This window comes from Paenibacillus profundus, from assembly GCF_021369635.1.
GTDB lineage: Bacteria > Bacillota > Bacilli > Paenibacillales > Paenibacillaceae > Paenibacillus_B > Paenibacillus_B profundus.
The window spans coordinates 1-43,266 of sequence record NZ_JAJNBZ010000043.1; the positions used below are offsets into that span (position 1 = coordinate 1).

Annotated in this window: 48 protein-coding genes; 7 read left to right on the forward strand and 41 right to left on the reverse strand. The window is 48.8% G+C overall.

Translation table 11 applies throughout. From position 1 onward, the window contains the following. Nucleotides 1-91 precede the first annotated feature (91 nt). The 29 genes from LQV63_RS27995 to LQV63_RS28135 form a co-directional block, all read right to left on the reverse strand. Nucleotides 92-283 (reverse strand): type II toxin-antitoxin system HicA family toxin, encoded by a 192-nt coding sequence (locus tag LQV63_RS27995; RefSeq protein WP_233699179.1) that lies wholly within the window; start codon nt 281-283, stop codon nt 92-94. A 751-nt stretch (nt 284-1,034) separates the two neighbouring features. Next, entirely contained in the window at nt 1,035-1,523 is a 489-nt protein-coding gene (locus tag LQV63_RS28000; protein ID WP_407672977.1) for a site-specific integrase, read from the reverse strand. Between the two features lie 133 nt (nt 1,524-1,656). After that, nucleotides 1,657-2,481, reverse strand: coding sequence for a sporulation transcription factor Spo0A (gene spo0A, locus LQV63_RS28005; RefSeq protein WP_019422904.1), 825 nt, complete (start codon nt 2,479-2,481; stop codon nt 1,657-1,659). Nucleotides 2,482-2,651: 170 nt separating this feature from the next. After that, nucleotides 2,652-4,064, reverse strand: coding sequence for a SpoIVB peptidase (gene spoIVB / locus LQV63_RS28010; RefSeq protein WP_233699180.1), 1,413 nt, complete (start codon nt 4,062-4,064; stop codon nt 2,652-2,654). A gap of 117 nt (nt 4,065-4,181) precedes the next feature. Continuing rightward, a complete protein-coding gene (recN, locus tag LQV63_RS28015) occupies nt 4,182-5,903 on the reverse strand; it encodes a DNA repair protein RecN (RefSeq protein ID WP_233699181.1) in 1,722 nt (573 codons plus the stop codon). A gap of 23 nt (nt 5,904-5,926) precedes the next feature. Further along, nucleotides 5,927-6,376: a transcriptional regulator AhrC/ArgR gene (gene ahrC, locus LQV63_RS28020; protein WP_019422907.1), complete on the reverse strand. Its 450-nt coding sequence runs from the start codon at nt 6,374-6,376 to the stop codon at nt 5,927-5,929. A 66-nt stretch (nt 6,377-6,442) separates the two neighbouring features. Further along, nucleotides 6,443-6,898: a hypothetical protein gene (locus LQV63_RS28025; protein ID WP_019422908.1), complete on the reverse strand. Its 456-nt coding sequence runs from the start codon at nt 6,896-6,898 to the stop codon at nt 6,443-6,445. A gap of 136 nt (nt 6,899-7,034) precedes the next feature. Beyond that, entirely contained in the window at nt 7,035-7,865 is an 831-nt protein-coding gene (locus LQV63_RS28030; protein ID WP_019422909.1) for a TlyA family RNA methyltransferase, read from the reverse strand. Nucleotides 7,866-7,910: 45 nt separating this feature from the next. Continuing rightward, the gene (dxs, locus tag LQV63_RS28035; protein WP_233699182.1) at nt 7,911-9,809 is read right to left on the reverse strand and encodes a 1-deoxy-D-xylulose-5-phosphate synthase; all 1,899 of its coding nucleotides are present in this window, start codon (nt 9,807-9,809) and stop codon (nt 7,911-7,913) included. After that, a complete protein-coding gene (locus tag LQV63_RS28040; RefSeq protein WP_233699183.1) occupies nt 9,790-10,416 on the reverse strand; it encodes a hypothetical protein in 627 nt (208 codons plus the stop codon). Before LQV63_RS28040 ends, dxs begins: the two co-directional genes overlap by 20 nt. Before the next feature lie 764 nt (nt 10,417-11,180). Beyond that, nucleotides 11,181-12,044 (reverse strand): polyprenyl synthetase family protein, encoded by an 864-nt coding sequence (locus LQV63_RS28045; RefSeq protein WP_407672979.1) that lies wholly within the window; start codon nt 12,042-12,044, stop codon nt 11,181-11,183. Between the two features lie 43 nt (nt 12,045-12,087). Then, complete coding sequence (gene xseB / locus LQV63_RS28050; protein WP_407672978.1) at nt 12,088-12,330, reverse strand: exodeoxyribonuclease VII small subunit; 243 nt, start codon at nt 12,328-12,330, stop codon at nt 12,088-12,090. Between the two features lie 29 nt (nt 12,331-12,359). Further along, nucleotides 12,360-13,715 (reverse strand): exodeoxyribonuclease VII large subunit, encoded by a 1,356-nt coding sequence (gene xseA / locus LQV63_RS28055; protein WP_325175929.1) that lies wholly within the window; start codon nt 13,713-13,715, stop codon nt 12,360-12,362. 31 nt (nt 13,716-13,746) lie between these two features. Next, nucleotides 13,747-14,604: a bifunctional methylenetetrahydrofolate dehydrogenase/methenyltetrahydrofolate cyclohydrolase FolD gene (gene folD / locus LQV63_RS28060; RefSeq protein WP_019422915.1), complete on the reverse strand. Its 858-nt coding sequence runs from the start codon at nt 14,602-14,604 to the stop codon at nt 13,747-13,749. Nucleotides 14,605-14,673: 69 nt separating this feature from the next. Continuing rightward, complete coding sequence (gene nusB / locus LQV63_RS28065; RefSeq protein ID WP_019422916.1) at nt 14,674-15,156, reverse strand: transcription antitermination factor NusB; 483 nt, start codon at nt 15,154-15,156, stop codon at nt 14,674-14,676. Nucleotides 15,157-15,315: 159 nt separating this feature from the next. Further along, nucleotides 15,316-15,546, reverse strand: a complete 231-nt coding sequence (locus tag LQV63_RS28070; RefSeq protein ID WP_019422917.1) for a DUF2273 domain-containing protein — start codon at nt 15,544-15,546, stop codon at nt 15,316-15,318. Between the two features lie 14 nt (nt 15,547-15,560). Continuing rightward, on the reverse strand, nt 15,561-16,100 hold the full coding sequence (gene amaP / locus LQV63_RS28075; RefSeq protein ID WP_019422918.1) for an alkaline shock response membrane anchor protein AmaP: 540 nt from the start codon (nt 16,098-16,100) through the stop codon (nt 15,561-15,563). Between the two features lie 70 nt (nt 16,101-16,170). Continuing rightward, entirely contained in the window at nt 16,171-16,581 is a 411-nt protein-coding gene (locus tag LQV63_RS28080; protein WP_233699184.1) for an Asp23/Gls24 family envelope stress response protein, read from the reverse strand. A 99-nt stretch (nt 16,582-16,680) separates the two neighbouring features. Beyond that, on the reverse strand, nt 16,681-18,024 hold the full coding sequence (accC, locus tag LQV63_RS28085) for an acetyl-CoA carboxylase biotin carboxylase subunit (RefSeq protein WP_019422920.1): 1,344 nt from the start codon (nt 18,022-18,024) through the stop codon (nt 16,681-16,683). A 48-nt stretch (nt 18,025-18,072) separates the two neighbouring features. Continuing rightward, nucleotides 18,073-18,573, reverse strand: a complete 501-nt coding sequence (gene accB, locus LQV63_RS28090) for an acetyl-CoA carboxylase biotin carboxyl carrier protein (protein WP_233699185.1) — start codon at nt 18,571-18,573, stop codon at nt 18,073-18,075. Between the two features lie 140 nt (nt 18,574-18,713). After that, entirely contained in the window at nt 18,714-19,526 is an 813-nt protein-coding gene (locus tag LQV63_RS28095) for a SpoIIIAH-like family protein (protein WP_233699186.1), read from the reverse strand. Nucleotides 19,527-19,572: 46 nt separating this feature from the next. Further along, nucleotides 19,573-20,238, reverse strand: coding sequence for a stage III sporulation protein AG (gene spoIIIAG / locus LQV63_RS28100; protein WP_019422923.1), 666 nt, complete (start codon nt 20,236-20,238; stop codon nt 19,573-19,575). A gap of 204 nt (nt 20,239-20,442) precedes the next feature. Beyond that, nucleotides 20,443-21,261, reverse strand: a complete 819-nt coding sequence (spoIIIAF, locus tag LQV63_RS28105) for a stage III sporulation protein AF (RefSeq protein WP_233699187.1) — start codon at nt 21,259-21,261, stop codon at nt 20,443-20,445. Nucleotides 21,262-21,294: 33 nt separating this feature from the next. After that, nucleotides 21,295-22,545, reverse strand: a complete 1,251-nt coding sequence (spoIIIAE, locus tag LQV63_RS28110) for a stage III sporulation protein AE (protein WP_233699188.1) — start codon at nt 22,543-22,545, stop codon at nt 21,295-21,297. 13 nt (nt 22,546-22,558) lie between these two features. Next, the gene (gene spoIIIAD, locus LQV63_RS28115) at nt 22,559-22,948 is read right to left on the reverse strand and encodes a stage III sporulation protein AD (RefSeq protein WP_019422926.1); all 390 of its coding nucleotides are present in this window, start codon (nt 22,946-22,948) and stop codon (nt 22,559-22,561) included. A 53-nt stretch (nt 22,949-23,001) separates the two neighbouring features. Continuing rightward, complete coding sequence (gene spoIIIAC, locus LQV63_RS28120; protein WP_019422927.1) at nt 23,002-23,205, reverse strand: stage III sporulation protein AC; 204 nt, start codon at nt 23,203-23,205, stop codon at nt 23,002-23,004. Nucleotides 23,206-23,216: 11 nt separating this feature from the next. Next, a complete protein-coding gene (gene spoIIIAB, locus LQV63_RS28125; protein ID WP_325175931.1) occupies nt 23,217-23,774 on the reverse strand; it encodes a stage III sporulation protein SpoIIIAB in 558 nt (185 codons plus the stop codon). After that, nucleotides 23,734-24,741: a stage III sporulation protein AA gene (spoIIIAA, locus tag LQV63_RS28130; RefSeq protein ID WP_233699190.1), complete on the reverse strand. Its 1,008-nt coding sequence runs from the start codon at nt 24,739-24,741 to the stop codon at nt 23,734-23,736. The genes spoIIIAB and spoIIIAA overlap by 41 nt, the downstream gene beginning before the upstream one ends. Before the next feature lie 163 nt (nt 24,742-24,904). Then, nucleotides 24,905-25,174 (reverse strand): YqhV family protein, encoded by a 270-nt coding sequence (locus LQV63_RS28135; RefSeq protein ID WP_019422930.1) that lies wholly within the window; start codon nt 25,172-25,174, stop codon nt 24,905-24,907. Between the two features lie 268 nt (nt 25,175-25,442). Between LQV63_RS28135 and comA the strand changes: the two genes are divergently transcribed. The 3 genes from comA to LQV63_RS28150 all read left to right on the forward strand — a co-directional run bounded on the left by comA (nt 25,443) and on the right by LQV63_RS28150 (nt 27,623). Then, complete coding sequence (gene comA / locus LQV63_RS28140) at nt 25,443-26,264, forward strand: phosphosulfolactate synthase (RefSeq protein ID WP_233699191.1); 822 nt, start codon at nt 25,443-25,445, stop codon at nt 26,262-26,264. A gap of 61 nt (nt 26,265-26,325) precedes the next feature. Beyond that, on the forward strand, nt 26,326-27,048 hold the full coding sequence (locus LQV63_RS28145; protein WP_019422932.1) for a 2-phosphosulfolactate phosphatase: 723 nt from the start codon (nt 26,326-26,328) through the stop codon (nt 27,046-27,048). Between the two features lie 113 nt (nt 27,049-27,161). After that, entirely contained in the window at nt 27,162-27,623 is a 462-nt protein-coding gene (locus tag LQV63_RS28150; protein ID WP_019422933.1) for a DUF441 domain-containing protein, read from the forward strand. A gap of 29 nt (nt 27,624-27,652) precedes the next feature. On the opposite strand, the gene LQV63_RS28155 is transcribed toward LQV63_RS28150, so the two are convergent. From LQV63_RS28155 to LQV63_RS28175, 5 genes are all read right to left on the reverse strand, one after another. Then, complete coding sequence (locus tag LQV63_RS28155) at nt 27,653-28,906, reverse strand: aspartate kinase (RefSeq protein WP_233699192.1); 1,254 nt, start codon at nt 28,904-28,906, stop codon at nt 27,653-27,655. A 560-nt stretch (nt 28,907-29,466) separates the two neighbouring features. Then, a complete protein-coding gene (efp, locus tag LQV63_RS28160; protein WP_019422935.1) occupies nt 29,467-30,024 on the reverse strand; it encodes an elongation factor P in 558 nt (185 codons plus the stop codon). A gap of 124 nt (nt 30,025-30,148) precedes the next feature. After that, nucleotides 30,149-31,225: a M24 family metallopeptidase gene (locus LQV63_RS28165; RefSeq protein WP_233699193.1), complete on the reverse strand. Its 1,077-nt coding sequence runs from the start codon at nt 31,223-31,225 to the stop codon at nt 30,149-30,151. Between the two features lie 30 nt (nt 31,226-31,255). Continuing rightward, nucleotides 31,256-31,720 carry a type II 3-dehydroquinate dehydratase gene (gene aroQ / locus LQV63_RS28170; protein ID WP_019422937.1) on the reverse strand — a complete coding sequence of 155 codons (465 nt, stop codon included), beginning with the start codon at nt 31,718-31,720 and terminating at the stop codon, nt 31,256-31,258. A 116-nt stretch (nt 31,721-31,836) separates the two neighbouring features. Next, nucleotides 31,837-32,454: a YqhR family membrane protein gene (locus LQV63_RS28175; protein WP_233699194.1), complete on the reverse strand. Its 618-nt coding sequence runs from the start codon at nt 32,452-32,454 to the stop codon at nt 31,837-31,839. A 173-nt stretch (nt 32,455-32,627) separates the two neighbouring features. Between LQV63_RS28175 and LQV63_RS28180 the strand changes: the two genes are divergently transcribed. Beyond that, a complete protein-coding gene (locus tag LQV63_RS28180; RefSeq protein WP_233699195.1) occupies nt 32,628-33,575 on the forward strand; it encodes a DUF1385 domain-containing protein in 948 nt (315 codons plus the stop codon). 24 nt (nt 33,576-33,599) lie between these two features. Then, nucleotides 33,600-33,893: a hypothetical protein gene (locus LQV63_RS28185; protein WP_233699196.1), complete on the forward strand. Its 294-nt coding sequence runs from the start codon at nt 33,600-33,602 to the stop codon at nt 33,891-33,893. Nucleotides 33,894-33,953: 60 nt separating this feature from the next. Here the strand turns inward: LQV63_RS28185 and LQV63_RS28190 are convergent, their stop codons facing one another. The 3 genes from LQV63_RS28190 to mntR all read right to left on the reverse strand — a co-directional run bounded on the left by LQV63_RS28190 (nt 33,954) and on the right by mntR (nt 37,194). Next, entirely contained in the window at nt 33,954-34,931 is a 978-nt protein-coding gene (locus LQV63_RS28190) for a patatin-like phospholipase family protein (protein ID WP_019422941.1), read from the reverse strand. A 154-nt stretch (nt 34,932-35,085) separates the two neighbouring features. After that, nucleotides 35,086-36,672, reverse strand: coding sequence for a family 10 glycosylhydrolase (locus LQV63_RS28195; protein ID WP_233699197.1), 1,587 nt, complete (start codon nt 36,670-36,672; stop codon nt 35,086-35,088). A gap of 96 nt (nt 36,673-36,768) precedes the next feature. Continuing rightward, nucleotides 36,769-37,194 carry a transcriptional regulator MntR gene (gene mntR / locus LQV63_RS28200; protein ID WP_019422943.1) on the reverse strand — a complete coding sequence of 142 codons (426 nt, stop codon included), beginning with the start codon at nt 37,192-37,194 and terminating at the stop codon, nt 36,769-36,771. A 201-nt stretch (nt 37,195-37,395) separates the two neighbouring features. Between mntR and splB the strand changes: the two genes are divergently transcribed. After that, nucleotides 37,396-38,478 (forward strand): spore photoproduct lyase, encoded by a 1,083-nt coding sequence (gene splB, locus LQV63_RS28205; protein WP_019422944.1) that lies wholly within the window; start codon nt 37,396-37,398, stop codon nt 38,476-38,478. 61 nt (nt 38,479-38,539) lie between these two features. On the opposite strand, the gene LQV63_RS28210 is transcribed toward splB, so the two are convergent. The 4 genes from LQV63_RS28210 to LQV63_RS28225 all read right to left on the reverse strand — a co-directional run bounded on the left by LQV63_RS28210 (nt 38,540) and on the right by LQV63_RS28225 (nt 42,071). After that, nucleotides 38,540-39,256, reverse strand: coding sequence for a cytochrome c biogenesis CcdA family protein (locus LQV63_RS28210; RefSeq protein WP_233699198.1), 717 nt, complete (start codon nt 39,254-39,256; stop codon nt 38,540-38,542). Nucleotides 39,257-39,315: 59 nt separating this feature from the next. Then, a complete protein-coding gene (locus tag LQV63_RS28215; protein ID WP_026011199.1) occupies nt 39,316-40,119 on the reverse strand; it encodes a metal ABC transporter permease in 804 nt (267 codons plus the stop codon). Nucleotides 40,120-40,262: 143 nt separating this feature from the next. Next, nucleotides 40,263-41,009, reverse strand: coding sequence for a metal ABC transporter ATP-binding protein (locus LQV63_RS28220; protein WP_019422947.1), 747 nt, complete (start codon nt 41,007-41,009; stop codon nt 40,263-40,265). A gap of 60 nt (nt 41,010-41,069) precedes the next feature. Next, complete coding sequence (locus LQV63_RS28225) at nt 41,070-42,071, reverse strand: metal ABC transporter substrate-binding protein (RefSeq protein WP_233699199.1); 1,002 nt, start codon at nt 42,069-42,071, stop codon at nt 41,070-41,072. Nucleotides 42,072-42,356: 285 nt separating this feature from the next. On the opposite strand from LQV63_RS28225, the gene LQV63_RS28230 reads away from it, so the two are divergent. Then, a complete protein-coding gene (locus LQV63_RS28230) occupies nt 42,357-43,169 on the forward strand; it encodes an undecaprenyl-diphosphate phosphatase (protein WP_233699200.1) in 813 nt (270 codons plus the stop codon). Nucleotides 43,170-43,266 lie beyond the last annotated feature (97 nt).

Sequence of the window (43,266 nt, forward strand, 5' to 3'; positions counted from 1 at the left end):
TTTATTGCTGAAAGTCCTTGTGTAGCAAGGGCTTAGATTACTGCAAAATGCTCATATATTAATTAATATATTAATATTCACAGGTTTAGGGCTATTTAAGCCCCGCCTGCTTCATGATATTGTCCATAGTCTTTCGAGGTAAGTCTTTTTTCGGGTGAGGCACTGTTACTCTTCCTTTCTTGGTGGGGTGTTTGAATTGATGATGACTGCCGACCGTATTCACCAAGAACCACCCGTCAGCTTCGATAAGCTTTAATATTTCCCTCGAAGAGTAGCTCGGCATCTCCTCGCCTCCTTATGCATCTATTATAACACGTATATTAATACGTATCAATGGGTTAAGCGAAATATTTTTCTATTGATACGTCCTGTTCACAGCACATCATGAGAGAATGGCGCAGGAATCACGGAGGTTTGCGGACATTTGTGGAGAGGGTAAACGTTATGGTATGAGAGCGGATTTAAACGGCTGATATACCGATGAGATTACGGAAAAATGCAGGGGTTTCGGGTGATGTCGAGTACATTTACGCGAGTCTATGAAGACTGACGGTAATGTGAGGTGGGCAGATATCGGACTAACGTCCGACTCTTCGCGCTAAAGCGCTCGGTGACATATTATTACTAAACCTTGTCCGCGCATCTCTTTCTTCGCGAGGAAGGATTGTGTAATACTCCTGTGCGCGAGGAATAGTGCTTTTCTATTCCGATGTGCTATGTTTTTAAATCTTATTAGTAAGTCTTATTTACCGGCAAGAATTACCGTTGCGTACCGGAGTTTTTTACCGTATCGTACCGTTATAATTTTCCGTAACAAAGAAGTAGCCCCACCATTACCGGCAGGGCTTGCGCTTAATTCATTTTAGGCGCCAGTTTCCTAATGGACTGTGATTGCTATATTTGGCGGCAATCTCTTCACGCGTCAAATCCATATACGCCTCTTCCGTTACCTTCACAGAGCTGTGACCTAGTATGCGGGACAATGTATAAAAATCGCCGCCAATTAATAAATACTGTCGCGCAAAGTTATTTCTTTATTGATGCGAATGTACATCAAGACGACCGATGCGCTTACCCGCGTCCTTTAGCTGCTTCTCAAACGATGGAATTCCGATTTTAGTACCGCGAGTGGTCAAGAACAATAACGGTGAGTCCGTATGTCGCAGTTCGCCTTCTTTCTTCAACCAATTAAAAAACACTTTGATGTTGCGGGTATAGTTGTTGATAGTAACCGTAGAGACTTTCTTCTTGTAGTCTGTTCGATTATGGGGAAAGTTAATTTTCGTGGTATCTTCGCAGCTTACAACCGTGTATTTGCCTCTTTCCTGAACATAGGAAATATATTGGCGAATGTGTCCTGTTTTCACATCCGCCAACGTATCGATGCCTTGTTCTTTTTTCAAATACACAACGAAAAGCTTTAATGATTGTTCGTACGAGGATAACGTCTTCTTTGAAAGGTTCTTTTGCTGACAAAACGCTAAAAAATCCTTAAGATAAAACTCTAGTTCCGACAATTTCAACGATTCCATCTCCCGTCTGCGCAATAAACACAAACCCCAATAAATAACGTTAATTTATCGAGTGAGTGGAAAATAGTTTATCGGTATTTTGTAACTCGCGTTAACTCTCCGCAAACCCTTACGGCTCTATGCGTTAGCTCACCTTATGCTCAATGCGCAGCTTGTCGGCAACCATCGCGATGAACTCGCTGTTGGTTGGTTTCGACTTGCTAATATTAATCGTATAGCCGAACAGACGGCTGATGCTGTCGATGTTGCCGCGCGTCCAAGCGACTTCAATCGCATGGCGGATAGCACGTTCAACGCGGCTTGGTGTCGTTTTGTATTTTTCCGCAATCGCAGGATATAATGTCTTCGTAATGGAACCCAAAATTTCAATGTTGTTATATACCATCGTAATCGCTTCGCGTAAATACTGATATCCTTTAATATGTGCCGGGACACCGATTTCATGAATAATCGAAGTGATATTCGCATCCAAATTCTTCGTCTTGCCAAGCTGTACAACATTGGATTTGGACGATGAAGTCATCAAGCTGCTGGCGCTGGAACCACCCGATAAAGCGCTGTTTGACGATACGCCAGCTAACTGCCGAATGCGATTGGCCAGTATATCCATATCGAATGGCTTCAATATGTAATACGAGGCGCCAAGTTGGACCGCGCGTTGCGTAATGCTCTCCTGCCCAAATGCGGTGAGCATAATGATCTTAGGTTGCGGGGACAAGTTCAAGCTTCGCAAACGTTCTAACACACCTAAGCCGTCTAAATGCGGCATAATAATATCGAGAATGAGCACATCCGGCACCGCTCTCGTCTGCTCCAGGAATTGGAGTACCTCTTCGCCATTATAGGCGACCCCAGTGACGACCATGTCGTCTTGTTCTGATAAGAAATCAGCTAACAAATTAGTGAATTCTCGGTTGTCGTCCGCTAACAGTATTTCGATCTTTTGCAACTTTTAATCCTCCCTTGTCAAAGTTTCGCATATCGGCACCAATGCAATGAGTGTTAAATCCTTTCCAGATCATGTTATTCGACATCAAGAATGAAATTCCTTCTGTCGAAAACTTTTTTTCTTTATTTTTTCGAAAAGATCCATTATAATGAAATATTTATTGTAAATTTCTACACCATTCGCACTGATTCGTAAAGGTTCGACATTGATGTCGATTTGCTTGGTAAAAAAGGAGAAGGCGCACGCTGCGCGTGTACCTTCCCCTGTAGCCCCCACGTCTGCGGTGACGATAATACGACACCTGCATCCTGCAGCATCCATTCGATAAAGCATCCATACCCCGAACTTGGGTCATTGACAAAAACATGGGTAACGGCGCCGATTAATTTGCCATTCTGAATAATCGGACTGCCGCTCATTCCTTGCACAATTCCGCCGGTCCTCTGTAACAGTCGCGGATCAGTTATCCGTATGACCATTCCTTTGGTTGCAGGTGTAGACTGCTTCGTCACATGCGCAATTTCGATCTTGAAGCGCTCGACCTGTTGGCCGTTAACTACGGTCAGCATTTCCGCAGGTCCTTCTTGCACTTCTTCGCTAAATGCTACCGGGATTGGCTCTTTAAATACACTGTGATCCGGAGTAGCCGTCATTTTCCCGAATATTCCGAACGGAGTATTTCGTTCAATATTGCCTAATACACGACTTTCTTTCAGAAAATGGGCTCTTTTCTCACCGGGTTCACCATTTTGACTTTTAGATATCGAGGTTACGTTGGATTGAACAATCTCACCTTGACCGACGACAATGGGCGACTGCGTATCCATATCAGTAATTACGTGACCTAATGCTCCATACACACCTTGATCCGGTGCATAGAAAGTAAGCGTTCCTACACCTGCCGCAGAGTCACGAATGTACAATCCGAGTCTCCACGTCTTATCCTCTGTATCATATGCTGGCGTAAGCTTTGTCTTCACTTCCGCTTCTCCGCGGCGAATAACAAGCTCAAGCGGCTTCTTGCTTTCTCCAGCCTGCCTTACAACATCCGCCACTTTGCTTACATCATTTAGTCGAATCCCGTTCATACTCATAATGAGATCACCTAATCGGACTCCCGCCGCTTCTCCAGGAGAGATTTTGTTATCCGGACTTACATGGACAAGATGGTGACCTACAACAAGGATGCCCGCTGATTTGACTTTAACGCCAATCGTCTGTCCACCTGGAATAACGCGCAGGTTAGGTACGACATTCACCTTAAGCGTCTTTAACGGAATGCCTCCGAATAGCTTCAGCTTAAGTTCGGCCTGCCCTGATTGGGACGATTGTAGAGAAATCGGCTGCTGCAGCGATAAGTTGAAGGAAGGGCGATTCTCGCCATTAACACGCAAAATATCCGGTCGGTCCACCGTAGCTTGAGCGTGTACAGGCATAACGAGATGAAGTTCTTTTTGCTCTCCTTCAAATAATCGAAGCTCGCTCGGCAATGCCGCAAAAGTGCGAAATGGAGCCGTTGTACAGCATAAACAAACGATAATGACTAGCATCAGACCGAGCAGACGTTTAACGTTGGGGTTCAAAGGTGTCACACTCCTTTGTTGGCGGAAGCTTGACGAAAAGGACGTGCCGTTTCGTAACTATAAGGTATCCTTGACCCCTACGTTTTATAAGTGAAAATGATTCCTCAATCCCTTTATTTACGCACCTTTTTGACGTTCAGCCAACTTCAGCATTTCTTGTGCATGATGCAAAGTTCTTTCCGTCACTTCCACTCCACCGAGCATACGGGCCAATTCGGCAATGCGACCTGTTTCGTCTAATTCCGTTACTTGCGTTGAAGTGCGCTCATCCCGCACCTGCTTCTCGATATAATATTGATGATCGGCCATACAAGCCACCTGTGGCAGATGCGTAATAGCGAACACTTGACCACTGCTGGACACCCATGCAAGCTTCTCAGCTATCGCTTGTGCGGCACGACCGCTTACTCCCGTGTCCACTTCATCGAACACGAGCACCGGAATCCGATCCACCTGAGCAAATATGGTCTTCATAGCCAGCATAATGCGGGACAATTCTCCCCCAGACGCAATCTTATGGAGGGGGCGAAGCGGTTCACCAGGGTTAGGGGAAATAAGAAACTCCGCATCGTCCCAACCGTTCTTCGTAAAGCGAACCGACACGCCGTTCACATCAAAGCCCTGTTCGCCTTGCAGCCGATCAAGCCGGACATCTAGCCGTGTTCGTTCCATATGAAGGTGCTGCAGCTCTGCTTCAATGCGAGTCGTCAATTCATTAGCCAATTGGCGTCTTGTATTGGTTAACGCCTCCGCTTTGCGCGCCAGCTTGACGAGTCGTTCTTGCGCTTCCTTCTCTAGAGCAGCGATACGTTCATCCTTATGTTCAATCTTATCCGCTTCGGCTTCAATCCGCTGTAAATATTGGAGCATGTCTTCAACGGTTGATCCATACTTGCGTTTTAATGAGGTAAGCTGATCAAGACGCTCCTCAATTTGTTCGAGACGAACTGGATTGAACTCTATATTTTCACGGTAGTCCCTGAGCTGATACGCTGCATCCTCCAGTTGGTAATAGGCAGACTGAAGCTGTTCTACCATAGGCTGGAATTTCACCGTATCATACACCAATACATCCTCAAGCTTCGATAGTGCAACACTGACTGAATCCATAGCTCCCTGTGCATATAATCGTTCATAGGCATTGTTCACATGATCCATCAGCTTCTCTGCATTGGCTAGTTTGCGCTTTTCTTCCGATAAACATTCATCTTCGCCAATTTTTAGTTGGGCATTGTTAAGTTCTTCAATCTGGAAGCGATACAAATCAAGCATCTGGTACGCTTGTTGGCTTGTCTCCTTCAGTTGATTCAATTCATGCTGAAGCGCCATGAAGCACCCGAAGTCTTCACGGTATCGTGTCTTGATGGAAGCTAACTCCTCACCGCCGTAAGCGTCTAACCATCCCAGATGACGCTCTACCTTAAGCAGTGATTGATGTTCGTGCTGTCCATGTATATTAATGAGCAATTCTCCAACCTCGCGCAGCATCGTCAAGTTGACCATCTGGCCGTTCATCCGGCATAAGCTCTTTCCTTGCGCCGTCAATTCCCGGCGGATAATGAGCAATTCGTCACGATCGGCTTGGATGCCTAAACGCAATAGCGCATCCCAGACCGGGTGATCTCCCGGCAAATCAAATGAAGCTTCGACCTCAGCCCGATCACAACCGTAGCGAACGAAGTCAGCCGATCCACGTGCTCCGCCGATAAGCCCTAGTGCATCAATAATGATGGATTTACCTGCTCCCGTTTCCCCTGTAAGAACATGGAATCCACGATGAAAGTGCAGTTGCACCGATTCGACAACTGCCAAATTACGAATGGATATAGCTACTAACATGGAGCACCCCTCCCGAACGCAAGTTATGAAATATGGCTCATAATCTGGTCTACGACGGCCTGACTGAGCTGCTTCGTTCGGCAAATGATTAGTATCGTATCATCACCACACACCGTCCCCATAATTTCAGGCCATTCGATGGAGTCCATCAGCACAGCAATCGCATTCGCCGTACCTGGCAGGCACTTCATGACAACCAGATTCTCGGCACTATCGACGCTGACGAAGTTATCCAACAATGCACGCTTCAATTTCTGTGCCGGATTGAAGCGCTGATCGATTGGCAGTGAATATTTATATCGTCCATTATCCATTGGAACTTTGATAAGGTGCAGTTCTTTCATATCTCGAGACACGGTCGCTTGCGTAACATGGAATCCGGCTTGGCGCAGCGCGTCCACCAGTTCATCCTGCGTCTCGATGTCATTATTCATAACGATTTCTCTGATTTTAATATGTCGTTGTCCTTTCATGCATGCCCTCCATTAGATCAATCATGTGTGTAGATATCCATTGAAAATCAATATAAAAACTGCTTATCAAGATTGCGCTTCTCCAAAATCCATACGCAACAGACGTACTCGTCGTTCCAATAAATCTACAATAAGCAACCCGGCGCAATCCGGATAAGCCGCAAAATAAGGTGACCATAGCTTGCGCAACCCGCTCGCACTCCAATCCAATTGCATCCGTTCTCGTGCGATACGAACAATATACCATTGTTCGTCCCGTTTGACGACCATATCCCCCCAAAGTCGCGTCGGCTCCAAATTTTCCCCATCGAGACAAAAATGCAGCGGAACGAAAAATTTACCGCCAATGATTTCATAGCCGCTGCTTTCAATTAAAGCAATGACTTCTTCGTCTTGCGGGAACCGGTCACTTAATATTACATCCTCCAGCGGTTCAGACGTACGCACATAATGGCGCAGTCCAAAACCAATCCAAAGCAATAATCCAATTCCGATTATGCCCATCACCCATAGATCGCCCATATGGTCATTCACCTCAGGTTAGGATTAGGATATATGCAACTTACTGTAATTCAGCGAATCGAAGAGCAAAAGAAACTCATCCGTCGGATGCCTGTCCCGGATGAGTTTCTTTTGCTGCTTAGCCTATCTGGATACCTTATGAAGTGCGAAATGTGGAATTAGCTTCCTTGACGACAGCAGCAATCCCGTCGCGGGATATTTGCGGTTCCGGTTCATTCGCCTGCTCAGGCACAGTCCAATAAGCTAAAAATTCAATATTGCCCTCACCACCGGTAATTGGAGAGTAAGTCAACCCTTCTAAATGAAACCCGATGGAAGCCGCAAAATCCAGAACGTCTCGCAGCACTTGCTCATGCGTGCTCGGATCACGTACGACGCCCGATTTGCCAACCTTATCCCGTCCCGCCTCGAACTGAGGCTTGATAAGAGCAATGACACGTCCTCCGGCAGCAAGAAGCCGCTTCAAAGGCGGAAGAATTAACTTAAGCGAGATAAAGGACACGTCAATCGTCGCCGTGTCCGGTTGCGGACCTTCGAGATGCTCTGGCTCCATATAGCGGAAATTGGTCCGTTCCATGACATGAACCCGTTCGTCATTCCGTAAGGACCAATCCAATTGATTGTAACCGACATCGATGGCGTACACTTGGCTCGCTCCATTTTGAAGAGCGCAATCCGTAAAACCTCCCGTTGATGCTCCGATGTCCAGCATAACACTGCTGTCCAAGGACAGGTCGAAGTGGCGTATCGCCTTCTCTAGCTTCAATCCGCCACGGCTGACATAAGGATGAAGCGCGCCTTTTACCTTAATGGAGACATCGCGCGGAACCTTCATGCCCGCTTTCTCGATTCGTTCTTCATTTGCATAGACTAATCCAGCCATAATAGACTTTTTTGCTTTTTCACGACTATCATAGTAGCCCTGCTCAACAAGCAGGACATCAATCCGTTCTTTAGGTATAGACATGCTTTGCTCCTGTCTGACTTCACTCTCTGTAACGGCGTCACGCCGTCAAGCCCGGGTCATCACATTGTTCCCATGTGCGAACAACATCGTATGAACTTCCTTCGCTAGACGTTCAGCCGTCAAGCCAACCTCCAGGCGTTGTTCTTTAATGCTTCCGTGCTCGACGAAGCAATCCGGAACACCTATCGGCTTGATTTTAACTCCGAATAGATTATTCTCCGCATAAAATTCCATCACCGCGCTCGCTAATCCACCGGCTATGGCTCCTTCTTCCATGACAAGAAGAGGGATTTGTTCCTTGGCTAGCTGAATCAACATTGCTTCATCCAGCGGCTTGATGAAACGGGCATTAATGATACGCAATTGTATTCCTTCGCGCCGCAATTGCTCCGCCGCTTCTTCCGCCACTTGCACCATCGGTCCGATGGCAAGTACAACTGCATGATCGCCCTGGCGAACGATTTCCCATGATCCGATCGGTATGGGAGTCAGCACTTCATCCAGCTTCACACCAACACCGTTGATGCGCGGGTAACGCACTGCAATAGGCCCGGCTTCATAATCCACCGCTGTCTTGAGCATGTGGCGCAGCTCGTTCTCGTCCTTCGGCATCATCAGCACCATGTTCGGGATATGACGCAAGAATGTAATATCGAACACACCATGATGCGTTTCGCCGTCCGGCCCGACAAATCCAGCGCGGTCGATGGCGAATACGACGTTGGCATGCTGACGGCAAATGTCATGTACGACTTGGTCGTACGCCCGCTGCAGGAAAGTCGAATAGACGGCGAACACCGGCTTCATCCCTTCCATTGCAAGCGCTGCGCACATGGTGGCCGCATGCTGTTCCGCTATGCCGACATCGATCATACGGCCCGGAAACGTCTCAGCGAACTTCAGCAACCCCGAACCGCCCGGCATCGCCGGCGTTACCGCGACGATTCGCTCGTCCTGCTGCGCCAGTTCGATTAAGGTGTTCGAGAACACTTCCGTATACATCGGATTGCCGACCGCCTTCAACGGTTGACCGGATTCAATCTTGTAGGGCGAGATGCCGTGCCACTTGTGCGAATCGGCTTCCGCAGGAGAATATCCCTTGCCTTTGGTTGTCAAGACATGGACGAGCACCGGACCATCCACGCGCTCCGCTTGCTGGAAAATGTCAATCAGCTTATCTACATCGTGACCGTCGACCGGTCCGAAATACTTCAAGCCGAATTCTTCGAACAGCATACCGGAAACGACGAGATACTTGAGGCTGTCCTTCATCCGTTCCGCTGTCTTGGCCAGCTTGCCTCCGATGGCTGGAATCTTCTTTAGAAGCTGTTCCACTTCTTCTTTCGCTTTTTTGTAATTGCGGTCAGAGCGTATTTTGCTCAAGTAATTATGTAGAGCTCCAACGTTCGGCGCAATCGACATTTCATTATCATTCAAGACGACCATTAATTTCTTCTGTTCATGCCCTATATGGTTGAGCGCTTCCAGAGCCATCCCGCCAGTGAGCGCGCCATCTCCAATGACGGCAACCACTTTGCTGTCTTCTCCTTTGAAATCGCGTGACAATGCCATCCCCATCGCCGCTGACAAGGAAGTGCTGCTATGGCCTGCTTCCCACACATCGTGCTCGCTCTCCGCACGTTTGACGAAGCCGCACAATCCTTTGTATTGGCGCAGTGTATCAAACCGCTCCTTGCGCCCAGTCAAAATCTTATGTACATAAGCCTGATGACCGACGTCGAATATCATTTTATCCTTGGGACTGTCATATAAATAATGCAGGACAAGCGTCAGCTCGACAACACCCAAGTTAGGAGCCAAATGTCCGCCTGTTGCAGATAATTTTTCGATCAGAAATTGACGAATTTCCTCCGCCAATGGAACTAACTGTTCTTTAGTCATTCGCTTTAAATCGCTAGGTTGGTTAATCTGTTCGAGCAGCACGGGATTTCCCTCGCTTTCGTTGTTTCGATTTGCTGCGTTTCTTAGTGAAGAGCGAAATTTTTAGTTTCGTTTCTAAAACATAAAAGCATTTGCCAATAATCAGCACAATTGGTGTTGCATAATAAATGGCAAATGATTTCCCCAATGCTTTGCCTCCCACTGTCAACGCTGAAACGAGACCAGTGAAGACAACGCTCGTAACCGTCTTCAACAGCGCCGTGTCCGCATCCATTGCATACAGCAGATTCGTTACGACGATGGCTGTTGCCGCTCCGCTAATAACCCCCGTAATATCACCAATGACGTCATTGCAGAAATTAGAGAACCGGTCTGCGTTGCGCACGATAGAAATCGCCTGCTTGGCACCATGGACCTTCTCTGATGCCATGGCGTGGAACGGCGTTTCATTCGCTGCCGCTGCAGCTAAGCCCATCATATCAAAAAACACTCCGATAAGCACGAGCAAGAGCACGATCACCATGCCAATGCTCCAGCCCACTCCTTCCAGCATCGCGGTCGATGTGACGGAGAAGACGGCAGCAAGCGCAAACGTGATGAAGAAAATCAAGACGCTCCATCTAACGGAATGTTTAAATGAGAATTTCATTATATTAGTCGTTCCATCCTTTAAGAGGTTACATTTTATAAATAACGAATTAACTGATGTAATAAATATATTGGGAGTGGTAACTTCTTAAGTAAACGCTGTGGCTTAGGTCCAGTAGGTTTTCCCAGACGACCACCTATTCGTCGCCGAACAGGCAGTTTCCCTTTACGGTCGTCTTGACGTCGTTGCCGATCGTCAGACTGAATTACCACTTAGTCCACACTATAATCCCCAAGAAGTCTCACGCACGTGAACAGTCTAGGAGTTTTCCTCGAGCAGCCCTGAACCAACCCTTAGCCTCTTTTGCAAACCAGATTTCAAACGGCATCCGAAATGATGGCCTTTGGCCGAAGGACATCAGTTCTACACATCCGCTATCCCTGCAGATTCACTCAAGGCAGGCTACGCTACAAACAAGCCGGGTTCGTACAGTACCATTTCATTAAGTAAGAGGAAATGATATGTGCGACTCGCAATGTAGGTTCATACCCCAAGCCGTAATGCGACGCGCGAGGGCGTCGTACCACGCACTTGGGCCTCCGCGGAAGCGGGGTCAACGCCCACATGCCATTGTGGATCGCCCCACAACCTTAACTCCCAGCATCAGCCCCCGACTGGGCGTCGAAAGCCAACACCAGGAACTTCATCGATGTGCCCTTTGGCGAATTTTTAGGCCCGCCTTCAATGTTGGGAGGCCGACTAGAATACTGCACCACTCTACGTAAGCCCTATTATATCACATTTTTTATCGTTTTACGCGCCATTTAATGGTTTCTCTTCATTAAATAGTCAGCCAATTCGAACAAACGTTCCGGTACAGGGAAGCCTGCATCACTTATCGCCTGCTTCGCTTCCCGCGTCAACCGTTCCACTTCTTGCTGTGAAGCTTCAAGACCGATAAAGTAAGGATAGGTCACTTTGCCACTCTTCTCATCGCTTCCTTTCGCTTTTCCGAGCATCGCTTCATCTCCGACGACATCCAATATATCGTCTTGAATTTGGAACGCTAAGCCGAGCTTTGTTCCATATATCGTCAACGCTTGAAGCTGCGCTTCATTTGCTCCGGCAATCCGCCCCCCGGCGCGCAGAGAGAATACGATTAGATCACCTGTCTTGTGCAAGTGAATGTATTCCAGCTGTTCGATCGTCGTAATCCCTTGTTCGCCCAGCATATCGGCTGCTTGTCCACCGACCATGCCTCTCATGCCGGCATATTCCGCCAATTCTTCCACGATAGCGAGCGCCACATCTGCAGGAACACCGAATTGGCGGGAGCTCTGCACGATCGTATGGAACGCGTGCGTTAGCAATCCATCACCTGCCAAGATGGCCATAGCTTCGCCATATACTTTATGGTTCGTCGGTTTGCCGCGCCGGTAATCGTCATTGTCCAACGCAGGCAAGTCATCATGAACGAGCGAATAGGTGTGAATCATCTCGACGGCGCAGGCAACGGGCTCTGCAGCCACATCTCTTCCATTCAAGCTTTCGCAAGCCAGCAATACGCACACAGGCCGAAGGCGCTTTCCACCCGCCATTAGTGAATAGTGCATTGCTTGTCTCAACGGATCGGGCACATACCAGTTGGAAGGCAGCATGGCCGGAAGCAATTGTTCCAGCCTAGTCACTCGATCTTTCAAGTAAGAGGTGAACGATCCGGCGGGATGAGGATTAATCAATGACACCACCCTCTTCTTCAGGGCTGAACGGCTGTCGTTTCAATTCGCCGTTCTGTTCAGTCAGCATTTCGATCTTGCGCTCCACTTGCTGAAGCTTCTCGGAGCAGAACTTGGATAAGCGCATTCCTTCTTGAAATAGATCGATGGCTTGCTCAAGGGGAGCGTCACCACCCTCTAACTGCGAGACAATCAGTTCCAGTTTTTCTATCGCCGCTTCGAAATTCAGTTCTTCCATTATTTCGACTTCGCTCTTTGCCATGGGAGTTATTCACGCTCTCCTTTCATAGACCATACTTGACAATTCAATTGGCCGTCGCTTAATTTCACATTGACCACGTCTCCAAGCTGAACGTCTGCAATGGTACGTATAATTTTGGATTCCTGTTCGTCGTACACGAGGCTGTAGCCGCGTGACATGATCTTGAGCGGGCTAAGCGCGTCAAGCTGGCGCATATGGCCGCCAAGCACCATCTGATGCTGTCTCATCTGAGCCGCCATCGTACCTTGCAACTGCCGCTCAGCATTCGTCAGCCGCTGCCGAGCCGTGCGAATCTGATGGACTGGGGTCTGCTCACGCAGACGGCCGCGCAGTTCCTTCCAGCGTTCTTCCGCTTTGCCGATGTGCAGCACGGACCGATAGTGCAGTTGTTCGGTCAGTCGTTCCAAGCGATCTGCCTGCTTCAAGGTCAACTGCTCCGGTCTTCTCAACATGGAGGATTGCTGTGCGCGCATCAACCGCTCTTGATTGCGGTTCAGCAGACGGTTCATCCCGTGCTGCAGCCGCTGCTGCATATGGAGCAGATGCTTGCTCAGCTCCTCATGATGGATGACGGCAAGCTCCGCAGCAGCCGTCGGTGTCGGCGCGCGCAGATCGGCCACAAAGTCCGCAATCGTAAAGTCTGTCTCGTGTCCCACTGCCGAAATGACCGGAATGGAAGACCCGGCTATGGCACGCGCCACGATCTCTTCGTTAAAAGCCCACAGTTCTTCCAGTGAGCCGCCCCCGCGGCCAATGATAAGCACGTCCGCCTCTTGATGGCGATTCATCGCTTCAATCGCCGCAGCGATCGATGCGGCTGCTTGGGTCCCCTGCACAAGAACGGGATAGAGCAGCACAGACATTCCGGGCTGTCTTCGCTTCAGCGTAATCATAATATCGCGGACTGCCGCACCCGTAGGTGACGTAATGACACCAATCGCCTTGGGGAATCGCGGTAGCGCACGCTTCCGTTCCTCTTCGAACAATCCTTCCACTTGCAGCCGTTCCTTAAGCTGCTCATATGCCATGTACAAACTTCCGATGCCGTCGGGCTGCATGTGCTGCGCGTAGAACTGGTATTGACCGTCCCGTTCGTATACCGTTACATATCCGCGCGCAATCACTCGAGTCCCTTCCTTAGGACGAAAAGCAAGCTTCTGATTATGGGAGGCAAACATAATCGTTCGAATGCGGCTATCTGCATCCTTCAACGTGAAATACATATGACCGCTGGAATGGTGCGTGAAGTTCGATATTTCGCCGCGCAGCCATACATCCTGCAGCATGGCGTCCCCTTCCAATTTCATACGGATATATCGGTTTACATCCTTAATGGACAGTATTCGCGTTTCTGAGGACACGACTTTTGCCTCCTTTCTGTACCCGCTCCTGTTACTGAATCTGATGAACCCGTTTCGCTGCCTTCAGTGTATTCACCATCAGCATCGTAATCGTCATCGGGCCGACCCCGCCAGGCACCGGTGTTATCCAACTGCATTCCTCCACCACATCATCGAAGTTTACATCGCCCACTAACTTGCCGTTCTCCAACCGGTTCATGCCTACATCGATGACGACGGCACCCGGCTTAATGAACGAGCGATCTACGAAATGAGCTTTACCGATAGCGACAACCAATATGTCGGCCATGCGTGTAAGCTCACGCATGTTATTCGTACGGGAATGGCACATTGTGACGGTAGCGTTCTCTCTTTGCAGCAAGAGCGAGATCGGCTTTCCGACAATGTTGCTCCGTCCGATGACGACGGCATGCTTTCCTTCGATTGGGATGCGATTGCGTTTCAGCATCTCCATCATGCCTGCTGGCGTGCATGGCAACAACGACTCATCGCCGATTACCATGTTGCCGACGCTGATCGGATGGAACCCATCGACGTCTTTTTCCACGGAAATGGCATCAATTACGGCCTTTTCGTCAATATGCTTCGGCAGAGGGAGCTGAACGAGGATGCCATGAATGGTTCCCTGTTGATTCAGTTGATCCACAAGACCTAGCAACTGCTCTTGTGTCGTATCATTCGGCAGACGATGCACCTCGGAATAAAATCCAAGCTCGAGGCATGCCTTATGCTTACTGTTGACATACACTTGCGAAGCCGGATCTTCACCAACGAGCACAACGGCCAGTCCCGGCTGAATTCCAAGTTCCTGCAATCGTGCGGTTTCCTGTTTAACCTCTTCGCGAATCGTGCGAGATAAAGCTTTACCATCCAATACAGATGCTGTCATCGTCTACTCCCCCATTCATGAATCCACTGATGTCGTCATCACTGCTCTAACCAATCCGATGCCAGCTCTCTACTCTTCGATCTCGGCCTCTTCGGTGTCGGCTTCTGCGGATACTTGCGAGCGTTCGCTATCCCGCATCAGTTGACCGAGCACGCCGTTTACGAACTTGCCTGATTCATCCGTGCCGAAGTGCTTCGCCAAATTGATGGCTTCGTTAATTGCCACCTTCGGAGGAACGTCATCACGGAACTTCATTTCATAGCAAGCAAGACGCAGAATTTGTCTGTCGACACGCGATAGCCGGTCCATTTGCCAATTTTTTAAGTAATGCGCCAAAATCATATCGATTTCTTCGCGCTGCTTCCAAGTAGCATGAACCCATTCTAGAACATGCTTATGCATAGCCTCAGCATGCTCGGGCTTAACGCCGATTTCATTGTCTTGGTTCGATTCCGTGACGATCATGGCAACCGCTTGTTCCGGGGTTACCTCCGTCATTTCAAGCTGATATAAGCTCTGAATAGCCATCTCTCTGGCGATGCGTCTTTTCATTATTTATCCTCCTGCGTATAAAGCGTCCGGCAACCCTATAGCTTCCTTATTTACTAAAAGTGACGAACTGATTCATTTAAAAAAATCCTATGCCCGCTCCGATTGTCTTCCGTCGGTCATCACCGGCGATCAAGGCAGTCGTTCGGAGCGTCCATAGGACTACTTCAACCTTCTCCAACGTTCAGACAACCATGAACCGATACGTTGCCACGGGAACATGGGGCCCAAATGTAAGTCTTTCTGTCTGCCTACATTGTATCCGATGAATACAAGCAGCGCAAAGAAGAGCATATCCCAAAAGCCGACCATCAAATACAGCATGCCAAAAAAGATACCTGCCGCGATGCCGATGATGCGTCCCCCGTGACTCTCCCAAATCTCTTTCCACATGGAAAGCTCACCACCTATTCAACGCGCGCTTTGAAGGTTTGCGTCTGTACGATATTCGCGACATATACCGATACGTATGAGACCGGAATCCCTGTAATCTCTTGAACATAATCTCGAACTTGGCACTGCACTTCCTCCGTCATGCTGGGGATCGCCGTTTCTCCATCGACGACGGTGCGGATCATAATATCGAGTCCCGCTTCATTTGTACGGATGCGAGCCTTCAAATCCTTGACGCCTCTTACGCGAGCTGCCGCTTTGAGAGCTACATTTTCTATAGTTTCCAAAGAAATCTTAATATCGCCGATATCTGTACGCTGATCGATCGACGGCAGGGATGCACGCTCGCGGCGAATGGATACGTAGAAAAAACGCACGCTCAGTAAAAATAAAACGGCGGCCGTCGCAATAACGGTCGTCTGAATCAAGAACGGTTCTGTAAAGTCAATCGGTCTGCCCATTAACCCCAATGCCGCCAATATGGCCGCTACCGAGATGGCACCGATGACAAAACTATACACAAACAACAAAAGCCTGTCCACAATTCTGCTCACGTTAGCCCGTGCCTCCTTGTTGAATGGCAGTAAACCCCCTGCCACCAGGAGGGGGTTTAACTTATCATATTTACTTCACTCGTATTGGATTATCAACTTCCTCCAGCTTCTCCTGCGTCTTGAAGTGCACATCGTGAACATGCACATTCACTTCCACGACATGGAGACCCGTCATTGTCTCGATGGAACGCTTGACATTCTGTTGAATCTCATCAGCCACGGTCGGAATGCGGTGACCATATACAACGATAATATTTACGTCCACAGCCGCTTCGCGCTGCCCGACCTCAACCTTTACACCTTTAGACAGGTTCTTGCGACCCAGCAGCTCGGCGATATCGCCTGCAAAGCCGCCGCTCATACCAGCAACACCCTCTACTTCAATTGTAGCAAGTCCTGCAATGACAGTTATGACTTCTGGCGCAATTTGAATATTACCTAGGTCCGTACGCTCAAAATCCGGAACGATCGTCTGATTCATCCGTCACACACTCCCCATTATTTTATGCCTTGAGGCGATTCTTGTCCGTTATTATTCTAACTATATCATTTGTCCATTTCTATGACAAACGACTCAATGCTATACCTCATGCTCTTCCAAAAACTTGATGTCAAAATCACCTTGCACGAAATTCGGATGCTGCAAGAGACGCATATGGAACGGAATCGTCGTATGGATGCCCTCGATGGCGAACTCGGATAACGCCCGCTTCATGCGCTCAATCGCTTCTTCCCGCGTTGGCGCCCACACGATAAGCTTCGCTATCATGGAATCGTAGTGAGGCGAAATAACATATCCCGGATATGCAGCGCTATCCACCCGCACTCCGAAGCCCCCTGGAGGCAGATAGAAATGAATCTGTCCAGCTGACGGCATAAAGTTGCGTGCCGGATCTTCTGCGTTCACACGGCATTCTATCGCCCAACCATCAATCTGAACATTCTCTTGACGGAAGGATAAAGGTTCGCCTTGAGCTACGAGGATCATTTCTTTAATCAGATCGATTCCCGTAATCATTTCCGTGACCGGATGCTCAACTTGAATCCGTGTATTCATTTCCATGAAGTAAAATTGACCGTCCGGTCCCAGCAAAAATTCCAACGTCCCTGCTCCGGAATAATCAACGGCTAGAGCCGCACGCACGGCAGCTTCCCCCATACGCTCACGAATATCCGGTGTCAAAATAGAACAAGGCGCTTCTTCGATCAGTTTCTGACGGCGCCGCTGAATGGAACAGTCACGTTCACCTAAGTGAACAGCATGACCGTGTTTGTCCGCAATAATCTGGATTTCAACGTGTTTCATCCCCGTCAAAAGTTTCTCTAGATAAACTCCGGCGTTTCCGAATGCTCTTTCCGCTTCTTGTTGAGCCGTAGTCATTTGCTTCACGAGCGAGTCTTCATTCTCGGCAATCCGAATCCCTTTACCACCCCCACCGGCTGTCGCCTTGATGATGATGGGATAGCCGATGTCACGAGCGATCATTAACGCTTCATCCATATCTTCCACCAGACCGTTAGAACCGGGGATAACCGGAACCCCCGCATCCTTCATCGTCTGCTTCGCAACCGCTTTGTCCCCCATACGCTCAATGGCGTCGGAAGACGGTCCGATAAACGTAATGCCGCACGATTCGCAAATATCCGCAAAATCAGCGTTCTCCGCTAGAAATCCGTAACCTGGATGCACGGCATCACATTCGGTCAACGTAGCAACACTCATAATATTGGTGAAATTCAAATAACTCTCTTTGGATGATGTCGGTCCGATACAATACGCTTCATCAGCCAATCGTACGTGCAGAGCATCGCGGTCTGCTTCAGAATATACAGCTACGGTTGCAATCCCGAGCTCTCGGCAAGCGCGAATGATACGAACAGCGATTTCACCACGGTTAGCAATAAGAATCTTCTGAAACTTCATCCTGAGACCTCCTTGGCTTGGCATTTGATTCGGAATGGGGATCCCTCGTCATTCCGGCTTCACCAAGAATAAAGTCTGGCCGAATTCGACCAATTGCCCGTTCTCTACAAGCACTTCAACGATTTCACCTTTGACTTCGGCTTCAAGCTCATTCATCAACTTCATCGCTTCCAATATGCATACAACCGATTTCTCATTGATCTTATCCCCTGTGTTAACGAAAGACGGAGCTTCCGGAGACGGCGCACTATAGAACGTGCCTACCATCGGCGATACGATCTTGTGCAGTCCCGCCTGATCTGCCACCTGGGCAGCGGACGCTTCCGCAGGCTTCTCAGCAGCAGTCTCTACTGCTGCAGCAGGTTGCTGAGGAGCAACCGATACGACAGGATATGTATGCTGTGCAGGTGCAGGTTGGACGCTGATAACTTCGGTTTTGCCTGGCTTGCGAATGGATAGACGGTAACCTTCGTTCTCGATTTCCAGTTCATGCACAGAAGTCTGGTCCAACAGCTTTATCAACTCTTTGATTTCGCTTATCTTGAACAAAACTTTTCACTCCTCGTGACAATATGTATAAAAGGTAGATTCGTTTCAAAGCGGACAATCTACAGACGTATGTATTATATCACAAACGCATCAAATGGAAAGAGCCCAGTTTTGAACTGGGCTTGTTCCTATTGCAAGCGTTACTCCGATACATATTGCACGCTTACCTTATCTTGAGTCACGTCTAACTCTTTCATCAGCTTGTCGATAATGTCGACCGCTTCTTTCACTTCCATCTTGTCGCTTTGCACGACAACTTTGTATCTATCGTTATCTTGCGTAATGACGGCGTTATCGTATTCCTTCTGCAATTCGGATTCCAGGTTCGTAATCTTCGTTTCACGCTCGTCCAACACGTTCATTTCCTCATAGGCTTGGGACCACTTGTCTCCGGTCGTATTAGAGTCGTTAATCATCGCCATGAGCCGCTCCATATCTTGCTGATACTGCTCATTGCGCTGCATTTGCTTCTCTTCGATCATGCTGCGTTTCATAACGCCTTCGGCCTCAATCTGATCGAGGATGGCCTGTTCCTTGTCTCCCGTCTTTGCGTTGCCTGCGGATGCCGTGCCATCTTCCGTATCCGTCTTCGCAGCCTTATCCTGAGGGGTTGCAGCCGCTCCCGCTTGGTCATCCTTAACCTTGCCGGCATCGGTCTGTGTCGTCGCCGCACCATTCGTTCCCGCTCCCTCACCGGTCATGGCGCTTCCTTCCGCGGCATTCCCTGTGGCCTTCGATTCAGCCTCATCACCAGTGGATACCGGAGTCACTTGAATTTCCGGCAGTTGACTTACCTCGGTCGCATCCCCCTTGAGCTGTTCTCCCATTCGGACGTTATCCGCTGTCTCCTGCAGCGGGGATGGCGTATCTTCCGTAAACAAGTAGTATGCGGACAGCACCACCATTAAGCTCAGCATCGAAACCAGCCATATCGTTTGTCTTTTTGTGTTCATCGTTACACTTCCTCCTTCTCCATTCTCGCGTTCTGCCTATTCTTTGCTACTCGGCGATTTTGCGTGGGACGACCGATATGCGGTACGCTGGCACATTCAATCCTTTTTCCACGGCATCGACAATCATCTGCTTCACCACCGCGTTCTCTGCCCCTTTGGCGACGACGACGACTCCGCGCACTTTCGGCTTGATGCGCTTCGTTACAATCGGAGTCTGATTGCCTGAATCCTGGTACATGACAATTTCACCATCGCGCGTGTAATTGGTGACATTGCGTTTGCCTCCGTTTGCATCAGTTTCGTTCGTCTGCTGCTGATTGTCTTTGTAATTGCGTTGAACGATGATCTCTTCGGTCGAATCAATTGTGACAAGCACATCTACTTGTCCGACGCCTACAATTTCTTCCAAGATGCTTTTGACTCGTGATTCAAACGATCTTTCAACGGATTCGAATGCAATCGTAGAAGCTGCTGCAGCTGAATCCTTCCCATCTACCGTTTCGAACGCACCGACTGCCGGAGGCTCCCTGCCCGTATTTTTTTTGCCTGTAAGCCCCCCATTGCTGCTGTCAAACGGTTGAAACGACCCGTACAAGAGGAGTGCCGCACCTACGAGACCGAGAATGAGCAGCCAGCGGAACGTTCGTACGCGCTTCGAACCGTTTGCACCCTTGCCGATCCACTTTTCGACCTGCTGCAACCATTTCGCCAACGCTATCGACCGCCTTTTGCGTAGAATGGACTTGCTCTCACTTGTCCTATTTTCACCTATACGCGTTTCTTTTGTTTTTATGACCGATTTACGATCGTTTTTTTAAAATTAGTACCTTTAGTGCGTGTTCAAAAAGGTCACTTTTCAGCACCGAGAAGTACAAGTTTGCAAGAAAACGATATCGGAAGCATTTCTCGAAAAAGATTAGTATTTGTTCGTTTCTGTCCACTGAATTGATATTTGCTCAGGAGAGACGAGCCAGGAAGCCGTTAACGCCCTGATCGCTTGTGTCTCTATCTCAGCGCTGACTTGTTTTTTTATGATGGATGTCGAGGCAGGCGCAGCCGTCGATCGTTGCGTTGTCGGAGAGCTACCGGAGTCACTGCGTTGTGTTGTATCGACGTGTACCTTTTCAACATTTTGAACGTCTTCAATCGCTTCAATAGGCAATGGAGACACACTTTCCTGACGCTCACGGGCGGAAGGTGCAGACGATGAAGCCGGAATTTCGGCAACCTCTTTCATAATGACCGTTATCCGCTCGATAACAGGCTGCCCCTGCTTGACATCGCGGGATAGCGTTACGTCAATATCCGCTACTTCCGCATGCAACACTTGTTGAGAATCGGAATCCGAATCCGATTCATCCGATGACCTGAGGGCCACACTGAGCTGTTCCTTCATGCGGGATTCGATCTCCAGAGCGGCTAGACGAAGCGCATCTGCCTGCCGTTCCCGCGCCAGCTGCTCCCCTTGCTGTTGTATATTTGCTAAGCTTGTCCGCTCATTCCCCGCAGCTTGCGTGCCGGAAGACAACATCGTATTCCACTGTTCGGCTAATTCATCCGTTACTTTCGCATCGAACAGCTTCAGCACGGGAGACAGCAGCGTAAGTAATATAATCAGGCTCAGCATGAGCTTAACATAACGCTGCATTGTGCGATTCGGCAGCAGCAAGTCTATGAATGTCGCCAGTAGAATGATCATTATTATTTCTTTCAGCCATTGACCTAACCAGCTCATGCCACGAGCTCCTTCCCCACATGCTTGACAACGCTACCTCATCATGACCGTGACGTTACCTGCGGTTAACAGTATCGTAATGGCGAGAAAGAACATTAAGCCCACAGCTGCCATAGCGGCAAACACGTAGATCATGCTGTTGCCGACTGTCTTGAGACATCCGACGACAGGACTGTCGCCGAGCGGCTGCATGACGGCGGAGGATACGTTGTAAATAAGCGCCAGCGTTAAAATTTTGATGGCCGGAAAAGCGCATAAGAACAATAAAATGATGACCCCTGTCAAGCCGACTGCATTCTTAACCAGCAGCGATGCCGAGATGACCGTATCCGTCGCGTCAGAGAATGCGCGTCCCACGACGGGCACGAAGTTGCCTGTAATGTACTTTGCTGTTCGTATCGTGACACCGTCCGTTATCGAGCTCGTAACACCTTGCACGGAGATCACGCCCAAAAAAATGGTAAGCAGCACACCTAGCAGCCCTACGCTAATATTGCGCAGCAAATTGGCAAGCTGCGTCACCTTATACTTGTCCGACAACGCACTGACGATATGAAGAACCGCTGAAAAAAATAGCAGCGGAAACACCCCCGCATAAATCAGCGTGCCGATAATGTGCACCATGAAGACGATGAGCGGATGCATGACGGAGACCGTAACCACACTGCCCATCGAAGCAAGCAGCGTGAATAGGAGCGGCACCATCGCCATCATGAAGTGAATCATGCTCGAAATCGCATCCTTCGCGTATCCAATCGCGATGTGGAAGCTATTGATCGCCAATATAATAATGACCATGTATGAGATGGCGTAGGCGATTTTACTGACCGCATTTCGTTCAAACGCGGTCTGCAACGTCTCCAACACCATGCTGAATACAGCTAATATAACGATCGTCACGATGAGCTTGCCGTTCATGACCACTTCCTGCATTAAGAACATGCTAATCGCTCTCAGCACATTGCCTATTGTAAGCTTCTCCCCGCCGGGAAGCAGGATGTCCACGAAGCTGGGCATGGCATCCTTCGGAAAAAAGCCGCCATATTGGGTCAGCAAATCATTCCAATAGCGCTCAACTTCCCCCGTCTGCAGCCGGTTGGCTTGCTGCTCCACCCAGGCTTTCGTCGCTATGGAAGAAGCAGGCTTTTCCTTATGGGACAGCTCGTCCGGAGCGGCAAATCCAACACCGATAAAGGCGAACAGGAAACAGCACATCATGGCGATCCACGTCCACTTGAGCCTATTCGACTTAGTCAGCGACCTTTTCAATTGGCTTCGATCCATTCGCTCTCCATCCTTACGCCGGAAGCAATCTCATCACCGTTTCGATAATGACACTAATAATCGGGATGGCCAGAACCATGATAAGCACTTTCCCTGCAAGCTCAATCTTTGAAGCGATACCTTCTTGTCCAGCATCGCGCACGACTTGGGCCCCGAATTCCGCGATGTAAGCAATCCCGATTATTTTCAAAATCGTCTTTAAATAGACGGGTTGAATTCCTGAGCGCTCCGCCAAGTCCTCAAGCACATGAATGACGGTTTCTATCTTCCCGATGAGGAAGAGAAAGATTAATATCCCCGCAAAGGCAGATATTAAAAAAGCAAACATCGGTTTCTGCTCTTTTACGACAAGTACCAGAATCGTTGCGAGCAGCCCGAGACCTACCACTTGAATGATTTCCATGAAATCACCTGCCGAGCAGAATCCATTTTAGACCCATTTTTGATCACACATTATCATTGAAACAAGAAGATGGTCTTAATCTCTTGAAAAAGGTGATCCAGCAAGCGGACGACCATGAATAAGACCACGACAAAGCCGATTACCGTCACCCAATGGGCCATATCTTCTTTTCCCATTTGCTTCAGCACGGTATGAATCATCGCAATGATGATGCCGATTCCGGCAATTTGGAAAATGGCGCTAACATCCACACTCATCCCCTGGCACCTCAATACATCAAAATAACAGCTAACAATCCGCTTAATACGCCCAGACTCCGGCACATCGTACCGTACCGTTGATGTTCTTCCCTGGCCGTGCTTTCCTCCTGCTCCAACTGCTTGACGGCATGCCGAATGTGCTTTCTCTGATCCTCGCGATCGCTTACGCCTAAGCTGTAGCCGAGCTCGTTCAAAATTCGTATGTCGTCCTTGGCAAGCGCCGTCTTCCTTCCATTACGCCGCCACGCGTGTTCCCAAGCTTCCCGGGCAGTCAATGGAGGACCATCGGCACCATTCATCGCTTGAGCGGCCTCCGAAAAGATAAATTGAAGCGGAGAAGGCATTTGCCTGCTGATGTCGGTAAACGCGGTCGAGAGCGGCGTATGACCGTACACAATCGCCGTCTCCAGTCGTTGAAGCGCATGATTGAGCAAACGCAGCTGCTTCGGACGCGCCGCGTATTGCGCCGCCTTCAACCAGCCGATGCTGGAGGCCGAGGCGATGAGAAGCGCCGCTCCAAAAAATTTAACGATCGGTGCCCCCTCCCTTCTTGATACCTTGGCTATCCTGCCCCTGCAGTGCCCTGCGCTTCTCGTCGTACACTTTCCGCTGCCATTCGCGCTTGGAACGCTTCAGTACGACGATGCGGCCAAATGCCCCTTCGTCCATCAACTGCTGAATGCTTGGACGCTTTATCAGATCGTCTATATCCGCTCCGTGAGCCGAGGCAATCAGCCTTACGCCCGCATGCATCGCTTCGCGCATCGCATGCAAGTCCTCGTCCCGCCCGAATTCGTCGACGATGAGCACATCAGGAGACATAGAGCGAATGAACATCATCATTCCTTCCGCCTTCGGACAGCCGTCCATGACATCGGTCCGGTAGCCTAAATCATAGCTTGGTACGCCTTTGATGCACCCGGCAATCTCCGAACGCTCATCGACGATGCCCACCTTCAACGCTTTCCATCTTGCTTCAGGATGATTCCATGCCCCCGTGCCAACTGCACGCGCAATATCGCGGAGCATCGTCGTCTTCCCATGCTGCGGTGGAGAGACAATCAACGTGTGATACACGGTCTGATGTCTGAAATCAAGCATCATCGGCATAATGGAGTCGGCAATTCCTCGCACTTCTCTTGCTATTCGAATATTAAATCCTGTAATCTCTCGTAAATGACTGACACTGCCCTGTGTTAACACGGTCCGTCCCGCCAAGCCGATGCGATGCCCTCCCGGGATGGTCACGAACCCGCGGCGCAGCTCCTCTTCCATCGTATATAGCGAATGATTCGTAATGAAATCGAGTAATTGATGACCGTCCTCACGGCTTGGACGATAGGCCGCATCGGGGTCCTCCGTCACCGTGCCGAGCGGGGTCACTAAATAGAAGTCTCCCATCACGCCGATTTCAAGCGGCCGTCTTTCCCGTATACGAATTTCTTCCAGTTCGGCAAGCATCCGTGCAGGCAGACGCATCAGGACGGATTTCAGTTCCGGAGGCAGCACTGCTGACCAACTCAGAGTATTCATATCTGTTCCCCCCATGCAGACACGCTGCAACGCTGTGTGAGGAGGCACACGTTTTCTGCGTGTAAGGCTGCCTCTGCTTCGACATTGACTGTGTCGCTGCTCGTATCAACATATGTATGGTTCTTGTCCCTCATTTATGCAACAAGCCGCACTATCTATATGTCTATTTCTTGAGAATGCCGATAAGCAGACAAGTTACCCCAACGACGATCCACGCTATTTTGTTCCAGTTGAGCTTGTCCGCCATACCAATTAGTCCGATCGTCGTCGTCGCGATTAATACCATCGGCCCAACCAAAGCAAGCAGCGAATTCACCGCCAGTGCCCGCTCCGGTTGGTTAAGCCTCAGCATAATGATCGCTGCCGTTATTTCCAAACATCCTGACATCACTCTCAGCCCGGCCATACTTGCGACAAATTTATCAATCGACACGGTTCATTCCCTCCTTCCGGATCACATGCGCAGCCCTGAAGCCGCATAAGTTACTTCGTCCCGCTGCCTGTCCTCTCTATGCTGAAACCATTCTATGCTTGCCCATGCCGTTTTAGAGCATCCTCCAGCGTGTTCATCACACTTTTCACATCGTTCTATTCCATCAAATACGGACTTCACATGGTTGAACTAGGCACCTGTCAGGGGCGAACCGCATATATTGCTTCCATGATTCGACTATCCTGCTGACATGAAGGAGATTGTGAACATGAGCTTGACGGACAATCAAATCGAAGCCTGGCCAAGTGCCTTATGCGATCCGAGCGGAGAACGTGAACGCAAGCCGAGAACGTCAGGATTAACGATGGTTATGGACAAAGGGCTGGGGCTAGGCGAATTTACGGATATGCTTGAACTGGCCCATGAGCATATCGATATAATCAAGCTGGGCTTCGGCACCTCAGCTGTTATCCCTCATCGCCTGCTTACCGCCAAGCTGAACGCTGCCAAGCGATACGGAATTACGGTCATGCCCGGCGGAACATTTCTGGAGATCGCGATCGCAAAAGGCATTGTCAAAGATTTTTTTCATATGATGGGAGAAACGGGATTCACAGGTGTGGAAGTGTCAGATGGGACGATTACACTGCCGCGCCAAGTGCGCAACACATTGATCGGGCGGGCACGTGAGCTAGGGTTTCATGTGTGTACGGAGTACGGAAAAAAAGATTCCGTATCATCATTTCACTTGGATGACTTGCTGGAAACCTTCACAGAAGATATCGCGCACGGTTCCGCGTGGATGACGCTCGAAGGAAGAGAATCCGGTATCGGGGTGGGCGTATATGATGACAGCGGCAGCTGTGACACCGCTCTCGTGACCCGAATCATTGAAGCCGTTCACACACCGGAACGGTTGATGTGGGAGGCGCCGCGTAAAGATCAGCAGGTAGCCATTCTTCACACGGCCGGACTCCGCGCCAATATTGGCAATATCGCCCCGCAGGAGATTATCGCGTGCGAGGCGCTGCGTCGCGGCCTTCGTTCCGATACGATGAATCAGCCCGATGTGCTGCGAGGTACAAATTAACCATTTCAGAACGAAAATTCAGAACGAAAAAAATTAATAATCACGGAGGAGGTGGTGATGGTTGCAAGTCGATGTCATTGCAAGCGTAAATGAAGCTCGAGCCATTGATCTTACGCATCGCACCGTCATCGTCATCGACGTTCTGCGGGCGACAAGCACCATCGTTACGGCATTGTCCCACGGTGCATCCGGCGTCATCCCCGTAGAGACGGTCAGTCAGGCTAAGCAGACCGTTCAAACCGGTGATGTGCTTGGCGGTGAGCGTTACTCCAAGAAGATTACCGGATTTGACACCGGCAATTCTCCTTTCGAGTACATGGTGAACGATTATAATGGAAAACGTATCGTCTTGACGACCTCGAACGGAACCCGTGCCATCCAGAAAGCGATGAAAGCCGATCACGTGTTGGCAGGCGCAATGATCAATGCTGCCGCATGCGCTAACGCCGCCTATAAGCTTCGCAAAGATATTGCCCTGCTCTGCGCAGGTACACAGGATACATTTGCTTTCGAAGACGGTCTTTGTGCCGGGTTAATCCTAGCTGAGTTGTATCGTTGTGGGGAAAACGTGCAGGAAATAGTCACGAACGATTACGGCTCTATGATGTATAGCGCCTATCGTTTCCATGAAAACAATATGGTTCAGGCATTAATGAGCTCTTCTGGCGGTAAACGACTATCCAAGCTCGGCTACGCCAAAGATGTCGATTATTGCGCACAGGTCAATGTGAATCCGCTTGTGCCCATCCTAGAGAACAACATCATGAAGCCATTCAATCTATAAGCATTGGGGCAGAGGCGCACATTCTTTCCTGTTCTAAAGTGAGAGGGCTTGTTCATAAGTTTAAATAACAGCACCTTTTCTGCGGAACAACTCTCTTCTGAGGAGCATATTTTATGAATGGCGAGTTCGTATTGCTAACACTTATTATTGTCGGGTTGGTGAGCAGGTCCCCTATTATTACGACGGCCGCTTGTATTTTGCTAATTATTAAACTTGTCCATTTGGAACGATTCTTGCCGACTATTGAACGGCGCGGTTTGGAATTCGGGTTGCTGTTTTTGACCATTGCAGTCCTCGTGCCCTTTGCCGCTGAACGGATCAGCACGCAAGACTTATTGCAGACGCTTACCTCCTGGCCCGGCCTCTTGGCGCTAGCTGGCGGTGCGATTGCAACATCGATGAATGGCAGAGGACTGGATCTATTAAAAAACGATCCGCAAATGATTGTTGGGCTTGTCGCCGGTTCAATCATCGGGATCGTCATGTTGCGCGGCATACCGGTCGGACCGTTAATGGCAGCCGGTATTACCGCATTATTACTGCAAATCAGCAGGTGGATTATAGACAAGTTCTAATATGAGAAATGCTGCGTCTTGACCGTTGCTTAGCGTCGATCTTTCGGGCCGCCGACGAATGCCTGCTCCAATGTGTCCAAGCCATAAGCTGTGTGGAGCGCGCGGATAATATCATGGATGTTGTCCGCAGCCACCACGCAGGACACTTTAATCTCGGACGTGCTGACCATCTTGATGCTGACCCCTGTCTCGGAGATGACTTTGAACATCTTCGCTGCAACACCTGGATGACTGACCATGCCCGCCCCTACGATAGAAATCTTCACCAAATCAACTTCGGACGTAACTTCCCGATACGGAACCTCTGCTCGAATCTGTTCAAGCACGGCAATCGCGCGTTCACAGTCATGAAGATCCGTCGTAAAGGAGAAGTCTGCCTCACCATCTTGCACACCGCTCTGCACGATAATATCGACATCAATATGCGCATCTGCGAGCGCTCCGAACATGTTCGCCAACACACCCGGCAGATCAGCAACGCCGAGTACACTAATTCGTGCTACGTTCTTATCATAAGCGATGCCGCTGACGACGACGCCTTGTTCCATAATCGCTTCCTCCTTCACATAGGTCCCTTCATTATGGTTGAAGCTTGAGCGAACAACGATGCATACGTTGTTGTGCTTCGCATACTCAACCGCCCGCGGATGCAGAACTGCCGCGCCTAAATGAGCCAACTCCAGCATCTCATCATACGAAATCTCTTTTAATTTGCGGGCACATCGTACGATACGAGGATCTGTCGAATAGATTCCGTCCACGTCCGTATAAATCTCACAGACATCCGCTTCGATGGCTGCAGCTAGGGCGACGGCCGTCGTGTCTGAGCCTCCACGGCCCAAGGTCGTAATCTCACCTCTGTTCGTCATGCCTTGAAATCCGGCTACAATTACAATTTGCCCGTCATGCAATGCGTTCTTCACTCGTTCAGGCTGAATATCCTGAATGCGGGCTTTGCCGTGTGTTTCATCTGTGCGGAAGCCTGCCTGCCATCCCGTCATCGATACTGCATCATGACCTTGTTGATGGATGGCTATGGATAGAAGGGCGACAGATATTTGTTCCCCTGTCGTGAGAAGCATGTCCATCTCGCGCGCAGGCGGATTCTCATTCAAATTCCTGGATTGATCGATTAATTCGTCCGTCGTATCCCCCATCGCGGAGACGACGACGACGCATTGGTGGCCTTGTTCTTTTTTTTCAATGATTCGTTTGGCAACCCGCTTCAACCGTTCGAGATCTCCGACAGAACTGCCCCCGAATTTCATGACGTATAGTGCCACGCTGACTCACTCCCACCCATGTAAACTGTATGATGCTTTCATTTAATTGCATATTATAGCATGTTTTTATTCGTATGGTGGAAAAAATATATGAAAATCTGCACGGTCTGGCATGTTCGGATTCTGACCTGCGGGGAGAGTGGCTCCAAGCAATGAGATAACGTGTTCGTTTGGCAAACACAGACTGCCCTAAAAAAGCATTCACGAAATCACTTTAGGCATACTCACATTTCCGTTACCTAAAATGGATTCTGTTTAGAAATTACTCCTTGAAAATTTAAAATATATTCCTTTCTACGCTACGCTAGTTTAATAATTCCCTTCCTCCCTGTATTGTTTAATACGTTTCAAACTTTAAATAACAGCACCCGGTTACTTGGATGGCCATTAAAATTCATCTGGTATAGAGACACAGACTTCCCATCGCATGTACTGTATTTGTTTAGCCTTAAGTTTTTTTCCAAAACCCAATATAAATTGGAGCTGTACTTGCCTGATGCTACATCAAAACAGAAAAAAGCTATGAGCACAATTACACTCATAGCCTTAGTGCACTTCCATTATGCGCGTGAAATATATTTGCCTTCACGCGTATCAATCAAGAGAACGTCGCCTTCGTTAATGAAGAGCGGCACTTGGACGTTCAATCCGGTTTCCACAGTCGCATTCTTCGTCGCGCCTTGAGCCGTGTTCCCTTTTACGCCAGGTTCAGTCTCGGTAACTTGCAGTTCAACGCTATTTGGTAAGTTAATACCTAAAATTTCGCCTTGATAGCTAACAATGTTAACGATCATGTTGTCTTTCAAGAAATTAATTTCCCATTCCAATTGCTCCTTGGTCAAGGAGAATTGGTCATAAGATTCGTTATCCATAAACGTATATTCGTCACCGCTGTTATACAAATATTGCACTTCGCGATTATCGATTTGCGCGCGTCCGATCGTTTCTCCCGCACGGAACGTCTTCTCAACTACGTTTCCGTTGCGCAAGTTACGCAATTTGGAGCGTACAAACGCTGCGCCTTTACCTGGCTTTACATGCTGGAAGTCTACGACGGAGAAGATGTCACCGTCCACTACCACTGTCAAGCCTGTCTTAAAATCGTTAACTGATATCACTGTAAATTCCCTCCTACATGCATGGCAACCCCGTTTATCCATTATGACGCCGAGAACCGTCAAGAAGCGGGTTCATTCATTGCCTGCGTAAGGCCATGCCGAACCCGCACTGCCGAATCGGTCATTACATGTCTAATACGAGCAGTTGTTTCGTGGATTGTGTTATTATTTCAATCCCGTTGTCCGTGATGACGATATCGTCTTCGATTCGCACCCCGCCGAATCCAGGCAAGTAAATGCCAGGTTCCACCGTTACGGTCATACCGGGAGTTAACACCTGATCGCTAGTATGAGCCACTCTTGGAAACTCATGAATTTCCATGCCCAAGCCATGTCCCAGACTGTGACCGAAATTGTCTCCGTAACCATATCCCTTGATAACATCGCGCGCGAGAGCATCAGCTTCGCGGCCCGTCATTCCCGGGCGGATGTGCTCTAGCGCCTTCAGCTGCGCTTCAAGCACGATACTGTAAATCTCGTTATGCTTGTCGCTCGGTGTCCCGAGCACGACGGTGCGGGTCAGATCAGAGCAGTACCCTTTATACAGCGCACCAAAGTCGAATTTGATGAATTCATTGCCTTGAATGATGCGGTCGCTTGCCACGCCGTGCGGCAAGGCGGAACGCTCGCCGGAAGCGACAATGGTGTCGAAGGAGCTCGATGTCGCGCCGTTTTTGCGCATGAAGAATTCCATCTCCAACGCTAATTCCTTCTCACTCACACCCGGCTTGATGAAGTTCAGGATGTGACTGAACGTCTTATCTGCAAGCTGCGCTGCTTCTCGCATGACAGCCAGTTCATCGGCATCCTTAATCATACGCAGATCTTCGATAATACCGCTGACTGGCACGAGTTCCACAGGCTTCAATTGCTCCTGATAAGAAGTATAAGTCGAATAAGTCACATGATCCTGCTCGAAGCCGAGCCGCTTAATATTCATTTCCGACAGAAGCTGCTTCAGCGTATCCGTCATCCGAAGCGCATGTTCAACAACCTCGAATTCCTTCGCTTGCTCGGAGGCTTGCGTCGTATAACGGAAATCGGTCATGAACACGGCGCGGTCTTTCGTAATGACGACGTAACCAGCTGAGCCTGTAAATCCGGACAAGTAGCTTCGATTCACCGCGCTCGCGATGAACATAGCTTCCAAGCCTTTCGTTTCCATTGCATGTCTTAATCGAGTCAATCGTGGTTGGCTCATCTTCTCATCATCTCCTGACGCACTTCATATTTACGTTTCGGACGGGGCCGCAGCCGTATGCGAAGACACATAACGGTGCAATGCGATTAACCCCAATTCATAGCTAAGCGACCCAAATCCAGCGATCTGACCGACAACGACGGGTGCAGTTACCGAGACGTGACGGAATTCCTCACGCTTATGTATGTTGGACATATGAACTTCTACGGTCGGAATACTTACGGTGCTGATGGCGTCCCGCAGTGCATAACTATAATGTGTTAACGCTCCAGGGTTGATCATAATGCCGTCACATTTGCCGTAAGCAGCGTGGATGCGGTCAATGATTGCGCCTTCGTGATTGCTCTGGAACGTCTCTAATTGAACGTCCATCTCCTGCGCCATTTGTTCAAGCCGTGCTTCAATCGCAGCTAACGATTCGCTGCCGTAGACACCTGGCTCTCGAATGCCGAGCATATTTAAGTTCGGACCGTTCAGTACCAAATAGCAAGCCAAGCAGATCCCACCTCTCCAGCGTATCGTCAACAGACGAATCCTCACGTATTTTATCATACGAAGCAAGAAATGAGAAGAACTAAAGCATAAAGTTGAATGAAAACCATTTCATGGATTCACATGACCGGTTCAGGCTGCTTCCCTTCCGAATTTGAGCCGTAGCCGCCGCCAGATTTATCATTGCTCCCAGTGGTCGGTCCCTGATCGCCGCCTTGATTACTGCCTTGTTTTTGCGATTTGGCATCATCGGGCTCACGCAATCGTTCATCATTGAATTCTGTAGCAACCGTATATCCAATGAACAGCCCCCATAAAAGCATGGTGCAGGCTTCCGTCCAAATCGTATTCCACGTTGTCTGCCGTACGGGAGGCATGAGCCCTATCCACGGACCAATAGCGACAAATAGCAGAAACCACCATGCCAGCCCATACAACATGCCTGCCCATGGACCTGGAATCTTCCGCATGAACAATGTATACAAAATGGCTGCCGCTATAGAGAAGAAGATAAAGAAAACCAGACCTGCAGCCTGCCCCTTTATCGTAGTCAAGTACTCATGCTTGTAAAAAGGTTCAACCAGAAAGCCAGGTACAACGATTGTAAATTGAAACAAATAAGATAGCCAATGCAAGCCCCCCCATATCAACCCTGCAAAAAATCCGAGCTGAAGCGCAAATTTTAATGGGTTCGTCCGCTTCTGCTGTCTTACCTGTCTAGCTTGCTGCTGATTCATCCGTTGAAGCCCACCTCTCATGTGCGATCTTTCATGTAGTATGCTCCACTGTAGAATTATAGATTACAATCATGATTACAATCATGGTGTGGAAAACGGCAAAGAAATTCGTTACAATAAAATTATTACAATTTGGATTTATCGGGAATGCACAATTAAGGATGGTGAAACGATTGTCTCAAGAAACAAAAGCAAATTACGGAGGACAGGCCGTTATTGAAGGCGTAATGTTCGCCGGCAGACATGTAAATGTGACGGCCGTTCGACGTAAAAATAACGAGATTACTTTTTACGAAGTACCGCGGCAAGATAAGCCCTGGATGAATAAGTTGAAGAAGATTCCGTTCATCCGCGGCATTGTGGGCATCTTTGACGCCAGTGCCAAAGGGTATCAACATTTGAATTACGCTGCAGAGAAGTATGCGGAAGATGAGGAAGGCCCGGAAGCGAATCCGCAAGACAAGCAAGAGTCCAAGTGGAATCTGGCAATGATTGTCGGTGTGGCGGTAGTCGGCGTATTGTCGCTCGTATTCAGCAAGATCATCTTCACTGCCGTTCCTGCCATAATTGAAGAATTGCTGCTCGGCAAGGCATTCGACAACCGTGTCGTGCACACATTGATTGAAGGTCTTATCAAAATCGCCTTTCTGCTCGGCTACCTATGGCTGATTGCCAAGACACCGATCATTAAGCGATTGTTCCAGTACCACGGAGCAGAGCATAAGGTTATTACTGCCTATGAAGCAGGCGTTGACCTGACAGTGAAGAACGTTCAGAAGTTCAATACATTGCATTACCGCTGCGGCAGCAGCTTTATTATCTTATCCGTCATTATTGGTGTCGTGATTTACTCATTCATCCCATATGATAACTTATGGGAGCGCGTGTATCCGCGCCTGCTGCTTATTCCGGTCGTCATTGGCATATCATACGAATTTTTGCGGCTGACCAATGCGCTGCGAGACGTCCCTGTCTTGCGTTGGCTCGGATATCCTGGTCTGTGGCTGCAGCTCTTGACGACAAAGCAGCCTGAGGATGACCAGGTTGAAGTATCCATTGCTTCCTTTAACCGTATGCGTGAATTGGATAAAGAACTGGTAAGCAATAATGCAGCTTCCTAAACCCAAGCGAAAGGGATGAAGACGATGGCTCCACGTTGGTTATTATATGTACTCGTCCTATTCGTCGGAATCGGTATATTTAGTAGCTTTAGGCAGGATCCGTTATACGTCCTCATCCCTATTGTGCTTATTGCAGTGATTTGGCTGCTCTACCGATTCGGACCGAAGCGCAACACCCAGAGAGTGAAGAAGTCTGCTCAGACAGAAGCGAAGCTAAAAGGAACACAGCCAAAAAAGCGCGTGCGCAGCCGTTCACAGGCATCGCTGCGTGTCATTGACGGACAAAAGTCAAAAGAAACGAAGAAGCAATCGAAATAAACAAAAGACAGCGCAGCAGACGGGAAATCCCGATGCTGCGCTGTCTTTTTGTTAGCGTGCCTATACTTTGATAACCTTCGTGCAGAACGCTTGATACATTTGTTCGTAATTGCCGTAATCCCACTCGTCAAAAAATTTCGTCCCCGCACTCAGGCCGGATTCGTACAACGCCATGCTTTCTTTTAGCGTCAAATCGAATTCCGTCGTTCCGATGCCAAGCGTCGGGATTTTAATGGTGCGAAACCGATTCTGTTTATCGATATAACGCTGATCATGAGCCGACATCATCGTTTCGAACATCGCCTGCAGCATCGTAATAAGCCCTGTAATCCGGTTAGGCTGATTTTCTTTCTTCCCCACCATTTGGAACCCGATCGTCGGCATGATGCGCCTCGTCTTCGGATCGCGCTCATCGTCGAACAGCCACAACGGAAAGTTGCTTAGCATCCCGCCGTCGACAATATAGGCGAACTGCTTATTGAACGGCTTGCTGCGTCCGCGCGGAGTATGATGGGCATAGCGAATGATGACAGGATCAAAAAAGTATGGAATGCTTGTGCTCATTCGAACCGCTTGGCTGATAAGCATTTGATTTGGCTCAATGCCATACTGTTTGATATCGTCAGGCAAGACCAGCAGACGGCCATTCGAAATATCCGAAGCGATTATACGAAGCTGATTGTTCTTCAAATCGCCGAAGGTGCGGATGTTTTTTTTCAATAGACAAGCATGAATCCACTGCTCCAGCCGTTCACCAGAATATAGCCCCTTCTTGAACAGCAATCTGGCTGCAGGTCCAATCCACTTCACTTGAAAAATGGGTGCACGCTGTAAAAACGATGAGAAGGGCATATCCAAAATGAGCCGCTGCAATTCTTCAGCCGAATAACCGGCTGCGATCAATGCAGCGACGACGGATCCAGAGGAGGTCCCTGCGACGTGCCTGAATCGGATACCGTTCAACTCCGCCGCACGAACTGCGCCTGCTAACGAAATGCCCTTAACGCCTCCGCCCTCAAATACGGCATTAATGTACATCGCCCATGACCCCTTCCCGCCTGCCTACTGTTATGTATGCACGGCGGGAGGAGGATATGTCCATTTCCCGTTACAACTTTAATAAAAAAAATTATGATTACCATTGAAATGCGTTTAAATAAGGTCACGTTTCAAGCTAGACGCGATAAAATTATTATTGTTTATAATATTGCTGTAAACGATCCGATACCTGCTTCGTGTTCTTCATTAAATCTGTAGCGCTAAAGAAAATGCTGCCTGCGATATTATTGTATTGCTTGTTGTAATCAAGCTGTTTTACGAGCACATCCGCACTGCTCCAGTCCTTCTCCTTCGCATCTGTCAATTTATAAGCGGCATGTCCGATATATAAATCAACGCCGGTACCCGCCGTTTCTTTGACCCACCAATCTACAAGCGTATCGTATGAAGCGGCCGTATGACCGATATGCCAATATACTTGGGGAGCGATATAGTCGATCCAACCATTCTTAATCCACGTTCTCGTATCCGCATATAAATTGTCATAGCTGCTTACCCCTGCTTTCGTTGCTGAGCCTGTCGGATCAGCACTGGAGTTCCGCCAGACGCCGAATGGGCTGATGCCGAATTTCACTTGCGGTTTCGACGCTTTAATGTCCTCGCTCAGCGTCTGCACGAATTGATTGACATTGCTTCGCCGCCAATCCGCTTTGTTATTGAATACTTTGTTGTATTTGCGGTATGTATCCTCATCCTTGAACGGTTCCTTATCTTCACCGTACGGATAGAAGTAATCGTCCAGATGGACGCCGTCGATGTCATACTGTGTCACGACCTCCATAATCGTATCCGCAATGAAGCTTCTTGCTTCCGGTACGCCTGGATTATACAGCAGCTTGCCGCTATGTTTGACGACCCATTCCGGATGCTGCTTCGCCGGATGATCATCAACAAGTTTATCAAGATTGCCTTGAACGCTTATGCGATACGGATTAAACCAAGCGTGAAACTCCATCCCTCGTTTATGAGTCTCTTCTACCATGAAGGCGAGCGGATCATAACCCGGGTCTTGTCCCTGTTTGCCTGTCAGCCATTCCGACCATGGCAGAAGCTTCGATGGGTAAAAGGCGTCCGATGTCGGGCGAACCTGAACAAATACGGAATTCATTCCCATCTGCTTCAGCTTGTCCAGCATATCGACATATTGCTGCTTCTGCTGCTCGGCGTTAAAGCCGGACTTGCGCGGATCTTGCGGCCAATCGATATTGTAAACCGTCGATATCCATGTTCCTTTCAAGCCGTCCATATGGATTTCTTCGCCGACATCCTCGCTGCTGCTCCCAGTCACTAGCGTAACCGTTCGCGTGTTCTTGTCCCAATTAACCGGCACGCCGACATTTTCACTAATGAACCGAAGAGGAACCATCGTGCGGCCCGCATTCATCGTGGCGCCGACATCCAATTCCTTATTTTCACCGTTTACATCCGCCAAGCTGCTGCCCAGCGTTAACTTGATTACGGTGCCGTCCTTGCGGAACTCTACCTGCCTATTCGTTGGATCCCAGTCGACTCCCGCTCCAATCGCTTCCCCGACGGCCCGAAAAGGCAGCATTGTCACATTTTTGCCCGGAACGATATAAGGCGCTGCATCCGTCTCCAGACGGCGCTGATTGACGAAGATGCTTACATCGTCGGCTGCCGCTGCCGCAAGCACAGGCAGCGACGTGCTCAGCATCATCGCTGCGCATGTGCCCATCAGTATTCGTTTGACATTGTTCATGATCCGTAACCTCTCCCTTACATGTGATGAGTAAAAACTGCTCTCCTTGTATTAGACGCAAAAAATAAAACATCTGTTTCGCTTGAAACAGATGTTTTACGATTCAACTTCCAATTCACTGCGCACGCTGTTCAACGCTGCCACTCGTTCCGGATCACGTTGGAAGTATTCAACCAGCGCTTCAATGCAAGTAATCGAATCCCAGCTTAAGTGATGCTCGATTCCTTCCACATCTGTATAAATATGCTCGTCCTGCACTCCAATCAACTCTAAAAAATGCTCGAGCAGCTGGTGTCTGTCAACCAAGCGCTTGCCGATCTTCTTTCCTTTGCTCGTAAGAACAAGGCCCCGATATTTTTCATATATGAGATATTGATCTTTATCGAGTTTCTGAATCATCTTGGTTACGGATGACGGATGTACCTCCAGTCCTTCCGCGATGTCTGATACGCGAGCGTAGCCCTTTTCGTCGATCAGTTTATAGATGCGCTCCAAATAATCTTCCATGCTTGGTGTAGGCATCAAGATTCCCTCATTTCATTCCACATTAAAAAAACTCCAGCCGGAGCAGAATAGTGCACCTCTAAGTTTACATTGTTTCTCGAACAAGTTCAACCTTCCCCGTAAATACGACATTTACCAGTCGATTACTCCACTTCGAATACACAAACTATATTGGACTGCACACACATTGCTAATACAAAAGGAAGGGAGGATATGCGCATGCCAACCCAGAAGGTTGTTCCGGCCTCCGCCACCACAAGCCGCTCCCCTCGCGCCACGTTGAAATTCGTGCCAGAGCTCGTCTATTTTGAACCAGATGCGTTAGATTATCCGAAAGGCAAGCAAATTATGGATTGGGTCACAGCGCAAGGGATTGAGTATCAAATGACCACCTCTCATAACCGAATTACTAATTTGCCCGGAGAAACCGATGTAGAGAAATATCGAATCGCCAAACGCACGCTTGTTGTCGGTGTGCGCAAAACATTACATTTCGATCAATCTAAACCATCGGCGGAATATGCAATTCCTATCGGAACAGGCTGCATCGGGCATTGCCATTATTGTTACTTGCAAACAACGCTAGGCGCCAAGCCATATATACGGGTATATGTCAATACAGATGACGTGTGGAATGCGGCAAAGCGTTATATCGAAGAAAGAAAGCCTGAGGTTACACGGTTCGAAGCGTCGTGTACATCCGACCCGTTAAGTCTCGAACACATTACAGGCAGCTTGTCTGATCTGATCGAAAGAATGGGACAGGAGGAATTCGGACGCCTTCGCTTCGTCACCAAGTATCATCATGTTGAACCCCTGCTTCACCTGAATCATAATCGCCGCACAGACGTCCGCTTCAGTGTGAATGCCGATTATGTCATACACCAATTCGAACCTGGAACCTCACGCTTCGAGGAGCGTATTGAAGCTGCAGGCAAAATCGCTCGTGCCGGTTACCCGTTAGGCTTTATCATCGCACCAATCTATTGGTATGAAGGCTGGGAGGACGGATATACAACTTTGATTAAGCGACTAGCGCAATCATTGCCGGAGGAAGCGAAATGGGACTTGACGTTTGAGCTCATCCAGCACCGCTTCACGAAAACAGCCAAATCTGTCATAGAGAAGCGATATCCGAAGAGCAAGCTTGAAATGAAGGAAGAGGAACGCAAGTACAAATGGGGCCGTTGGGGACAAGGGAAATATGTTTATCCGGATGAGAAGGCCGGCGTGTTAAAGTCATTCATTTCGGAACAAATTTACGAGCATTTCCCGACTTCCCGCATCCTTTACTTCACGTGATGAAAAAAACCGTGTGCTCTTGGTAGGAATAAGAGCACACGGTCTATCGGTTAATGAATGTCTATGTAAGATTTCGCAACCAATCAGGCGTAATTTGCTGCAGCCAAATATTGAGCTGGTTCAAATGATCCGTAAAGAGTAGCACTCCCATTATGATCATGATGCCACCGCCTAGTTTCATCATGATACCGGAATATTTCGTAAGCCAGCGGGTCGAACCAATAAAGAACGATAAAATAAAAAACGGCAAACCGAATCCGATGCAGTAAGCTGTGGTCATCAAGATGCCCATGCTGGGCTCTGAGGCGGTCAGAGAAAAAATGGCCCCCAAAATCGGCCCTACACAAGGCGACCAGCCTGCTGAGAAGCCCATTCCGAATAAGAACGAACCGAAATAGCCCCCTTTTTTGCTGACATCGAGCTTCCAATCCTTCATGAGCATCTGCGGACGGAATATACCGAGTAAGATGAGCCCCATCACCAAAATCAATATCGCTGAAATTTGCCGCACCACATCCCTGTATTGGGACAAAAAGGATCCCAAGAAGGTGGCACTCAGTCCTAACGTGTAGAACACGACGCTAATTCCGAGAATGAAGAACAGCGTATGCGTCATCGTCTTCCATTTGACTGCCCGCGTGTTCTGCTCATTCTTCAACTCATTGACCGACATTCCGGTAATAATCGAAATGTACGAAGGATACAACGGCAAGCAGCAGGGAGAAATAAATGATACCACTCCCGCCCAAAATGCAATCCACACCGTAATATCCGCCATTGAAACCGCCTCCTCCCGCGCAAGCTTGCATGGAGCTGTATTTCGTCATGCAAGCACCGTTATACTTTTACCCCGCGGCGTATTACTAAGGTCAATATTAACACGGCAATGAGCAGAAGGACAATCGTTGCCCCTGGTGCCAAATTCCAAATACCTGCTGTCAGCAGTCCAGCAACGACGGCGAACTCTGCCACCAACACAGACGTAATGACCGCTTGCTTGAAGCCTCTGGCGACTAACAGGCTCGTGGCGACCGGGATCGTCAATAATGCGGATACGAGCAGAGCCCCCACAATCTTAATCGCTGCGCTGATGACGAGTGCGGTCAGCACGGTTACGGCTAAATTGAGCCAGCGTACCGGCAAGCCATTGACGGCTGCTGCATCTTCGTCAAACGTCAGCATGAACATCTCTTTGAAGAAGATAAGCATAAATATAATGACAATGGCCGTAACGACTCCAACGACCGTCAAGTCCGTGCTGTTCAGTGTATAAATGCTTCCGAACAAATAATTGGTCACATTCGCATTAAAGCTCATACCGAGCGTAAAAAATAACGAAGCCAGCGCTACCCCGCCTGACATAATAACCGCGATGGACAATTCGGCATAGGTTTTGTACGCTTTGCGCAGCTTCTCAATCGCTACCGCACCGAGAAGCGCAAATACGATCCCCATAGCTAGAGGATACACACCGAGCAAAAAGCCGAGCGCTACGCCGGCTATCGTTACGTGCGCAAGCGTGTCGCCGATCATCGATAAACGGCGCAGCACAAGGAACATCCCCATTAACGGCCCGGTCACTCCAATAAGCAAACCACCGATAAGCGCCCGTTGAAAAAATTCAGAACTGATAATATCCAACAATCGTAACGACCCCTTTAAATACGTGTTCAAAAAGACCACTTTTCAGCACCGAGAAGGTTGCAAGAACCCTGCTTCGTGATAAAAGGAGGGCTTTTTGAACTACCCCTTAAATTCAATCCAAGTGCAACACGGCGTTACTCTTAACTGAGCACGCCGTGTGTTAAATCTGGTTCCACACACTCCACATTGTGCGAATGCTTGACATAGAAGTTAAGCTTGCCGCACGTTCCCTTCGGATCACTGCCCAACCACGAATTGACCAGATCCAGATCGTGCGACACCATAATGAACGTCATATGATGATGCTCGTGAAGATGCTGTAATAAATTGAAAAATTCCTTTTGCGTTTGTGCATCTATTCCAACCGTCGGTTCGTCAAGAATGAGCAACTCCGGCTTATTCACCATCGCTCTGGCGAGAAACACACGCTGTTGCTGTCCGCCTGACAACTGCCCGATGCGCTTGTGTGCCAGGTCCTCGATCCGCATCGCACGCAGTGCGTCTTTTGACTGATTGATGTCTTCTTTGGTCAGTCGCCGGAACAAGCGGCTCCGGTTATACATCCCGGACTGCACCACTTCCATAACGGTAGCCGGAAAGAGTGGATTGAACGAGTTTTTCTGCGGAACATAGCCAATCCGCTCCCATTCTTTGAACCGTTGAATTGGTGTGCCAAATAGCTTAACCTCGCCCGATGAGGGACGCAGCAACCCGACCAATAATCGAAGCAACGTGGTCTTGCCCGCACCGTTCGTTCCGATGACACCGACAAAATCCCGCTCATATACCGTAAAATTCACATCTTGAAATACTTGCTGTCCTTCATATCCAAATCCTACATGCTCTAATGAAATCACCTGCTCATGACAGGTGTCAATCGTATTCATCCTCGATTCATCTCGCTTCCTCGTTCAAGCTGTATAAGAGACCGCGCTGAACGTCCATTCTTATTGTAACGCGAGAAGGAGATTTTGCAAATTGCGTTCCATCAACGTCAAATAGTTGTCGCCCGCATCCGCCTGTTCTTTCGTCAGCCCTTCGAGCGGACTCAGCACCAGGATATCGGCTTTCGCTTCGCTTGCTAACGTTTTTGCCAATTGATCCGACACCAACTCTTCGAAAAACACGTATTTAAGCCCTTTCTCCTGAACCAGCTTCGATAACCGCAGCAAATCCTGCGCTCTTGGTTCCGCATCCGGCGTAATTCCCATAATTGCATGCTGAGTCAATCCATAATCACGGCTTAAATATCCGAATGCGTGGTGGGATACGACGATATCACGATGCTTCACATTTTTCAACGACTCTTCGTATTTGGCATCGATAGCTTCAAGCTTCGATTTCAGCTTTTCATAATTACTCTCATACTCAGCTTGGTGCGCCGCATCTTCCTGCACAAGCGCATCTTTCACATTTTTCGCCATTACGAGCGCCGATTTCGGACTCACCCAAGTGTGCGGGTCAGTGCTGCCATGGTCGTGGTCATGCTCATGACCCTCTGCATCGCCATCCTCATGCCCTTCCTCATGGGCATGATCAGCGGATTCTTCATGAGCGCCGTCCGCTTCAATGAGAGCAACGCCCTTGCTTACCTCGATCGTCTTAATTGTCGACGTGGAATCCAATCCTTTCACGAAATCGTCTAGCCAGCCTTCAAATCCGGCTCCGTTCACCATGAGCAGCTGGGACTTTGACGCATTTTGCAAATCGCGGCTTTTTGGCGTCCAATCATGCGGCTCGACACCAGCAGGAATTAAATTAATGGCATTCACATGTTCGCCGCCTATTTCATTAACCATATAATAGATCGGATAAAAGCTCGTAACGACATTGACTTTGCCCTCGACGATGCCCTGCTGAGCGCCGTTCCCGCAGCCGGCCAGCACGAGCATGAAGCTGCACACCAGCACTGCCAGTTTACGAATGTGGGTAGGAGTACGTAGATTCATTGCTTAACTTCCTTTCCATTCCTCTAATTTCCTCTCCTATGCTCATATGTATGAGTGAGCAAGGTGTTCTATCTTCTTCGTAATTATTACTATTAAGATTATAGGCGTGGTTAATTCTATTGTCAATCCCCTTTTTCAATTCATCCCCCTTCTGACTTTGACAACTATCTAGCCACGATTATAAGATGATTACGTGTCTCTTAATCTAGCAGACAAGCAATTTATTAATAGTGCGTGTTCAAAAGAGGGCTTTTTGAACTGCATCTAATTAGGGAGTGAATATTTTTGGAATGGTTGGATTGGCTTAAATATGCAGTGCTCGGTTTGGTGCAAGGGTTCACGGAACCGATTCCGGTATCATCCAGCGGACATTTGGTAATTGCCGAAAAGTTGTTTGGGTTACATATGGAAGGACTCAGCTTTGAAGTGCTCGTCAACTTTGCATCCTTGTTAGCTATTTTGCTCATTTATCGCAAAGATATTGTCAGACTGGCTGTAAATACGTTCCGCTTCATTTTTAAACGCGATCCGGATGCAAAATCGGACTTTATGTTTGTCGTCTATTTAATTCTTGCTACGATTCCTGCAGGTGTCATCGGCGTTGTATTTAAAGATACGATTGCCGATGTATTCAAAGGATTAAAGATTATTGGCGCTACCCTGCTCATCACCGCTCTCGCATTATGGCTCATTCGCAATTTGCGCGGGCGCAAAGGGGACAAAGACTTGTCCTTCGGGGAAACGTTCATCGTCGGTTTGGCGCAATCCGTTGCGCTCATTCCCGGGATCAGCCGTTCCGGGGCCACGATAGTGGCTGCCATGGCATTAGGATGGAAGCAGGAAACGGCACTGCGCTTTTCTTTCTTCCTTTATATCCCGGTCAGTGTGGGAAGTATGATACTTGAAGGGAAAGACATGATAAAGGACCCTATGATGGGTCAATTGATCGGTCCTTATTTGCTCGCTTTTATTTGTTCCTTCGTCGCTTCCTACTTTGCATTGAAGTGGTTCATGGGCTTAATGGCGCGCGGCAATCTGAAATGGTTCTCCGTATACTGCGTCTTCGCCGGATTGTTCGTGCTATTCTTCTTGAACTAGCATTACTAATCGCATTGCAGTCAAAAGAGGCTGTCCCGACAGGTGAACTGCACCCCGTCAAGTAGACAGTACAAAAAATAAAAATCAATTAAGCGGC

Coding starts and splice junctions, on each gene's coding strand:
- spoIIIAE (WP_233699188.1), bottom strand. CDS start 22,545: ATGGATCGAAGCCAATTGAAAAGGTCGCTGACTAAGTCGAATAGGCTC.
- LQV63_RS28185 (WP_233699196.1), top strand. CDS start 33,600: ATGGCTCCACGTTGGTTATTATATGTACTCGTCCTATTCGTCGGAATC.
- ahrC (WP_019422907.1), bottom strand. CDS start 6,376: ATGAAAGGACAACGACATATTAAAATCAGAGAAATCGTTATGAATAAT.
- LQV63_RS28190 (WP_019422941.1), bottom strand. CDS start 34,931: ATGTACATTAATGCCGTATTTGAGGGCGGAGGCGTTAAGGGCATTTCG.
- spoIIIAF (WP_233699187.1), bottom strand. CDS start 21,261: ATGAGCTGGTTAGGTCAATGGCTGAAAGAAATAATAATGATCATTCTA.
- mntR (WP_019422943.1), bottom strand. CDS start 37,194: ATGCCTACACCAAGCATGGAAGATTATTTGGAGCGCATCTATAAACTG.
- LQV63_RS27995 (WP_233699179.1), bottom strand. CDS start 283: ATGCCGAGCTACTCTTCGAGGGAAATATTAAAGCTTATCGAAGCTGAC.
- nusB (WP_019422916.1), bottom strand. CDS start 15,156: ATGAAAAGACGCATCGCCAGAGAGATGGCTATTCAGAGCTTATATCAG.
- folD (WP_019422915.1), bottom strand. CDS start 14,604: ATGACAGCATCTGTATTGGATGGTAAAGCTTTATCTCGCACGATTCGC.
- splB (WP_019422944.1), top strand. CDS start 37,396: ATGCCAACCCAGAAGGTTGTTCCGGCCTCCGCCACCACAAGCCGCTCC.
- xseB (WP_407672978.1), bottom strand. CDS start 12,330: ATGGAAGAACTGAATTTCGAAGCGGCGATAGAAAAACTGGAACTGATT.
- LQV63_RS28070 (WP_019422917.1), bottom strand. CDS start 15,546: ATGTGGAAAGAGATTTGGGAGAGTCACGGGGGACGCATCATCGGCATC.
- accC (WP_019422920.1), bottom strand. CDS start 18,024: ATGAAGTTTCAGAAGATTCTTATTGCTAACCGTGGTGAAATCGCTGTT.
- LQV63_RS28095 (WP_233699186.1), bottom strand. CDS start 19,526: ATGAACACAAAAAGACAAACGATATGGCTGGTTTCGATGCTGAGCTTA.
- comA (WP_233699191.1), top strand. CDS start 25,443: ATGAGCTTGACGGACAATCAAATCGAAGCCTGGCCAAGTGCCTTATGC.
- LQV63_RS28225 (WP_233699199.1), bottom strand. CDS start 42,071: ATGAATCTACGTACTCCTACCCACATTCGTAAACTGGCAGTGCTGGTG.
- LQV63_RS28040 (WP_233699183.1), bottom strand. CDS start 10,416: ATGAAATTCTCATTTAAACATTCCGTTAGATGGAGCGTCTTGATTTTC.
- spoIIIAC (WP_019422927.1), bottom strand. CDS start 23,205: ATGAGTGTGGATGTTAGCGCCATTTTCCAAATTGCCGGAATCGGCATC.
- spoIIIAD (WP_019422926.1), bottom strand. CDS start 22,948: ATGGAAATCATTCAAGTGGTAGGTCTCGGGCTGCTCGCAACGATTCTG.
- LQV63_RS28025 (WP_019422908.1), bottom strand. CDS start 6,898: ATGGGCGATCTATGGGTGATGGGCATAATCGGAATTGGATTATTGCTT.
- recN (WP_233699181.1), bottom strand. CDS start 5,903: ATGTTAGTAGCTATATCCATTCGTAATTTGGCAGTTGTCGAATCGGTG.
- LQV63_RS28030 (WP_019422909.1), bottom strand. CDS start 7,865: ATGTCTATACCTAAAGAACGGATTGATGTCCTGCTTGTTGAGCAGGGC.
- LQV63_RS28195 (WP_233699197.1), bottom strand. CDS start 36,672: ATGAACAATGTCAAACGAATACTGATGGGCACATGCGCAGCGATGATG.
- LQV63_RS28150 (WP_019422933.1), top strand. CDS start 27,162: ATGAATGGCGAGTTCGTATTGCTAACACTTATTATTGTCGGGTTGGTG.
- spoIIIAA (WP_233699190.1), bottom strand. CDS start 24,741: ATGAATACTCTGAGTTGGTCAGCAGTGCTGCCTCCGGAACTGAAATCC.
- LQV63_RS28220 (WP_019422947.1), bottom strand. CDS start 41,009: ATGAATACGATTGACACCTGTCATGAGCAGGTGATTTCATTAGAGCAT.
- LQV63_RS28210 (WP_233699198.1), bottom strand. CDS start 39,256: ATGGCGGATATTACGGTGTGGATTGCATTTTGGGCGGGAGTGGTATCA.
- LQV63_RS28165 (WP_233699193.1), bottom strand. CDS start 31,225: ATGAGCCAACCACGATTGACTCGATTAAGACATGCAATGGAAACGAAA.
- LQV63_RS28080 (WP_233699184.1), bottom strand. CDS start 16,581: ATGAATCAGACGATCGTTCCGGATTTTGAGCGTACGGACCTAGGTAAT.
- LQV63_RS28175 (WP_233699194.1), bottom strand. CDS start 32,454: ATGAATCAGCAGCAAGCTAGACAGGTAAGACAGCAGAAGCGGACGAAC.